The organism is Vibrio sp. JZG10 (assembly GCF_054064075.1).
Genome location: NZ_JBSUGE010000001.1, coordinates 115,343 through 172,367, shown reverse-complemented (window position 1 = coordinate 172,367; position 57,025 = coordinate 115,343). Strand labels below are relative to the sequence as shown.

Genomic DNA, 57,025 nt, shown 5'->3' with positions numbered 1-57,025 from the left:
GACTTATACTTGTTGCAAAAATAGCATTCTTTATGATTATATCTCGCTCCTTGAACACGTTGGCTTGGCGTTTTAGGCTATAAAACATACAATTTTAAGATTTTGGAAATTTCAGTTTGTTCGATAAACGATACCATAATCTATTTAATTTTATTCTAATGTATAACAAAAATCCTAAACTTTAATAACGAAAGGATATTTAAGTTTTGGCTAATAATAAACGCTATCTGATAAAAATAATAAAGACGGACAGCAGAGTTTACTAAGATAAACTTTTACCTTTAGGTAAGGGTAATGCTTAGGATATTCGCTAATTATTCGGGGGGTATGGTAAGTGATATGAACTTCTATGCTCTTTTCTTTGCTTCTTTAATTGATATAGCAGTACTTAGAAATAACAACAATCAAAGTATTGCTTTGAAAGTTTCTCAACACTCGTACTGAGAAACTCAAAATAATGAAGGGTAGAAAATGGATGTGTCAGGCCAACTAAACACAGAAAAGGTCGGCTCGAGCTCGCGAAAAATTCGTAGTTTTTCCCGCTATGAAAAATCTGACGAAGTATTTCACTCAGACCAATCTCACATTGTTGTCGTTCACAATGGTCAGCTTCGAGTTCAAACAGGTGATTGCACAATCGATGTTGCGGCAGAAAACGGGGTGTTTCTATCCCAAGGGGATTACTTATTCGAGTACTCGCCCTTAGACGGGGCATACAAAGCGTCGATTATAACCTACGACAACGAACTCGTTAGTCAGCTATTACAGAAGCACAGTGATCTTTTGATGATGCTGCCCAAGGTAGATAAAGTTTGTTCTGGCTTGTTTACTTTTGGTTTGAACATACTCGTAGAGCAAGTGCTTTCCAGCATGCAGACGCTTGAGCAACAGGCGTATCCAGATGCGATCATGTGCCTAAAATATGAAGAGTTACTCATTCTTTTGCTGCACGGCAAAGGGGGCGAATCACTCTATGCGTTGCTGTCACAACAAACTAACCGAACATCGGAACGGTTACGTCGATTTATGGAACAACACTATCTCAAAGAGTGGAAGTTGACTGACTATGCGCAAGAGTTTGGTGCTAGCTTAACGACTTTTAAAGAGCTATTTAATGAGCACTATGGCATTTCTCCAAGAGCTTGGATCAGTGAGCGCCGATTGTTGCACGCTCATAAACTCCTGTTGACGAGCAAGATGAGCATCGTGGATGTGGCGATGGAGGCCGGGTTTTCTAGTCAGTCTTACTTTACGCAGAGTTACCGCCGTCGTTTTGGAACGACGCCAAGCCGTGTACGCTCGGGAGACGATCAAGTAGCTATCGCGAAATGAAATGACTTGAGACTAAAATTTTCTGACTAATTTTGAAAGTCACTCATCAGCGTAAATTCTATTATGCGTCATGTAACAACGAACGATTAAAAATTATTACACCTCTTTCTTTCTGGAGCGTTCGAGAGGGGTGCGGAGACGAACATAAATGAAAAAGCAGCATTGGCGACGCCGTTCGCTTTTTCCAGACAGCATTGTGACACAACGGAAAGTGACTGTTTTGCAGAGAGGGGCTCGATATGAAAGTGCTTCTAGAACAACGCAGGATTTCAATGTTGTGCACGTCAATCACCGACAATTGTTGAGTGAAGGCGTCATTAATTATGAACAGTTATCTTTACTTCAGCGCTTGTTGGATAGAAGCGTCGTCGATAGCCTGTGCGCAAGCCAGTTGGTGAAAACGTATCAAAAGCTCGGTGCGTCGCTTGACCGATTCGCCATGCGTTTATTTTTGGAAATTGGGTCGCAGCTCAGTGATAGCCGCACACTCGTGACTTTTGAACAAAGACTGGAATACATCAACGCGCGTCTTGGTTTTCGCTTCAATTTAGCGGTGCCAAAAACGTTGATGCTTTGTTTTCATTTATCGCTAAACGAGTGGATTAACCGTCAAGTTGACCAAAGCGCTTTGCATGCCTCCATTAAAGTGGAACAGCTTATCAATCAGCTCGATATTCAAAAGGAATATTGGTCGAAACTATCTGGAGAGGACACCAGTGCGGTGTTTGTACAACAGCAACTCGATTTAATTGAGCGCCAACAACACCAGTTGAAAGATCAACTCGGGACGTTGAGCGAACAACAGATGCAAGTGATTGAATGTCATCGTTCGTTAATTGAGAAGTGGCAACCGTCCCTAGACGAGCTTAAAGGGTTCGCAGAGTACACTTCTACGACTGCTCAGTTTATCTCTGAGTGGAAAAAGTGGTGTTCGGAAGTTCGACTTGAAGCTCCTGAGCTGAACGAAGTCTGGGATGCATGCGATGTGGTTTACAACGACCAAAATGCGGTTGCGAAAGTATGGCAGTGGTTCAAGAGCATGCAAATTGTTGGCGACATCGATCACTACTATTTTGACACTCAAAGCGGCCAGTGTGGCCAGGCTTGCAATCACCTCAGCCAGATTTAAATAGGGCGTTAAATGTTAGATAAGATGATGAAATCTTTAGCGGAAACGCTAAAGGTAGGGGATTTTATTGCCTCAGAAAATGGCTCTTACAACATCGAGGTTGATCAGTTGTCACTGACCATCAAACAACACGCATCATGGTTTTTATGGGAAGCGGCTTTACCTTTCCAGTTTAAAGAGCATCTAGATTATCAACAAGAACAAGCGTTGCAACGTTGCATGCAGCTCTCATTAAAAACAATCCGTGAAGATGGCTGCGTACTAACAGCGAATGATGATCAGCAGCTGATTTTACAAAGCAAAGTGAGGATCGAGGACTGTTCGATTGAGCTGTTCTCTTCTTTGCTTTCCAAGCACGTTAATCTATGTGAGCGTTATATGGCATTATTGGAGCAAGAGCGCGTGAACCACACGATTAATCATAATGTGTGGTTGCCATGATGCGAAAAGTCTTTCCGAACATCAGACGTGCTGCCACAAAGATACTGTTGTGTGCTGTGAGCTTTGCTCCGTTGGGATTCGCACAAGCAACAGACTTACACTGGCCCGAACAACCATTCCGATACTATGCAGATAACGACTCATTAAAAGAGTTGTTGAATAACTTTGGCGCAAACTATCGCGTTTCGGTTTCGGTGAGTGACAAAGTTAATGATCGAGTGAGTGGACGTTTTACTCCTGATGATCCGGCTGAGTTCCTCGACTACTTATCGCAAGTCTATAACTTGATGTGGTATTTCGATGGTGCCGTCTTACATGTCTATAAGGCGACAGAAACGCGCTCACGTTTACTCCAATTAGAATTATTGACCGCCAGAGAGCTACGAAGCACGTTAATTTCCACTGGAGTGTGGGATTCGCGCTATGGGTGGAGAGCCGCTGAAAGTAAAGGGTTGGTTTATCTTGCAGGTCCTCCACGTTATGTCGACTTAGTTGTACAAACGGCCGAAGCATTAGAAACGCGCCTGCTGCAGAAATCGAATTCAACCGACGAGTTATTCGTTGAAATAATTCCTTTGAAGTACGCTTCTGCAACGGATAGAGAAATTGCATATCGAGATCAGACCATTACGGTTCCGGGTATCGCGTCGGTTTTAAAGCGAGTCGTGTCTGGTGTTCAAACTCAAGTGGCGAGTGCGTCGAACAAAGAAGTTACCAGTTCAGATAAGCCTGTAAAAAGCAATAAAACCGCCTCAGTTCATGGCGGAGCAACGGTTGAAGCAGAGCCGGGCCTTAATGCGATTATTGTTCGTGATACTCAAGCGCGATTACCGCTCTATCGCAAACTGGTCGCTCAATTGGACCAACCGCAATCAAGAATTGAAGTTGCATTATCGATTGTCGACATCAGTGCCAACGATTTAAGTCAGTTAGGCGTGGATTGGCGAGCGGGAGTGTCTGTCGGAAATAATCGAATTGTTGATATCAAAACAACAGGGGATGTGAGTTCGGGTGATGTGACTCTCGGCAGCGGACAAAATTTTAAGTCTTTGCTTGATTCAACCAATCTGAATTACCTGTTGGCTCAAATCCGATTATTGGAATCTCAAGGCAGTGCTCAAGTGGTTTCAAGACCAACACTGCTAACCCAAGAAAATGTCGAAGCGGTACTGAACAACAGCAGCACGTTTTACGTCAAGCTGGTTGGTAAAGAGACCGCAGCACTGGAAGAGGTCACGTATGGCACGTTACTGAGAATTGTCCCGCGTATCGTTGGTGACAGGTTTGCTGCCCGACCAGAAATCAATCTGAGCCTTCATCTCGAAGACGGGGCAAAGATTACCGATGGTGGTGTCGACGACCTTCCTTCCGTTCGTAAAACTGAAATCAGTACTTTGGCGACGGTGAAGCAAGGACAGAGCTTGCTCATCGGTGGTGTTTATCGAGATGAAGTGAGTCATCAGTTACGTAAAGTACCACTGTTGGGAGACATCCCATATTTAGGTGCGTTGTTTAGAAGTAATACCAACACTAAACGCCGCACGGTGCGCATGTTTATTCTAGAACCGCGAATCGTTGTGGATGGTATTGGCGATAGTGTGTTGATTGGTAATGAGTACGATCTGCGACCAAGCATTGGCAAGCTCAACAACATTTCCAACAACAGTGCTGAATTTAAATCGGTCGTCGAAGTGTATAGCTGCACATCAAAGACTCAAGCAGAGCGCTATCAGCAAGACTTATTGTCACAGCAACAGTCGTCTCAATTGACGCAGTGCCAATTGCCGACAGGGCAAAAGGGTTGGCGTGTAAAAGTATTGGAATGCGATGACTCACAAAGTGAGTGTGTGCGTCCATCAGAGGAGCCTTAACCGCGATGCAGCAATGGAAAATTCGTATTTTATCAGGCGTGCATTCCGGAGTTGAAGTCACCTTACCTGAGGGCGCTCTTGTGCTTGGCAGTGACGACTTTATCGCAGATCTCGTGCTGTCTGATGCTGGGGTCGAAGCTAACCATTTCACGTTGGTTTGCCAGCAAGACTCGGTCATTTTACGAGGCTGCAAAGAGGCAAATATTAACGGTGAAAACATCTCTGTTGAAGATGATGGGATCGAGTTGTCACGCCATGCCGTTGTATCTGTAGGCGTTGTGAAGTTCGCACTGGGGTACGCAGAAGATGCGTTAATCGTGAGTAACGTCAGCGACGAATCTAGCGAACAGGATACACCTGTTGTTGCTGTACAACGCTCTAGCTGGAAAAAAACAACGCTCATCGCCTTGCTTTGTAGTTTTGTCCCGAGTGTCATTTTTGCTGGTATGTGGTACAGCCAAGCTAACGGAAACAATAATGAGACTGTCACAGAAGCAGAACCCATTGTTTTGGTGCGCAACATCTTAGGCGAGCTCAAACTTAGCGACGTTCGTGTGGAATGGAATGCCGCCGCACGCCAAGCGGTTTTGGAAGGCTATGTTGAAGATCGAACTCAGAAACTCGATCTGCTTGGTCGAATTGATGTACTAGGTATCAATTACAAAAGTGACTTAAGAACGATGGAAGAAATCCGTCGCGGGGTTCGATTTATTTTGCGAAACCTCGGCTATCACCAGGTGAAAGTCGAAAATGGGGATGAGACGGGCACACTGTTACTGACGGGTTATATCGATGATGCAAGCCGCTGGAACCAAGTTGAGCAAATTTTAGAGCGAGACGTACCGGGCCTAGTAGCGTGGAAGGTTGAACTGCAAAGAGCGGGTGCCTACATGGATACGCTAAAAGCCTTATTGACGGATGCAGAGCTACTGAAAAAAGTCCAGTTGGTTACCAGCGGTGATCGCATCGAAGTACGCGGGGAACTTGATGATATCGAAACGACTCGATTTTACGGTGTGACTCGAGACTTCCGAGAACAATATGGTGAAAAACCATATTTAGTTTTGAAATCCATACCTAAGGTGAGTAAAGGCACCAACATCGATTTCCCGTTTCGTAGCGTTAACTTTGGTCAGGTTCCATATGTGATTCTGACCGATAACGTTCGTTACATGGTTGGTGCAAGAACGCCTCAAGGCTACCGCATATCCAGTGTTACGCCTGCTGGCATTGAGCTGGTCAAAGGTGGGCGGGTGATAACAATAGAACTCGGATACGAGGGCGAGACGAACAATGACAAATCTTGAACAAATTTTAAATAACGACAAAAACGGTGCGGAAGTGCACAAGATTAAGAGCAAGCTCTTAGAAGCACAAGCGGTGGTGAAACGTCAGTTGGATTTAGGGTGCTCACCACAGCAGTACCAATTGCTACTCAAACAGTATGAAGCTTACACCGCCGCACATGCGGTCGTTGAATCATACGAAGCGAACTAAAAATACGAGGAAGTCTTATGTCATTTTACGATGCTAGTAACAGTGTAAACCTTGATGATGTTAAAACTAAGTTAGAAAAACAAGCGAAAGATGCCAACACAGAAGTGACGACAGCCATCAAGAACCTAGAAACAAACGCCGATGATCCATCTAAGCTGGCTGAACTTCAGCACGCGATCAACAAATGGTCTGTTGTTTACAACATCAATGCGACCACCACTCGTGCGATTAAAGATGTGATGCAGTCGATTCTCCAGAAGGTATAAAGCATGGAACGAGAAATGCGCCAATTGCTGGCTGAAATCGCGCTGATGGCAACCGGTATGCATCGTCATCAAGAAGCTAACACGATTGCGGACGGCCTTGAAGCAAGCTCCGGTTCTGAAGAGACCGTGGTGATGATTCGTGCAATGAGCCTCATGAATAAAGGCTTGTACGAAGAGGCTCATCAATTGCTCGAACCACTTTGCAACGCCTATCCAGATCTGATCAGTTTAGCGGCCCTTGCTTCCGCCAAAGCTGGTTTATTGAGCAAAGCGGAAAGTTGGGTAGAACTCGCATCACAGGGAAGCGAAGAAAGCCAAGCATTTGCTGCAAGCTTTTCTCAGGACATTAGGAACCTTGGATGATCGTTGATTCAAGTAATCTAACTCTTCAGCCTCAACCTCTGCGCCAATCGGAGTCGCGCCATTATGAGCGGAGCGATGAAGATAAGATGAATGTGCTCATGGAGCGTAATGCCAAGCAAGCGGAAGCCTCACACGCCTCTCCAAAAGAGACGTTAGAGAAAACAGAAGCGAAACTGGCGGACATCAAAGCGTGGTATGAATCACTAAAAGACGCAGATGTTGTCAGTAAACAAAGCGTCTTATCATCGTTAAATGAAGCGTTCTCCGATCCTCAAGTTAAACGAGAGGCAATGTGGTACGCCTTTTATGAGGCGAAGAGTGCAAAGGGCACCGAACACCCGCAAGCCGATTTATTAAAGGTGTTGAAGCAGGAGTTGCTAGGGGATTTTTCGGGCCAGCTTATTGCCGAGCCACCTGTCGATAAAGCAGCACTTAAAGAAATGTTGGCGCAGCATTTTCCACTTGGTGCCCAGAAAGAACAAGCCTTGTGGCACTGCTGGGCTGAGTTGAAGTCGTTACCTGGTATGGCATCAACACTGGACATGGTTCGTGATGAGCTTAGCTTCATGATTCAAAAAAATGCGATGGTGAAAAACATCGTGACTCATAGTCACAAGTTAGATTTGTCTTAGGAGTACATATGATAAACACGCAGTACACCGAGGTGATGCAAACCAACATTGATAAGTTGCAGGATGCACAAGTCGAGGACGGTTTAAGTGAACGTTTCGAACAAGCTATGTCGGTTCCCGAGGCGAATAATGGCTTGGAGGGCGGTTTGCTCGAAAACATCAGCGAGTTAAAAAATACTATCGATAACGCGAAAAGTAACCTGCAAGACAACATGAAGATGGTGGGTGATGATCCGGCGCAATTACTGCAAATGCAGTGGGCACTGACGCGCATTACTTTTCAAGAAGAGCTGATCGCGAAAACCGTGGGTAAAACCACACAAAATGTAGAAACCTTATTGAAGGCACAATAGTGATGATGAATAAAATGAGAGCGGTTTTCATCATGCTCACGTTGTTTCTGGTGGGGTGTCAGACCGAGCTGTACACCAACGTAACTCAGAAAGAGGGGAATGAGATGTTGTCGATCTTATTATCCGAAGGTGTCGTTGCAACAAAAGAACCTGACAAAGACAACACCGTCAAGTTAATGGTAGACAGTTCTCAAATCGCCTTCGCTGTAGACGCGCTGAAGCGAAAAGGGTATCCAAGAGAGCAGTTTTCTACATTGAAAGAGGTGTTTCCCAAAGACGATTTGATCTCGTCGCCATTAGCAGAACGAGCACGTTTGGTGTACGCGAAATCTCAAGAACTTTCTTCAACCTTATCTCAGATTGATGGCGTGCTGGTGGCACGTGTTCATGTTGTTTTGGAAGATCAAGATCTACGTCCAGGAGAGCGTCCAACGCCTGCATCTGCCTCTGTGTTTATTAAACACGCGGCGGATATTGCGCTTGATTCGTATGTTCCGCAGATCAAATTATTGGTGAACAATAGTATTGAGGGGTTGAACTACGATCGAATCAGCGTAGTGATGGTACCCTCATCAGAGGTTCGAGTTGCTACTCAAAACAATCAATTTAAAAGCATTTTGTCGGTTCAGGTCACCAAAGAGACGGCGAATAATCTTATCGCCATTTTGGTGTTCTTGGTAGCTGCGCTTATCGGTTCAAATATCGCTACTTTTACTTGGTGCCGCAGGAACACAAAGCGTGGTTAAACCAGAAACACCACTCGCGCAGGTACAACATCAATTTAACTACGCGCCTTGCCAATACATCCATAAAAGTTGGATAGAACAGAAACAGCCTTGGTTATTAAATATTGAAGGTTGGAGAGATAACCCCATGTTTAACCAATGGTGCATAAATGAGTGGGCGTTATCTCCAGTTCCAGAGACGGCTTTTAACAAACCTTGCCATAGCTTGGCGTTGCTCCCAGCGGATGCGTTGAATCAACTCGTATTGATGGTGGGCGGAGCTTTACATTGTGTGGCAATGCGAGGCGTTGTTTTAAAACATCCGAAACAGGTTCTGAACAACGTCTTTGGATTGGAAGGCGCTCGGTTCTTGATTCAAAACGGGCCGATGTTGTTATCCAGTTGGCCGCAAGGTTGGCAACATCCGTTGCCAGAATCATTGGATGAGCGGTCTATTGAAGCAAAAATGCAAGCGCTTGGGTACTCCTGGATAAGCTTTGTTTTAGTTAACTCGCCAGAAGACATTGTCCTGCGTTGGCAATTCAAACTAGAACAGCAGCTCAGCGAGAGTACGGAAATGGCTAGCTGGTTGGCAAAAGATCAGCGAGATCTGGCGTATCGACTCACAAAAAAAATCGCAAAACAGGTTATTCCCCAATGGTTTCATTTGTTGAAATAAAAACAGACAACTTGCAGCTGGCACCTGGCTTAAAGGTGCTGAAAGCGAAAGATTATGCCAGTTATCTGGATTCGCAACACTTAGTTGAAGCCGCGAACTCCAAAGCTGAAAGCATCATTGCTAATGCCCAACAAGCCTACGAAACTGAAAAACAACGTGGTTATCAAGATGGCCTTGCACAAGCTAAGATTGAAAATGCGCAAACGATGGTTGAAACCTTAGCACGTTGTAATGACTACTATCAGCAAGTCGAAGAAAAAATGACAGGTGTGGTGTTAGAAGCGGTGCGTAAGATCATCGATACCTTTGATGATGTCGATACCACGGTGAGCGTCGTGCGAGAAGCGTTGCAATTGGTGAGCAACCAAAAGCAGGTGATTTTACATGTCCATCCAGAGCAGGTTGTTGATGTGAGGGAAAAAGTGGCTGGTGTATTGAGTGATTACCCTGAAGTCGGTTACGTTGACGTGGTAGCAGATGCGCGCTTGAAAAATGGAGGCTGCATTTTGGAAACAGAAGTTGGGATCATTGACGCCAGTATTGATGGACAGCTGCATGCATTAAAGCAAGCGATGGTGAAGCAACTCAGCGAGCGTAAAATTACGATTCATGAATAAATCTTAAAAACTCAGTACTTGCTGAGTTTTTTCATTTTAATGCCTTTAAACAAAAAAAATCCGACCATTTCTAAAATATTCACTGCCATAAATCCTTAAGAATACACCTAAGAAAGCTGCTTAGGTGATAAGTGTTGCAACCAAGCAGCGCCTCTAAAACAACAAAAATAGGATTATTTAGTCGAATGGCTAATGGATTTATAACTTCTTTACTGACAGATTTTGCCAGCCGCTGCCAACTGGAGTCGCTGGTTTTTGATGAGGATGATTGTTGTCATCTGCTCATTGACCAAAACACAGCAATCACAATTCGCGCACAAGAAGATCGCCTGACACTTATTGGGCTGATTTCAGGCGATAAGCCGAGTGATGATGTTTTGCATCAACATATGAAAGATGCCTTAACGCAAGGCTCTCCAGCGGTATTCTGGGAGGCAGAAACGGGATACATCGGTTTCATACACCTGCACCAGCAACTGTTAACTGCTTCTTTTCTTGATGAATCATTAGCGAATTTCATCGAATGGCTAAAAAGTGCGAACACGCAAAAAGTAACCAATAAAACAACCGAAGTCCCGGTAACGAGTACTACTCATTTTTCCACATTAAGGGTTTAAAACATGATCAGTTTTGGAAGTGTTAGCGCATTGCAGGCTGCCATGCCGCAAGCTCGCAACGAGATACTAAACGAAGGCAAGCTGAGTATTGGTGGCAAAGAATACCAAATCAACGCAGCGACCCAAGAATTTACTCGTACCAATCCTACGAATGGTGCGGTAGCGCGATTTTTTGAAGCGACAGGAAAACTGTTTCGCGAAGGTAGCCCACAATCGGTAGCGAAAGCCCTTACAAAAGCCGTATTTGATAATGAGCAAGGCCAAGCTCAGCGTTTACGAGCTGCTTCTTCTGTTGAGCATGGACAAATGTTCTTCAAAGATGGAAACATAAAAACCGCATCAGATGTATTAAATGCATTCGCAAAATTGGATAGCAAAACGGTCCAATCGCACTCTGCTGAGCTAAACCAGTTAGCGGAGCGAGCAATGACAGAGGCAATGTTAGAAACCGACTCTGGTAAAAACCTCACATCACTGATTGGAGAAAGTGCAGCGAAGTCGCTTGCTGGACGTGTAGTAAAAGACTACGGCGGTGGTGTGTCTGCAGCGCAAAAAAATCCAGCAGGTAGCATCAATCAAATGCAAGCGGTGTTTGATATGGAGGTGATGCATCTTAAATCGGCGCAACGCCATATCGAAGGTCTAGCAAGCACCGATCTAAGCCAAGGTGTATACGCTGAAGGACTGGCAGAGGACGCGTTTAACAAAAGTGGCGTCACCGATAATGTCGAACGAGCTGCGGCGTGGATCATTAATGCTTCTAACTCTAAAGGAAACGATGCCGAAAACATTACGTCTTTACTTAAAGAGTACGCGTCTAATGGTAAAGACTTATTGAATATGGACAACTTAAAAGAGCTACACGCTCGATTGGTACCTGATGTTGAACGTGACTACCGAGGGCCAAATATTTCGGGTGGTACTTTGCCTTCAAGTATTGGCGGTGAGGGGATGCTAAAGCAGCACATTGAAGGATTTTTGAAAGAAAACCCAGTGGCGGATAAAGATCTGGGTAAACACTTGTTTGCAGGAGTCATTGGGTATCACGGGTTCACCGATGGAAACGGTCGCATGGGACGCATGCTATACGCGATAGCAGAACTTCGTAACGACTCATTCAATCCTTTAGCTATGAACGCAGAGAACAGCCTTCACGGTATCAAGTAATCTTTCTCTTCTATTCAAATTTTAGAGCGGCGATTGCCGCTCTTTTCTTATTTCTTTATCCAACTTACTCTTCATTTTTCTACCTCGCTAAAACGGCTAATAGCAATAAAATTGAGACGTTTAAATAAAGCTCCTGTGTCTATCACGCCATAAAATCGCTCTTATCCTTATGAGCTTATTTAAATAAGCCGTTATACCCAAGTCGTCTCGCTGCATCAGATATTTCGAGGCTACTTAGGTATATTAAATTAGACAGGACACAACATGGATACAGGAAAGATTAATATGCTTCTCTCTGAATTGGGAGAAGTGCTGAACCTTGAGCGCGTGACAGCGTATGACGATCAAATGTGGTCACTGCATTTTGCTGAAAATAACAGTGTCGATGTTCTGCTCGTGGAAGAAAAAGGCGAGTTGTTGATTTCTAAAAACCTGCACATAGAACAAGAGGATATTACGTTAGACAAACTTCAAGTTTTACTTGAATACAACTTCTTATATCGAGAAACCGGCGGTGTGCAGTTTTGCGTTAATCCAACCACTAAAGATGTGGTTCTTCAGGTTGCCATTGCGGCCGAAAGTGAACTCACCAACATCGCTAATTTGATGATTCAACTGAATGAGCTAGTGGATACTTGGGCTCAGTTATTTCAGAACAATACGGTCGTAGATTTTAGCCAAACAGACGTACACGCATTTATTCAGGTTTAAGGCATCAAACATGGTCAATATTAATACATCACACATGCATTCGTTGAGTCAGTTAACGTCCCATTTGGCGACACAAAATCAAGCTGACGATAAAGAGGTTCGAGCGCATAATGGCAAAGATATTTTTGTTAAAGAAGGGGCGCCTAAAAACAAAAGCGTCAGCGCGCGTATTAGCCACCAGAATAAAGCGAAAGACATTGTGGTGAATCTGCTCACGAAGCAGGGCATTCCTAAAGACGTTGCGAAGCTGATGCTGCAAAATGTGTTGAACGGTGAAAACAAGTTAACGCTTGGTAGCCTGAAAAATCTTGAGAGATTGTCGTCTGGTCCGAGCTCACATTGGCCAGCCCCGCAAACGGCGGCCTCTTCTTCTAAAGCGAATAAAACCTCATCGAGTGTAGCGCTGATCAACGAACATAAAGCTAACCTTCAAAAGCTTGGTGATTTTGCCTGTACAGACTTAAATACATTTGGTGTAAAAGGTTCGCAGTTTTATGAAACCAAAGGAAAGCCTAGACTAGAAGCGCTTCACGCGAATCAAGCGCGAATCATGCAAGATCAACGAGCGACTATGTCCGCAAACGGAGTTCAAGCTGCAGCACAAAGAGGAACCGCACCGCAATTAAGCACTCTACAGAACATTGCTAAGGCAGTACAAAACGCGAAAGCCGGCTGCTGTACTACATTTGCCTTTGCTGCCGCTGCGGAGATGATTCAAGGCATGTCAGGCACACCTGAAGGTGAGCCTAAAGTCGAAGTGGTTGCGTTTAAAAAGGGTCATTCAGGTACACACCTTTATGTACTGGTTGGTCGACAAGAGGGGAGTGATATCAAAGATCCATCAACATGGAGTAAGGATGTGAAAATTGTTGACCCTTGGGCAACATCCGCATTCGGTGCACCAATGTTTGGAGATGCGCAACGACCACCAGTTTCGAATATGTTCCCGCCAACAGAAGTCATTTTTGATAGCCATAAACTGGGTTAGTCGCTCTGCAAAAGAAGTGAGCAAACACATAATACTAATCTTCTAACCTTTATTGAAAGAGCAGCCCTGAGCTGCTCTTTTTTATTACTCTGGCAACTCATTTTTACAGCGAGATTTCTGCGGAAAACCTCACAATGAAGACGAGAAAGTGACAAAAATAAAGCCATTACCGACATCGTTCAATCTGCAATCGTTGTTCAATAGAGTTATTGAAACAAAAGGAAAAAGTTATGAACACGATTCAACAACTGCTCTTGGAGTTTTGCCAACTCAATGAGTTACCCGAACTGAATTTTGAAGACAATGAACGTTGTCAGCTACTGGTCGACGACCGCTACATGCTGTATTTCATCGCGACAGATACGGATGACTTAATGTTGTCCGTGACGTTCGGAGGATTAGAAAAGTCGGGCGAACAAAGACTAAAAGGTTTAGAGCTTCTTGCTCATGCTAATTATCAGGGCATCGGTAGTGGCAGCCTGGCACTTGCTTTAGCCCCAAATGGTCGACAGCTTGTCTTAGCGGGACGTAAACCCGTTGAGCACCTAAACACGACGAATCTTACTGCTTGGTTTCATGAGGTTATTGAACAGACTGAATTGTGGCAAGCGCGTTTTGCAATGTTGGATCAAGCGATTCCAACCACCCCTAATCATGAACAAGCTCATGTTCAATCACTTCGTGTGTAGGAGAGAAAAATGGTCAATACAACGCAAAAAATCAGCCAAAGCCCAGTACCTGATCTAGAACAGTTTCGTGCAGTCGCTGCGCAAAAAGATGACCGAGTGATCAGTAAAAGAGGTGAGGTAAAAGAACCTTCAACGTTCCACAAAGGTCACAAGTTTGCTTCTATCCACGAAGGCGTGTTGAGAAGCAAATACACTAAGTTTTTCCAAGAAAACATCAAAACTCACCTTGATTTAAAGCAGGCGCTACTTAAGCAAGAAAAACCTGAGGTTGCGCTGTTGGCTTACTCCCTAGTGAGTCCTTCTGGTTATCGCGGTGAGCCGCTTACTGAGCGCAAAATCTTAGAAGTTGTCAGCTTGTTGGATGAAGTCAAGGTGAGCAGCGATACGTACCAGCAGCTTAAAAATACGTTTGACGCGATCAGCAAAGATCCGCGTATGCAGGTGAGTTTAGAGGCTCAGTACCCGGGGAAAATGGATGGTTTTGGTGCCGAACTGTTACAGATGGGCAAAGAGAAACTGAAAGGTTCTGGCGTTAATGCTGTCATCAACCTAGCTTTGCCTGGCGTAGGGCTATTAATTTCAACAGGACGTGAGCTGCACAAAGCGGCAGTCAATGGCGATGCTGAAGCTTACCACCATCAGCTGGAGCAAATTTCGCAGCTTCCAGGGCGAGACCAACGTCTCTCTATGCCGATGCAACAAACATTGGCTCAAGGTCATGCAATGTTATCAGCTGAAGGTGCAGTTGGGGCAACATTGGCCATGGCGACAGGGAGCTTGGGTACTTTTGGTGTGAGCTCTGTAGCGACAGCGGGTGTTACGCCGATAGCAAAAGAAGCCATTGGTTCGGCTGCCACGACCGGCATCATCAGTGGTGGTGGTTTTGTTGCGAACCAAGCTGGAGCATACGGACTAAATACAGAAGTCAAAGAACAACTCATGCAAGGTGAGATGTCTGGTGTTTTACCAAGGCTTGAAGTTTCTAATGCCAAAGGAGACTTTACCTTCAGCATGCAAGATCCAGCTTCTGTACGCGCATTGATGGCGTACCTTGGCCCTAAAGAGAACACGGCGATGACATCACCTCAAGCGCCTAAAGAAGCACAAGAGATGGAAGCTGCTCGCTTAACGTTGAAAAAGATGTTGGGCTCAGAGCCAGGTGAACACTTAGTCCCTGACGTTGATTCTATCTTGAAGCTAAGTCCAGAAGATGCGCCAAGTAAAACTGAGGCAACTGCTCATAGTGCGTTTAAAAAGCTATTGGGCGAAGATTGGGATTGGCTCATGCCTGCAGTTCGAGCGATCGATAAAGGTGAGGCGAGTCAAATCAATGAAAAGCTGACTTACAAACTGCCACTTGATGCAGAAAATGGACGAGTATACCTTGATAAATGCCCAAACCTGAGTGACGCTCAGTTGGATGCATTAGATAAACTGGGCTCACCAAGTCAATTGCGACTGATGTACTTAGCGGAAGGTTGGGTTTAATTGAAAGTAAGGGAGCATTTGCTCCCTTACCGTATATGGTGTTTTGCTGGATGTTTATCTAGGCGTTAAATTGGCCTACTGATTTCGCTTAAAAAAGCGCTCGGCATTAGCAAATAGAGATTCACAGTGCTTTTTCTGCTTGTCGTAGTCAGCCGAACCTTCTGGCATTGCGTCTAATACTTCTTTTGCGCTGTGGTATTCTTTTACCATCAACTCAAACTTATCTTCATAATTGCTTTTTTTATTCTTTTTTTGAAAGCTATCTCGTTTTTTTCTCATTTTTATTCCTCTAGAGCGTGTTTATTAAAGGTCAATCTAATTAACCTCTACTTTTATAGGAATAACGAAGTCAAAATGGTTTAAATTAAGTCTAAATATTCCATTGTCATCGCGCTGATTAATATATTTCACCGCTAATGACTATTCCTAAATAGTGATGATATATACACAAAGTGGCTATGCGCGTTATGTCTTATTTTGACGCTTACTGATTGTTTTTATAAGGTTAAATTCCTTATAAACCTATCGATGTAAAGACAGCGCGTTGTGGTAACCATGCTAAGAGAGCTAACTCTCGCTCGTATTTAAATCAAAACTGAGGCTATTTAATGGAAGATAAAGAATAAGTTGCTACAGGAGTTGAGTAACGAAATGACTCGAAAGAAAACTAAGAAGAGACTCGAACTAAATATTTCATCAATAGCTCACGGTTAGGAGCTGAGCTCACTATACACCGATTATAAGAAATAGATAGGACTTTCTATTTTTCTTCAGACAAAACTGCCCATGAAGGAAGCTTGCGCGTTGCAAAGCAATACCTAAAGATACAAAGGCATGCGTACATGCCTTTGTATGTGTGCGAGGCACAAATGGCGCTATGGTAGGTAGGCGCCGCCACATACTGGATTGTATGTGCCCGTGATATGTCCGCTTTTTTCACTTGCCAAGTAGCTCACGGTGTTTGCTACGTCTTCAGGTGTGGCAATTTTCTGCGTTGGTGTGAACATTCGAATGGTTTCTTTAAACTCTTCAGGAGCACCTTTTGTTGCGTCTGTTTCTACAAGGCCCGGAGCAACGACATTAGACGTAATCCCGAAAGGACCAAGTTCTTGAGCGAGGTATTTACTAAAGCTATCAAGTGCACCCTTTGCACTACCATGAGCAATAAAGCTTGGTGCAGGGGCTTCTGATAAGGTGCTAGAGATAAAAATTAAGCGACCAAAGTGGTTGGCTTTCATGTTTTCTACCGCCAATTTTGCCGTTTGATATGCAGCGTGCATTTCGTCATTTAGCTTTTGTGAAAACTCTTCCCACGACTGCTCAGTGAAAGGTTTAGCGGTAAAGCTCATGTTTGCGTTTGAGACAAGAACATCAACGCCACCATGTTCATTTGCGATGCTGTCGAACATCCCTTGTATTTGTGCGTCATCTCGAACGTCAGCTTTTAAAGTGTACGCCTCACCACCGGCGTTTTGAATTTTTTGAGCTAACGCTTCCGCGACCGCAGCACTATTTACGTAGTTGATAAAAACTCGGTAACCATCTGCAGCGAGTGCTTTTGCTGTTGCTGCACCAATTCCACGAGCGCCACCTGTAATTAAAGCATTGCGTTTTGTCATCGTATTTCTCCAAGGTTGAGCCTGACTGTTAAATCAGCTTCTGTCGCAACGTACGCTGATAAGTTAAATTTGTCCGTTAAGCTTGCGTAAGTTCGCTACCACGTTAGAAAGTTGCTGTTTGCTGTTGTCTAGGTCGGCATCAGCAAGGTTCTGTTGGGCTTCTTGCAGTACTAGCGAAGCGATATTTGCACATGTATCAACGGTGTCTAAAGATTTTTCTGTTAGCACGACTAACTTACTTCGACTATCCGTTGGCGAAGGTTTCCTCTCTGTCCAACCGCGCTTTTCAAGCCCATCAATTGATCGACTGACGCTCGATTTTTCTAAGTACAACAGTTCACAAATCTGACTTTGAGAAAGGGCACCGTTGTTTCGTAACAGCAACACGACACCCCATTGTTCTGCTGTCATATCAATACCAGCATCTTTGAAACGGGTAGTGAGTAATCGGTTAAACAGACGACTAGCAAGCCCCGTAAGGTGACCGAGAGACTGATGATGGTTGTATTGGGACATGGAAAATTTCACCAAATAACATGAACGAACAATATGGTTGTATACACAACTATATTGGGCGATGTCAAATTCGTTTGAAGAAAATGCTACTAGCTTGTGCTTATCGTTGGGTTGATGTGTCAGATTGAGGTGCTAATGAAAATTGGTGAGGTAGCTTCGAAAACTTCGGCCAGTCAAATGTTTGCGCCTGATGCACCGAGTTGGGGAGCAAGCTTCATTAAAGGTAGGGGAGTTGTAGTCCTCTCTTTATTTATTTAGTTTAAATGTGTTTTTTGTTTACATTATAAATGGTTAGATTTTAATTCTTTTCATTCGAAACACTTTTCTCAAGAAGTTCATGATAAATCAATGAGATTGATCTTTTTGATTGGCAATGATCAAATGTATCTTTACTAAAACTGTACGGTACAGTACAGTTTGTGAAAATCATAAAATGGGTTTCAAACATGAAGAAGAAAGTTATCGCCTTGTCGCTTGTTGTTGGTTCGTTATTTGCTGCTGGCTGTGCCTTATACCAGCCGAATACTGTAATGACGGATAACGCATATGTTCATTCAGACGTTACGGCCATTTCACCTGAGGTTGGGGGGCAAGTAAGCGAAATCTTTGTCAAAGATAACCAGTGGGTAAGAGAAGGAACTCCTTTGTTTGTCATTGATGATGAAGACTTTATTGCCAACCAAGAAATTGCTCGAGCAGCACTAGATGTTGCGAAATCTGAGCTTACTGCAAATCAAATCAAAACGGATATGCAGTTAATGAAAATTGAGCAGGCGAAGCAAGGTATTCGCCGCGCGAGTGCAAATGCCGAACACCAAGCGGCGGAGTTTCAACGTCTTTCTCGTTTGGTACAAAAGCAATCTGTGAGCAAAAATCAGTTTGAAGCACAAAAAACGCGATCTATTGAAGCAAGCAGTAATCTTGAAACCGCTAAATTGGGCTTAGCTGCTGAGCAAAAACAGCTCGACACATTGATGACTGAGAAGTTGCAACTGACAGCACAGCGTAAAAGAGCAGAAGCAAGCTTACGACTGGCTAATATTTCACTGGAAAGAACCACAGTGCGTGCACCATTTGATGGCTATGTGGCAGATAGACAAGTGCAAGTCGGCAAGTTTGTACAACCAGGAATGGGGCTCATCGTGATGGTGCCAGATTATGTTTGGATAGAGGCAAACTTTAAAGAAACACAACTTGAGAACGTTGTGCCTGGGCAAGAGGTTGAAGTGGTATTGGATATGTTTCCAAACCATCCATTGCATGGCCGTGTTTCTTCGATAACCCCGGCGACTGGTGCACAGTTTAGTTTATTGCCACCTCAAAATGCGACAGGCAATTTCGTAAAAGTAGTACAACGTATACCAGTACGTATCGAGCTAGAGATCCCTCAAGAGTTGAGTCAACGAGTCTATCCGGGGTTGTCTGCAGAAGTATCGATCGAGACCGCGGCACAAGGTTAACTGCAATGGAAAAACGTTCACCGCTGCTGATTTTGACGCTTTTTGCGATTGCTGCTTTTGGTATTAACTCCGTGATGTTTACCGAGTTATCGTATGAGATGGCGGCAACGTCAGGCTTATCTGTCGATGAAGTTGCTCTGGTTAAAGTCGGCTTTATGATTACCCAGGTATTAGGTTTTATATTCACACCAATATTGGTGCGTAGATTGGGTACGTTAATGCTCTTACATGCCATTTTATTGGTAGGTCTAGCGAGCAATCTTGTCCTTTACTGGGGCGGACAGCAAGAACTGGTGTTCACTCTGACTTGGCTCTCGAGTGGCTTTTTTATGAGCATGTTAATGGTGGTATTAAACCTTTACTTGCTCCACTTCTTTGAACAGCGTTGGCTACCTGCCATTATCGCTTTAACGCTAGTATTCTCAACCTTGCTATCGATCGGCGCTTACCCTTGGGTAGTGGCCAATATTGTCGAAATCTTTGATTGGTCACTGTTGTGTGTTGTGTCGGCTTGGCTGTACTTCTCTGCCTTGGTAATTGCATGCATCTACAATCCTAAGTCGATTCAAATCGAGGCCGAAGCCAAGTCGGGCTGTTGGTTTTATTTAGTTTTTGCCCTGACAATAAGCCTCGTTGTATTTCTATTGATGAGAGGCAGTTATTACAACTGGTTTGACTCGGAATGGTTTGTTAAAGCCTCTTCGATAGCCGCGGCTCTGACTTTATTAGTGGTGTATTACTTTGTGAAAACCAGTCCTTTAAATACAGCATCAATACAGCTGCATAGTAAGTTGAAAACTAATGTTTTCATGTACAACGCTTTTTTGGCAGGTTTTGCTGTTATGGCGAGCAATGTGTTGTTTACTAGCTTTTTGAAAATGGCGTTGCAGTACAACAACCTTAATGCTGGATATGCCCAATTGCCGGCATTTTATGCCATGTTAGGTGGTATGCTAGTCAGTGTGCTGGTGTATTACTTCCGCCGTCCATTAGCGGATGCAGTCGTCCCGTTTGGTGTGGTGATGATTATACTTTCGGTACATAAGTTTAGTCAGTTACCTAGCTTTGCTGGTACGGAATCTTTGTCCGTTCCGATGATGTTGCGTGGGTTTGGTGTCGGCTTATTGAATGTGTCTGTGACCATTGCAGTCTTGATGTACTTCCAGGTCGGGCAGCGTTTAGAAGGCATCGCCAATTTCTACCTCTTTCGTACCATTGGTGGTGTGATCGCTGGTGCCGTGTTCTCACGGGTAATGCAAAGCCATAGTGCGCAAGCTGCTGGAGAGATTGGCCGAACGCTAGATGATGTGAATCATGCTTTTGGTGCTTATAAAAATGCGTTGAGCAGTACGATTCTGACTCATGGACACTTGCCAAATTCGGCATTAGGAATGAGCCAAATTAGTTCTGTTGTCAAAGAGCAGGCGACCACTCTAGCACTGAGTAATTCATTATTGATGTTTATTATCTCGGTCTTTGCTCTCGCGCCAATCTTAATAATCGGTAAAAAGCTAGCGGCGAAGCGAGAGATTCACTAAGCCATAGAAACAAAAAGGGAGCGATGATGCTCCCTTTTATATTCAGTGAGTTTATCTTTGGTATAGATTTAGGAAGGCGGTGACCGCTTTTTTCGTATGTGCATCTAACTCTTCATCTGTCAGAAAATCGAAGCCAATTAGTGCCATGTTCTGGTAATCAAGTTTAATTAATGCAAGTAGTTGCTCACAAGCGAGGTCGGCATTTTCAACATCGAGTTGTGAGCTGACAGTTTCACTCTTTAAAAAGTCGATGAGGTATTGATGAATGCGATGCGGCCCTGTCTGCCAGAATTGATTTGGTACGGAATCATGTTTGTTGAAGTCAGCCGAAACGATCCGATAAAGTGATAGCATAGGATTGGAGCATACACCTTTTAGGTACTTCTTGGCGAAGTCATTCAATGTTTCTTGTAAAGGCGCCGATTGCTTGTCGGCAAGCTGGAAGACGGACTCTAAGCTGGTTTTGGTATTGTATGCTAAAACTTCAACAAATAACCCTTCTTTGTTCGAAAAATAGCGATATAACGTCTGCTTTGAGCCTCCACAAATCGCGACGATTTGATCGAGTGATGTGTCTTTGTATCCTTGTTTTATAAAAAGGTCAGTGGCAACTTTGATGATTCGAGTTCGTTTCTTTTCGGTAGATATGCGCATAAATAAATCAACCCAAGCAAAAATCCACCTTTGTTGTGGCTGGTGTGGTTTCTTACCGAGCTCTAGGTGGTTTAGAGATGAAAATAAAACTGTCCAGTACAGTACCACTATTGACGTTAGTAAACACGACTTTTCATGAACCAAGTGCTTCATTGAGACAAGCAAAAGTAGGCAAATTCGATATGCTGAAACCTATAGCGAAGGATGACACATTTAAAAATATCATTACGTATAGAAAAGTGATAACCGTTCTTCGTACGATAGCCTTTACTCTCGAAATCATGTTAGTTCAGCGTCTTATCCGACTCCAATGATGCCAACCAACGAAGCACTTCGGCGGTTGCTTCAATAAGATCACTTGGGATGTACTGGTCGACGTTGCCGTCCGCGTATAGTGCGCGAGCAAGAGGGACTTTTTGCATCACAGGCACACCTTCCTCTTTGGCGATTGCGATCATACGTTTGGCTACCGCATCGGTTTCCATCAAGGTGATGACGGGCAGGGGCGTTTCGCCTTTTTTGTAGTACAGACCAACCGCGATATGCGTTGGGTTTGTTACCAACACATTGGAGCGTTTAACATTTTCACGTTGATTGGAGGCCTGTAGCTCTTGGTGTAGCTGACGACGTTTACTTTTGATTTCTGGGCTGCCTTCCATCTCTTTGTATTCGCGCTTCACTTCGTCCTTGCTCATTTTGAGCTTCTTCGTGTGGTCAAACTTTTGGTACGCAAAATCAGCTGCAGCGATGACGATGAAGCCTACCGAAGAGATAATCATTAATTGTTTAATCATGACACCAGTAATGGTCGGGACACATTCTAGCCCGCAAGTTGGAATTTGCATCAAAGCGTTGATGTTACCGCGTAAGGTCACCCAGATAATGCAGGAAAGAAGAGAGACTTTAAGGATCGACTTGATAAACTCAATCACACTCTTAAGCGAAAAAATGCGTTTGGCACCTTCGACGGGATTGATCTTTTTGATATCTGGTTTAACGGATTCACCACTAAATAGGAAGCCGAACTGCCCCATATTGGAAAAGATGGCGACGAGTGCAGCAACCAGAATAATCGGGGCGAGTAGATAGGCAATTTCTTTTGCGATGGCAATAGCGACATCGACTAGCGCATCTTGGAAGCCCTGATAAGCAAGCTTACTTGGTAGGAGAATAAGCGCTGAGATGTGCGACATGTAATAATCGGCGAACGCAAACAGTACAATTATGAGCGCCAAAATTAATGCAGACGATACGATTTCTTGGCTTTTGGCTACCTGACCTTTCTGCCGGGCATCGCGTAACTTTTTTGCGGTGGGTTGCTCTGTTTTTTCTGCACTCATAAAGAATCCTAAGCGTTATTGCCAAATGGTATTGAGTTGTTCTGCGAATCTGGTAATGCCGTAAAACTGTACTTCAAAGTGATCCATCATTAACCCGAGATACACGATCAGTAAAACACTCGCGATGGCACTTTTTATTGGCATGGCAAGGAAAAAAACATTCAATTGCGGTGCAAAACGACTGATAAGAGCCAGACCAAACTCAGCAAGAAACATTGCCAACACTAATGGGGCAGACATCAGCACACCAAGCCACATGAGTTGTTCAAACTGTGCGTAGAAGAAGCTTACCCATGCATCGCTAACGGTTGGGAAAAAGTCCACGATCGGCCAAGATGTGTAGCTTTTGAATAACGCATAGATAAAAGTGACAAAGCCCCCGCCAGAGAAGAACAGGGTAATCAACGTTTGGGTCAGCAACACTGCGGTTGGCGTCGATTGCGAGCCTAGCGTTGGGTTAAACATACTTGCCATGGCAGCACCACGTTGGTTGTCGACCAGAAAGCCAGCCGCTTCTATTGCCCAAAAGGGGATAGCAGTAACAAACCCGATCAATAGCCCAATTAATACCTCCTTACCCAAAATCACTATCAGCCAAATACCGTCGGTTTCTGCGGGCAAGCTTTGCTGATTAATCATCGGAAATATAAACAGTGCGAGTGAGCAAAGCACACCATTTCTCACCATGGTGCCGCCTAGCATTTGCTTGCTCAAAATAGGCAAAAAGATGAAGCATGCCATTAACCGAGGTAACGTCAGGCTATACAAAAATAAAGCCTGGTGTAAGTCGTGATAACTCATCGTATTTGAGGAATTTTATCCATGGCAAGCGAGGCGAAGGCGTGGAGCTCTGCCCCTAGCCACTGCGTTGTGACGAACAGCGTAATAATGACCGCGATAAGCTTGACCACAAAGCCTAACGTTTGTTCTTGGACCTGAGTTAACGCCTGAATAAGCGACACCAATGTACCAACCAACGCTGCGACTAAAATCGGCGGTAACGACAAGTACAAAACTAGGGTTAATGCTTGAGTCGTGAAATGAATGATTTCAGCAGAATGCATACTTTCTCCGTGATTAACCGTAACTCAGTACTAAGCCGTGAGTGAGTTTCGTCCAGCCGTCAAGCAAGACAAAAAGCAACAATTTGAAAGGGAGAGAGATGGTCATTGGTGATACCATCATCATGCCCATAGCGAGCAAGATATTCGAAACAATTAAGTCGATAGCGATGAACGGCAAGTACAATAGAAAGCCAATCTCAAAAGCACGGGTAAGCTCACTGACCGTAAACGCTGGTAGTAAAAGCAATAAACTGTCCGACTCTAAACGGTCCACGTACTTTTGCGGCCATAATGTGCGCGCAGCATCGGTAAAGAATATGGCTTCGGTTTCCCGAATATGCTTTTTCAAAAACTCTCGATAAGGCTGTAAACCGCTTTCAATGAGGCCTTCCACACTTGCAGAGTCTTCAAGAGAAATATCATGCTGCTTCACGTAGTCATAGGTTTCAAACCCGACGGGAGCCATGATGAAAATAGACAAAATGATCGCCAAGCCATACAGTGCCATATTCGGTGGAATTTGCTGTACACCGAGAGCGTTACGCAGCAGCGAGAATACAACGGCGAGTTTTACAAACGACGTCGCCATCATCGCGATAAATGGGATCAATGCCAGCAGTGCTAAGCTGACAATGAGATTGAGCTCGTCAGGTAACTGGATCATGCTGGCTCCTGTGTGCCACCAAACAGTTCCAGTACGCGCACACCTAAATGCTCATTAACATTAACCAGTTCACACTCACCGACGATTTTGCCGTTGGCACGCAATGTTACCGGCTTAGATACAGGTTGGTTTAGCTCGAATACGTACCCAGGCTGAAGCTGGTTAAGCTGTTCTAGAGTGATGGTTTGATGGCCGATATCAAACGTGAGTTCCACGGGCAGCTGCTGGTGGTCGGTTAACATTTCTGAAGTGTTTACGTCATTCATATTGGTTTCTTTTTCAATAATGTGAAGAATTTGGTCATCCAGTTGGCAGCGCCAGAGATTCTGGTTAGATACTTGAAAAATGGCTTGTTGTTGGGCGATATAACAATCGTCAAAAAAGATCACATCTCCCAGTTCGAGCGAATTAAATTCGCTTAACATTAAATGGGTCTTTCCAAGGCTTAACCACAAAGGTAAAGCGAGATGTCGCGCCTGAAGAGAAGCGCTGTTTGGTAGTGCATCCAACAACACGTTTGCTCCTTCGCTAACCCACAAACAAAGAGAGCCGTTAGGTTTATTGAGGGTTAACATCAAGGTATGCTCTTGAACTTGGCTCGACTCTAACGGTTGTAACTGGCTAAGAATGGGCAACTGACCAAATAGTGCTTTGAATGCCTCACTATGCGGTTCAATCTGAGAACTCAAAAGTGCTAACTGGAGCGAGTTGGGCAGTGACTCAAACGCAGTAGCATTCAGAGTAGACTCAAGCCATTTCTGGAGTTGCGCACGACAAAAATCCACTTGGATCGTTTGCCCTCCAATCAACGTGGTTAAACGGAATCCTTCAAATGAAGGGATTTGAGAAACAGTAATCGATACGCTCTGACTATCAGCCCCTTGGAAATGGCATTGCTTTGCACAAAGTTGATTACTGAGCGCAATACTGTCTGAATCGACTTTGGGTATCGTTAACGGCGTCATAGGTCATTCTCCGCTTGCCATTCTTCATACACGCTACGTTTCTGGCGTGAGTGTTGTTGTTCATGTTGTTGTTGATCGAGCTGTTGAGTTTGTTCGCTGATCGCTAGACGAAGTGGCTGATCACCGCCAAATCGGTTTAGGCGTTCGGCAAGATCTTGTCTAGCTTGCTGGCTAATAATGGAAAGGGCATGCTCTTGTCGAATCGTCACGCTATAACCTTGTGCGTCCAACTTGATGTGGATTTCGCCACCTTTTAATTGTCCTTCACTCAGAAACAGCCGAACCTCTTTGTTGTCCGATGCGGTTGGCAGCGAAACATAGATTTTGTCCACCAATTGTTGGAGTAACGTGTTTACTTCTCGAGCAGGGGCCGGCTGAGCCTGTGAAGCGACACTCTTTAAAATGACATCGCCTTGTGTTGCCGCGCTCGCAAGGTGTTGAGGATCTGCTTTTTCGTCATCCGCTTTACCGGACAGTGTTGCGCTTTTCGTCTCGATTTTCTCAAGCGATTTAGTTTCAGAACGACTATCGGTTTTGTCTGTTAGTTTGCCTGTGTCTTGTAGTCGCTGAGTTGCACGCTTATTGTGTGTCGTTTCGGTTTGTTTCGTCGTGAAGTTAGCATGGTTAATTGCATCTTGAGCGAGCGATTTCCCTACGGCCTTTTTAGGTAGAGAACCGTCGAGAGAAGCTTGTGCTTGAGAATGGGGGCCAACGCGCTCAATCGAGGATGAGCTTGGAGCCTGATCGCTCTCAAGTTTCTTATCTTTCTCATGCAATTTACTGTTTTCAATCAGGCTTTCTTCTCGATTTAGTGAAGAGCTTTCGTGCTTCTCTACATTATTTTTTGTCACAGTGTCACTTTTGTCTTTTAATGTAGCGGTATTTCTATAAGTGCTGGCTTCTTGGTTAGAAAGTTTCGATTGTTTGTCTAGGCTTTGAGATGCTTCATGTCTTAACGGGAGGCTCTCGTCTCTGCTCTGAGTGTCTTTTTTGCTCGCAACGGTAGATTCTTCTTCCTTGCTAGGTTTCTCCGTCATTGCACGCTCGAACTGTGATTGAAGCTCAACCTCTCGTTCCAGGGGCTTTTTTTCTGGCGTTGATTTGTACAGCGTATTCGGTGTTTCTTCTGTTGGAGTAATGCGCATAATGAACCTTTAGATAATATCGACAGTGCGAAACTCTTCTTGTTCGAGTTCTTCTTGGTATTGTCTTTCTCGCGACTGTTCCGCGAGTTCTTGTTGTTGCAACTGAACGAATTTTTCTTTGGTTTTATGGGCTTGCCGTGCCTCTTTTTGTTTTTCTTTAAGTACCGAGCGTTCGTGCTCAAGCGCTTTTTTTGCTTCGGCAACGCGCTGTTTAAGCTCGGCTTCTCGCTCTCTCAACAACGCGATTTCTTGTCTCAATGTTTCCAACTCTTTGAGAACGAGTGTGTGTTGCTTTGCTTTGGCAAAACGTCGTTCTTCTTCTTCCTGACGCCAAACGTGATAGTCCGCTACGGAACGTTCGGCCTTTTGAAGCTGTGCTGCCGAATTTGATACTCGGTATTCTTGGCGCTTAACGGCTTTATCCGCACGTTCAGCTCGAATTTGTTTGATTTCTAATAACCGTTCGATCATTGGTTCGCCATCCCTTTTAGTTGAGCGATAGCACCATCAAGATCACTTGGCTCATGCGTTCCTTGACGTAAAAAGGCGCGTATATCATCACTTTGTGCAATCGCCATATCTGCTCGGCTATCTGCCCCATGCTGGTACTCGCCAATTTTTATCAGTAGCTCAACTTCTTCGTACTTGGCTAACATTTCGCGAAGGTGAGCAGCAGACGCCTGATGATCAGGTTCAACGATTTGATTCATCACGCGGCTTGCTGATCGGAGTACATCAATGGCGGGATAATGGTTCATTGCCGCAAGCTTGCGCGAGAGAATGATGTGCCCATCTAAAATGGAGCGAGTTTCATCGGCGACAGGCTCTGTCATGTCGTCACCTTCCACTAACACGGTGTACAGCGCTGTAATTGACCCTTTGTCAGATTGACCGGCTCGTTCCATCAGCTTTGGCAAAGCGGCAAAAACGGAAGGCGGATAGCCGCGTCGTGTTGGTGGCTCGCCTGCGGCTAGGCCAATTTCTCTCTGTGCGCGGGCGAAACGCGTTACAGAATCCATCAGCAGTAACACGCGTTTACCTTGGTCACGAAAATATTCAGCAATAGAGGTGGCAACAAAAGCGGCTTTGGCACGCTCCATGGCTGGGCGATCGGATGTCGCGACCACTAAAACCGACTTAGCCATTCCTTCTTCGCCCAAGTCATGCTCAATAAACTCTCGTACTTCGCGTCCGCGTTCACCAATCAAGGCGAGAACGGTCACGTCAACGTCTGCGGAGCGAATCAATTTTGCCAGTAGGGTACTTTTACCACCGCCGGCCGCTGCAAAAATGCCCATGCGCTGACCTTCACCACAGGTCAGTAGTCCATCAATGGATCGAACCCCAAGAGAGATTGGCTTTTCAATCAGTTTACGTTGCATTGGTGGCGGTGCATCGCGATAAACCGGATACCAAGCACTTGGTTCCTGGCTTTGCGTACCATCGAAAGGACGCCCAAGTCCGTCAAGCGTTGTACCTAACAGGTGATCGCCAACGCCGACCTCATGCATTTTTCCCATTGGGCTAACTTCTGTATTTGAGGAAATCCCAAACATATTTCCTAACGGTGTGAGCAGAGCGTGATGCTGTTGAAAGCCAACGACTTCCGCTAATAAAGACAGAGTTTGATCAGGATTACGCAACTCACACAGCTCACCAACACGAACGCCGGGGACAACGGCCTTGATGATGGTGCCGGTTACTTGCGTAACGCGCCCGCGAATTTGGATCAGACGAGTTTGCCTGATCGCAGATTGTTGGATATCAGTGATGTATGAGAAATCGTTCAAGGTAAAAATATGCGCAATGATTGATGTTGGGAGGATAGAAAGGATGAGGGGGTATTTATAGTGAATATCAGTCGGGAGTTTTTAGAAAACTGAAAACGCACTAAAAAAACACGTCTGATTTTGACAGCTTCGAGAAAGCGCACTTCCTATAATTCGCCTGTATTGTACGGAAGGAGTGCAAGTGAATGAGTATTATCAACAATCATATCGCAACAAACCCGAAGTTTGATGCGTCTATCCAAAACGGGTTGGAATCGTCTCGTACCGACGCTTCACGAAAAGGCAATTACCGCGGTGAAACGGTCCGTGTTCACAATGCCACACAATCACTTTTTGATGCGATGGAAGAGCTCACTTCACTCGGTTCCGAAAAAGCAGAAAAAGATTTGACCAAGCGTAAAGTGAAAGACAGTGGCGTTCGAGTTAATGAAGCGCACGAACTCGTTTCTGACTATCTGCGAAAAGTCCCTGATCTTGAAAAGAACCAAAAGATCAAAGATCTGGCTGCAAAAATGGCGGGAGGAAATATCTCGACCATTGCTCAATTGCAAGCTTATTTGAATGGGTTTTCCGAGGAGAAAAGCCATCAATACCTTGCGTTAAAAGCCGTTAAAAAGTTTTTGAGTGCGAGCCCAGAAAGTAAACATCTACTGGCGCTGATTGATCAAGCGATTCTGAGAATCGAGCAAAACCCAGACTCTTGGGCTCAAATTGATACGGAAATTCGCGTCTCAAACTTTGCTGATGAGTACAGCCAAGAGCAAGAGTTTAGCTCATTACACCAGCTGCGCGGTTTCTATCGCGATACCGTTCATAGTTATCAAGGGCTCGGAGCCGCTTATCAAGACGTAGTGGCGCGCTTTGGTGAGCAGGAGGTATCGACCGCTGTTGACTTTATGCTGCAAGGCATGAGTGCAGATCTTAGTGTTCAAGGCAGCAGTATCGACTCGGTCAAGTTGCAGTGGTTGATGTCCGATATGCAAAAACTCAAAACTCTGAATACGTTGCAAGATCGCGTGAGTCAGTTGTTCCAAATGTTTAAACCGGAAAGGACGAGTTATGGCTTATCAAGTTTCTAATTTGATGGCTGATGTGATTGCGTTGGTAGAGCAGCGATGGGTAAGCAGTGATGAGATTTGGAAAGTCGCTAACGCAATGGAATTGACGGCGGTACAACAAAAAATCGATTTTTTTCGAGAGTTCCACAAGTTAGTCCGCGCAATCCCAATTGACGTATTCGCCGATGAAGAACAACGACAGAATTTAATACAAGCGGTACAAAAGGCGCTAGACGAAGCCATTGATATAGAAGAAGAGGAAGCGTGGGAAGATGAGTTGGATTGATGCATCCGTCAATGAATTTTGCCGAGGAATGGGGCTTGATGCCGTCGATTTCTCATCAGCTGGACGGGTGCAGCTGGATTTTGAGCAAAGCGGTACACTACATATTGAGCGACACGGAGAACAGCTATTCTTGATGTTGTCTCAAGCGTTATCTTGGCATCAAACCAGTGACATCATTCAAAGCGCCCTCAGTTTGTGTCATGCCGATCAAGGCTGGCCTTTCGAAATTAAAACTGGTTTGTTAGATGAGCAAACTTTGGTTTTTTCCGCGAGGTTAAACGGAGAAGAGGTCACGCTTCCGACTTTAGAACAAGCGTTTACGCTTTTGGTTCGTCTACATAACGATGTGGCAAGCTCATGACTCGAGTAAGCACTTTAAACGTAGGCATAGAAGCCTTCACGCATGTTACGCATAGTGAGGTTAAGGCCGATTTCCCTGAGCGGTTTCAATTACTTCCTGATGGGCAGGCGGTCGCTACGCATTTAGAGAAGCTCTATGACCTCAGGCCTTCAGACCAATACCTAATCGCGTTAACCAAGCCAAAATTGTTGCACTCAGAATTGTTGCGTCCAGAAAAGTACCGCCAACAGTTCGATGAAACGTTGGCTCAGTTGCAAGTTCTTGCACAGGATTCAGGCTCCGCTTCTTTTATCAAAGCATCCGAAACGCTACAAAGTACGCAACTTGATCAGCGTTACCTCACTATGGCGCTCAATCTCCTTATCCAGGTCTAACCAACATGTTGAGATCCAAAGACATTGAACTGTTGCTTGTTCACGCTGCACTACAAGTTCAATACCAAAAGCCAGAGCATGCCATCTCTATTCTCGACGCGGTTTTAGAGATAGACCCGCAACACAAAGAGGCGATGCAAACGCTCGCCGTGGCGTGTTTACAAAGTGGTCGATATGCCCGTGCTGTTGAGGTATGTGAGCACTTATTAAAATCCGACCTTAAACCTGATTCGGCAGGACTCTGGTTTTGCTTAAGCCAAGCTCGTTGGAAACAAAATGACGTCGATGGGGCACGCCAAGCGCACCGACGCTATCTGCAATCTTTAAATAGTGAACCACATGAATAAGTTGATCGATATTTTAAACAAGGTAGGGCAACGTAAAGACATTATGCTTGCCGTGATGTTGCTCGCGATCGTCTTTATGATGATATTGCCACTGCCTACCGCGCTGGTGGATGTGCTGATTGGCACCAACATGAGCATTGCGGTGGTGCTGCTTATGTTAGCGATTTACATCACCACGCCGCTTGAGTTCTCTGCGTTTCCTGCGGTGCTACTGATCACGACATTGTTTCGTCTGTCTTTATCTATCACGACAACCCGTTTGATCTTGCTGCAAGGCGATGCTGGTCAAATCGTTTATACATTCGGTAACTTCGTTGTGGGCGGTAACTTGGTGGTCGGTATCGTTGTGTTTCTGATCATTACCATTGTTCAGTTTATGGTGATCACCAAAGGCTCTGAGAGGGTAGCAGAAGTTAGTGCGCGCTTCTCACTCGATGCGATGCCTGGTAAGCAGATGAGTATTGACGGTGACATGCGTGCCGGAGTGATTGACGTACACGAAGCTAGGCACCGACGATCACTGATTGAAAAAGAAAGCCAAATGTATGGCTCGATGGATGGCGCGATGAAGTTCGTTAAAGGCGACTCCATTGCTGGTTTGGTCATCATTGTGGTCAACATCTTAGGTGGCGTCACGATCGGGGTAACGCAAAAAGGCATGAGTGCTTCTGAAGCGCTTGAGTTGTTTGCGATTTTGACCGTTGGCGATGGTTTGGTGTCGCAAATTCCGGCTCTGTTTATCGCGATTACGGCCGGTATTATCGTGACGCGTGTTTCTCATGAAGACTCTTCTGATCTTGGTTCGGATATTGGTGGGCAGGTCATTGCTCAGCCACGTGCGCTTCTTATTGGCGGTGTGCTTTTGGTGCTGTTCGCACTGATTCCTGGTTTTCCAAAAATTACTTTTCTGGTCTTGGCCACAGTGGTTGGTGGTGGTGGTTTCTTCCTTTTCTATCAACAGAAAAAACAGGCGGAATCAGATAGTACCGACTTATCAAGCTTTGTTTCGCAAGGGGCGGGTTCACCAGCAGCGAAGCCAAGCAAACCAACCCCATCTAGAAACAGTAAAGGCAAGTTAGGTGAGCAAGAAGAGTTTGCCATGACGGTCCCACTCTTGATCGATCTTGACTCGAGCCTTCAGGAAAGCTTGGAAGCGGTCGCATTGAATGAAGAGCTAGCAAGGGTTAGGCGCGCACTATATCTAGACCTCGGCGTGCCTTTCCCGGGTATCCACCTGCGTTTTAACGAGGGGATGCAAAATGGCGAATATTTAATTCAGTTACAAGAAGTTCCGGTTGCACGAGGACGAATTGTAAAAGACCAACTCTTGGTGACAGAAGGGAATGAGCAGATCGACTTATTAGGCGTGCCTTATGAGCAAGATGAAGATTTTCTACCCGGTATTTCTAGCATTTGGGTGGCACAAAGTTACGAGCAAAAACTCACCACTAGCCATGTCGGCTTTCTCACACCCGACAGGATTTTAACGTACCACTTGTCTCATGTTCTCAAGGAGTACGCACAAGACTTTATTGGTATTCAGGAGACGCGTTATCTGTTGGAGCAGATGGAAGGCAGTTATTCGGAGCTTGTTAAAGAGGCTCAACGCATTGTCCCGTTACAAAAAATGACGGAAATCTTGCAACGCTTGGTTTCTGAAGATATTTCCATCCGAAACCTTCGCGTGATCTTGGAAGCCATGGTTGAGTGGGGCCAAAAAGAGAAAGATGTTGTACAGCTGACTGAGTACATTCGTTCCAGCTTAAAACGTTACATTTGCTACAAATACGCGAGCGGACAAAACATGTTGCCCGCTTACTTATTGGATCAAAGCCTCGAAGACACAATACGCAGCGGTATTCGTCAAACCTCAGCAGGGAGTTACTTGGCGTTAGACCCGTCAGTAACGCAACAATTTGTCAGTGATGTGAAACAGACCGTTGGTGACTTAAGCCGTATGCCGAATAAGCCTGTGTTAGTTGTGTCTATGGATGTACGCCGATATGTGCGAAAGCTTATTGAATCGGAATACTACGATCTGCCCGTTTTGTCATTTCAAGAACTAACCCAGCAAATCAATATTCAGCCACTTGGAAGGGTGGGGATGTAATGAAAACAAAACTAATACTCTCGCTTGCGCAAGCGGGGATCGAAGTGACGCCATACTTTTGGCAAAAAAGTGAAATTCAACTTGGTTATCGAATTGAAGTTGAGGGCTTAGAGCTCGTTTTTCGGGTGGAGGACGGTGAAATCATCATCGTTCTTCTGAAACGCGTTCGTCCAAAATTGGGGTTGAGTAACCCCTTTGCCGGCTTATTTCTCTTGGCTGAACATGCCATTCAACTTTATCCCTCCGATTGGGTCATTCGCGGCAACGTCGATGTGTTACGTGGTAGCAACATGAGCAGCCAGCGATTGGCACAGTTCTATCTAAAAGCATGCGGTGCAAGCCATGATGAGCTAGAAGACTGGTACTGTTTACGCCTAGCAGATTATAGACCTTTGAAAAAGTTGAAAAAGTAAAAACTCACGACTGTTACTGACAGCACAGATGAGATGACCCGCTTTAAGATAGGAATCAAGATGAAGCAACCGTTTACCGATGCGATTGAGAACGCTGAGCTCGCCATTAGAAAAGCTGAAGACAGAACCGATATTTTTAACGAGCTATTGGAAGGCTTAGGTGTTGGTCCTGTTGCGGGTGATGTTTTACTTGGCGGCATAAAAGCGCCAGTAGATACCATGAAACGTGCAGAGCAAGAGCTAATAGACGAAGTCCAGCGCCGCCGGCAACAACAAAATCAACTACAAGGTACGTCAGGTAAACGCAGAAAGCGTCCCACAGTGATGCGCGGCATGATGATTTAGAGGTTTGGAAATGACGAATACGACAAAGACTGGCTCTACGACAGGAGCAACAGACACAGCTGCGAGTAGTGCACCATTACCCACTTTCCAACAAAACTTGATAGAGGCATTTACCCCTGTACTGGGTGAAGCAGAGACTCAGCAACTTGCCTCTCTAATCTCTTCATTGCCAACTATCTCGGGACAAACGGAATCACAAAGCATCGCGCTTTATGTTGATACACTTGAAAACCTAAAAGCGAAAAATAACGCGTTTGCTGGTATATCATTGACCGACACCGCATCGGTTTGGATAAAGTCGCTACAAAGTGCTAACTCAGATGGCGAATTAACCGCAGCCGAGTTCAATGCTCAAACAAACCAAACGCTATCAAATCAGTTTCAGTCTTGGTTTAGTAAATTCCTGACGGAAAACGTAGATAGCTCGTTATCTACTGAGTTTGTTAGTCAATTTAATTTGGGCACTCAGAGTAACCAAGCGGAGCAGATCGCCAACCTCTCCGAGACAGGTTTGGCTAATGCCACCAAAGAAATTTCTTTTTTTGTTGCAGAGCTTGCTAATCAAATGAGCTCTCGTGAAGTGAGAGATGCTTCTATTTCTTTTCTTCGCAATGCCTTTAGTAGCTTAGGTTCCGTTAATCTCGCGCAACTGAAGAGTTCGGATTTCCTGTTGACTAAAGAGAGTTTCGCTCTTCAAGTCTCAGCTCAATTAAAAAGTAGTTTTCAAGGCATCGGTATTACTTTAAGCACCGATGACGCAAGTGCGCTAGCTAATCGAATCACTTGGACTCCCGGTATTTCTAAACAGCAGCTTAAAGAGGCGCTAAATGAAATGGCCGCTCAAGTGAAAGGCCAATATAGCGCAGCTTATGGGGATGCGGCTGGAACAAACAACCTAAAAGCAGCACTTAACACCGTCATTGGCGGAACCGAGCCTTTGACGCTTTCTAGTCTGTTCGCCAACTTCGCGGTGAGTTTAACAAATATAGAAATCGACGACTTTTACCAGGACAGCGCGATAGCCGATGTCCAAAAGACACAAATAACGTCAGCTCAAGTTACTTTGATCAAAGAAAACACCGAACGAGATATCCGATTACAGTTTGAAAAAATAGTAAAAGGTGAATCTACCGGGGCTTCATTTACTGAGCGATATGAGGCATTGCGCAAGAACTTAGGGGCATTGAAAGAGCGTCTACTCAATATCACCGATAAAGAGAAAGCGGATCGCGAGGTGAGAGCAGAGCACTCATTGACGGCTCGCGATTTGTTGGCCGTTGTTGAATCTAGTATTGGTGATCGTTTTGATGAGCAAGTGCTGCTTGCACTAAATGAGCGTCGTGTTAACCGTTTAGAGAAACGTAATCAGCAAAAAGAGGAGCTTCAATCTTTTACAGCGAGGCTAAAAATCTTTGGTGAAGTGCAGTCTTTGGTTCATAGCAAACAAAGCGGAGGCGGTACATATGGTGAAAGTTATAACCCTAAAGATTATACCTTTGACTATAGCAGTTTTAACTACAGTTCAAGAGAAGAGTTCTACAAATCACCTGAGTTAAAACATCTAGCGGAAGTTTTCCGTAGTGATAAAGGGTGGGGATACCCTGGACCAGGTAAGACTCTAAGACTGAACAACAGTTACATCGATTTTGATGCAATACGCAGAGACAACGTTGATACCGATAGTGTCTACAAGAGTGCCGACACTTATGGGGTAGAGTTTGTTTTTACCAAAGAAAACATTGAGAAATATATTAAGCCCGAATACCAAGCTCTTGATGGTGGAGTAAATCCCGCTCCTGAAGATGTAAGGGTCACTCACCTTATGTTTTTAAAGTATGAAGGTGTCGATGTAAAAGATCAGAGCTATCAAGATGGTGAAAAGGTTAAAAAACTATCTAACTTTTCCAGTTCGGTCAGTGACAAATCCAAACTACTCAACGACGAAGTTCAAATCAAAACGACAGAGCTAAATGATACAAGCTCCCAATACAACTCGACCGTTGAAGCAATGAACAAGTTTGTTCAGAAGTACCACAGTATTTTACAAGAAATCCTACGAGCCATTTAAGGATAACCAACCATGACTAAAACAAATGCGACCGATCCATCCCAAATGCAAGCAGAAGAGCTGCTGTCTTTTCTGGAAGAGGGAGGCACGCTAAAAATGTTGCACGATGTGTCTCAGGACACCATCGAACATATTTATGCCGTAGGTTACAACTTTTTCCAATCGGGAAAGATTGAGCAAGCAGCGAAAGTATTTCAATTACTCAGCATGCTTGATCATTATCAGGCGCGATTTTTCATTGGCCTTGGCGCGGCTCGTCAGGAGTTGGGTGAGTATCTGCAGGCAATAGACGCCTACAGCTACGCAGCGCTAGTGGACGTAAATGATCCACGTCCACCTTTTCACTCTGCTGAATGTCACCTGAAACTGGAACAACTGACAGAAGCAGAGAGTGGGTTTTACAGCGCGAAGGAGATGTCTGCCGGAAAATCACAATATGCAGATTTGCATGAGCGTGCAGCCATCATGTTAGAAGCGGTGAGAAATAAAAAGGAGTAATTAGACTATGAGTTCTATTGCACTTGACCGCATCCAGACACAGGTTTATAGCCCTGAATCTGGCCAAGCCACGTTAGATAACGTGCAGAAAACGGCGTCTAAAGCGACGCCTTCTGTGACGGTAGAAAACGTGAAGAGTAAAGATGCAGATGTACTGAACACCGGAAAAGTAAAAGTTCAGTTAGATGCACCTAACGCAGCTGTTAGCGACAAAGTGAATGATTTGACGCTAAAAGCCATGGCACAGCTGCAAAAGATCGTCGATACCATTGCAAAATCTCTCCATGCAGTTGCAGACCAAACATGTTCGATTGCAGTCAAAATCATCGCAGGTTCTGCTGATGATTTTGAAGTAGAGCTTGCTGCTATCACGGATAAACTGAAAAGTGCTCAAAACGAGCTGAAAATTCAGGAAGTGAAGGTCGCAAAAGCTAAGCACGAAAAAGAGATGGTGGAAAACCAAGACAAAATCAAAGAATCGGAAGCCGCTGCAAAAGAAGCCCAAAAATCAGGCTTAGCAGCGAAGATCTTTGGTTGGATCAGTGCGGTGGTTTCTATTGTTGTTGGTGCCGTAATGGTGGCAACGGGTGTTGGTGCAGCAGCTGGTGCTCTTATGATCGCTGGTGGCGTCATGGGAGCAGTGAGCATGGCGCTGCAAGAGCCAGCCGTTCAAGATGCGCTAAAAGAAGCGGGCGTAAATGTCGATGTGCTAAACAAAGTCGTAATGGCATTAGAAATCGCAGTCGCGGTTATCGGAGCTGTTGTGACGTTTGGTGGTGCAGCAGCTGGCGGTATCGCGAAACTTGCAGCAAAAGGTGCTGGTAAGATAGCTCAAAAGGTCACAGAAATCGCTACGAAAGCCGCTGCAAACATGGCGAAAGTTGCGGATATGGGCACAAAAGCTGCGACAACAACAGCGAAAGCGATTCGTTATGGCGCAGAAACCGTCGATCTTGCCGTCAACGTGGGTAAAGGAGCAACGGACAGTGTCCACGCAGCTAACAATGCTCACGTGACAGAGATTCAGGCTGATATCACAGACCTTCGCGCCAAAATGACCTTAAGCCAGGCCGTCATCGACAAGCTTAAAGAAGAAATTGGCAAGTTGATGGAAGATTTCCAAGAGCTGATGAGCGTCATCATGCAAATGATCCAAGCGAAAAGTGAAACCATGCAAACGGTGTTAAGCCGTCCTGCAACGGTATAAGGAGTTTATTATGCTAGATAAAGTAGGCGGAACGGGACGCGGCGAACTGTATGGTTTAGGCGACACTATCAAAACAACCAAAGCAGAAAAAACACCAGAAACAAAGCTTGAAGCAGGCGCCGTTAAAAGCCAAAGTGAGTCAGGTGTTTCTGGTGCAGCACGCTACCAGTTAGAGACGCCTAAAGCTCCTACAGTGAGTAACCAAGCTCAAGTTGTTGCAAACCTAATGAGCGCTCTTGCACCGACGGTGAGCTCATTAATGAGCACAACGATGAAAGCGCTTAACGGTGAGGAGGTGATCAAGTCACCATCAGATGCGGTATCACAATCGTTGACGCTATTAACATTGTTGTATCAAGTATCAAAGCTGAGCCGTGAGCAGCAAGTGCTACAACGTGAAATTGCTGTTGAAGCAAACGTCGCGAGTTTAGAAAGCCAAGCGGCAGAACTAAACAACTCGGCAAGTGCGATGATCGCGATGGCAGTCGTTTCGGGTGTATTAGCGGGTGCTACCGCAATTATTGGTGCCCTTGGTTCTTTCAAAGCAGGGAAAGAAATCAAGAATGAAATGGCGAGCAATAATGTACTGAAAACGCAAAAAGCTGGCTTCGATCAAGCAGAAGAGTTATTGAATAACAATAGCTTGTCTAAAACTCAGCAAGATCAGGTTAAGCGTGCGCACTCACTAGCGAAAGACAATATCGCAGACACGACAGCGCAGCTGACAAGTGGTGGCCGTAAGTTCGATAAGTTGATGAGCTCAAACCAAGCGAAGAACGCTATTCTTCAAGCTTTGGGCCAGATGGCAAACTCAGCATCGAATGTAGAGCAAACCAAAGCGCAAGCGCGCAGCAAAGATGATGAAGTACAAGCGACTCGCGCACAAGCAGCCAAACAGAAAGCCGATGAAAACATTGGTTTCCAAGAAGGTTTATTGAAAGAGCTACGTGACTTGTTCCGTTCTATCTCAGATAGTCAGAACCAAGCGTGGCGAGCGTCAGTCCCAACGGTGTAACCGTCCATCTCATTAACTACAAAGCGTTGTTTATACAACGCTTTTTTTGTTTCAGTTATCTAAGCTAACAACTAGATATTGATACTTACTGAGGAATTGGTTTGTAACACAATATAACGTAGTTAAACATTTACTCTATCCCGCTTCCTTAGTAATCATCAATGATCTGATCATCATGCTAAAAGAGATTTATCTTGCATAGAAGTTGTTGTTTTTGTTGAACTCAGCTCAAAGTTATCACTCCATAGTGGCTTTGTTGCATAAAATTGAGTTAGAGTGTCATTACTACTCACAAAAAGTGTTTTTTGTAGTGGGAGTACTTAAAAGGAAAATATGGCGGTTCGACTGGTGAGTATTTGGGAACAGAATTATATAAAACTCAACTTAATAAGTAGTCGAAGATGGAAGATATCAGTTTAGCATCAGATTTAGTTATTTATCTGACTACGGTTGGAATTTTAGGTATATTCACTTGGGTTTTGTTTGTTATTTATTTGAAATCCAACTGGTTGAAGTATCTTGAAGATACTCTTGATAATGGAGTCCGATACTACACTCTGAATATATTCTTATCAGGTCAAGGTGTCCTACAATATGGCACTGTCTTTCTGAGCAAGTTTCATGCGAAACGGTATAAAATGCTAGAGAAGAGAGATAAAGTTCCAAAGCATATTAAACGATTATTTGTTCTCTCTTTCGTCTTGTTTATTTCAAGTGCCTCATGTCTTTTGTCTGGAGTTATAATTCATCATATTTATATAGAATAAAGGTTGTTTAACAAGATTATTGTAATTGACCTGATTGTTTCTATTTAATAGATAATTTCGAATAGATATGTCTGTCTAAACATTTCATAAATGAAAAATTTTAAAAAGATTTAATTTTCTATGCGATACGGGTTGCGCTTACATCTTATATAGAGCCTTGTATGATGGCAGAATATGCTGATAAAAATGGTGATTGCTAAGCCAATCTGCAAGGATGAGAACTCAAACGTTATCAAATTGTTAACGGTTGCTATACTTAAACGGTCATCAACACAGGTAAAAAGGATGTTCAATGTTTAAGTTTAAGCAAATCGCACTTGCTGCTTCTTTAGCGGCACTCACAACTGGCTTTTCTGCGTCTGCGGAAGAAACGTTTGTCACGATTGGTACTGGTGGCGTAACAGGGGTTTATTATCCGACTGGTGGAGCAATTTGTCGCTTGGTTAACAAATCGCGAGAAGATCACGGTATCCGTTGTTCGGTAGAAAGTACTGGGGGATCGATTTATAACATCAACACTATTCGTGCTGGTGAATTGGATCTCGGTATCGCTCAATCAGACTGGCAGTATCATGCTTACAAAGGAACCAGTAAGTTTAAGGAAAGCGGGCCTTTTAAAGAACTACGCGCCGTATTCTCCGTTCATCCAGAACCGTTCACTGTCGTTGCACGTAAAGACGCGAACATCAAAACTTTTGATGATTTGAAAGGTAAGCGCGTCAACATTGGTAACCCTGGCTCAGGTCAACGAGGCACCATGGAAGTGTTAATGAGCCAGTATGGCTGGAGTAACGATGACTTTAAGCTTGTGTCTGAGTTAAAAGCAGCAGAGCAATCAAAAGCACTTTGTGATAACAAAATTGATGCGATGATTTATACCGTTGGTCACCCAAGTGGAGCGATTAAAGAAGCCACTACGTCGTGTGATAGTAATATCGTAACGGTAGCTGGACCTAATGTAGAAAAATTGGTTGCAGACAATAGCTTCTACCGTGTCGCAAATGTACCGGGTGGTATGTATCGTGGCACAGATAGTGATGTTCAAACCTTTGGTGTGGGTGCGACGTTTGTTTCCTCTACTGCTGTACCAGAAGATGTGGTTTATAACGTGGTTAAAGCGGTATTTGAAAACTTCGATGATTTCCGCCGTCTCCACCCAGCGTTTGCGAACTTGAAGAAAGAGGAAATGGTAAAAGACGGTTTATCTGCGCCTCTTCACCCAGGTGCGCTCAAATACTACAAAGAAGTAGGGCTGATTAAGTAACCGTTACTTTCTCTTCTTATTGATGTAAAACGCCATCTTTCTCGATTAATGCCACTCGTTTAACAGCGAGTGGCATATTTCTATCTCTCGTCATCCTGTACAGCGACGGAGGAGCGTGATACAGGATCTTCTATCCGAGCCCTTTATGGTCAAAATTGTTTCATTAGCCGATCCCTAGTCACGCCAAGGCTCGCTGTAATGACACAAAAACCTCGTTCAGCGATCAGCATTAATCATTCGCGATGGCGTTTTTTATAGGAGTGTTATCTACATGTGCAAGTTTTACTTAAGCATAAACATCAATGAAAAAGTAGATAGTGATGAGAATAGAAGAAAGAGCAACAAACCCTTTAACATGATTGGGATTAAGTTGACGAGATACACGAGCTGCAAGATAACCACCCACCAACGTACCGACCAAAACAACGCTACCTGTGCGCCAGTCAATGGAACCATTCGCAACAAAAATCACGATAGCAATGAGTGAAACACACGTAGATACCAGCAATTTCAAACCGTTCATTAAATTAATGTCTTGGTGACCCGCTACTACCAGATAACTCAGAACAATAACCCCTAAACCTGCGTTGAAAAAGCCACCGTAAGCAGAGACACCAACAAGTAATAGACCCAAAGCGATTGCTCCGAGTATTCCTGCGTGTTTGTGCTCTTTCGCGACAGTTTTGATAAGCATTGTTAAACGAGAACCAGTCAGGAAAAGCACGGTGGCAAACAAGAGTAGCCAAGGAATGGCTTCCAAAAATAGCGATTCTGGTGTGTTGAGCAGCAGATATGCTCCGACAGCGCCACCTACTAAACTGAATGAGACTGTGAACAACAGTTCTTGTTTGTTCTTCATGATCTCTTCTCTGAAGCCAACGGCTCCGCTAATGTACCCCGCACATGAAGCATAAGTATTTGTTGCATTGGCCATAATTGGAGGCACACCAACCGCCAATAGGGCCGGAAAAGTAATAAAGCTTCCGCCTCCCGCAATGGAGTTAATGATCCCACCAACTACGCCGGCAACGAATAAAAGCGCTAGTTCTAAAAGCATAAACAATCCTTGTTATGTTCTTTTTCATTGTTAGAGCTTTAGATGACCCATCCCACATGCTCTAGTGTTCTGATATGAAGTTTACTTTACCCGCTCTAAAACAAAATTGTTCAGTTCTGTGACGTTTTTGATGACATGAACGGTTTTACTTTGAGAGTACCCTTCGAGACGAGACATGAAGTCATCATTCCAGAATGCAGGGCATTGCTGAAGAACTTTGTAGCTTTGTAAAGTTCCTTTCAATACCGAACTGCCATCAGGCCACCCTTCGGGTTTAATAAATAGTCCTTTAAGGAGACGTTTCGTCACAAACCAATAGCTTACGGAGTATGGTAGATCAATATAAACGAGAGTATCGGCTGCATCTAAACGAGCATTAAAGGAGCTGATAGGCCCCAGACCATCTATAATCCAACGATCTGAGTGAAGTATATTGCTATGTGCCTCATCAAAAACGTTACGCTCAACGGGCTCACCGTTTGGTTTATAGACTATGGAATCTAATTGATGAAGAGGGAGATCGGTAGCAGACGCGATTGCTTTACTTATCGTCGATTTTCCGCTGCCGGGCTTACCAAAAACCGCTACTTTTTGCATGTGACCGCCTCCAAGAGAGTATTTCCCATACGGTAGAGACAGAAAACCCACCGCTATGGGTGGGTTCGATAAATACTGAGCGCATCAAAAATCCCACCATTCCTATGGAATGATGATAATTCGTTGGTTAAGTTGCGCTAAGTGTGTGTTCATGCAACTACTCTTATATATAGGCGATTACTTGTCAATATTATTTTGCTTAATAAGTGAACGATTTGATAGGAGAAAGAAAAGCCATCGCGATGGATGGCTTTATCTAGGTTGTAAGAGACAGTTATTACTGCTCAACGCTCACTGGTTGTGCTTTAAACTTTTGAATCAGCTTTACGATTAGTGGACTTGCCAGTACCAATACGGCCAAAACAGTAAAGGTAAGGGTAATAGGGCGCTCCCATAGGAAACTCAATTCGCCGTCTGAAATCATTAATGCGCGGCGTAAGTTCTCTTCCATTAATCCCCCAAGGATGAAACCCAGCAATAAAGGCGCAAGTGGGAAGTTAGCGAGTCGAAGTGCAATGGCAGCCATAGCGACAATCAGCATCACGAACACATCCATAGTATTAAAGGAGACCAAATAAACTCCGGTGATTGAGAAGAATAAAATCATCGGCAGAAGTACCGTTCTAGGAACCGCCAAAAGCTTTGAGATGTACGGAATCAAAGGTAAGTTCAGGATCACGAGTACGATGTTGCCGAAGTACATGGAAATGATCACTGACCAGAACACATCTGGATGCTCAACAAACAGGCGAGGGCCCGGCTGAATACCGTAAGCGATCAGCGCGCCGAGCATTATTGCTGTTGTACCAGAACCTGGAATGCCAAGCGTTAGCAGTGGAACAAATGAACCACTAGACGCTGCGTTGTTCGCTGATTCTGGCGCGACTAAACCACGGATACTGCCTTTACCGAACTCTTCCTTTTTCTCTTTAGGTGCGAGGTTGCGCTCCATACCATAGCTTAAAAAAGCAGCAATGGTTGCTCCTGCGCCAGGAAGAACGCCAGTGAAGAAACCTAATATTGAAGAGCGAATTGAAACAGGCGCAACGTCTTTGATTTCTTCCTTCGTCACTTTCATTGAGCCAATGTTGCTCAGCTTTTCTTGTTCTTCATCGCTGGTGTCTTTTGATGGTTTAAGGATGCCCATCAGCGTCTCACCCAGTGCGAATGTCGCCATTGCAAGCAACAAGAAGCTAAAGCCATCCATTAAATCCGTTAAACCGAAGGTAAAGCGTTCAACGCCTACGCCTTTATCGATTCCAACGGTAGATAGCATCAAACCAAGAATGGTCATCATCCACGCTTTGATTACCTGACCTTTCCCCGCAAAAGCCGCGACTGCTGATAACCCAAGTAGCATCAACGCAAAATAGTCTGACGATTGGAAGCTAAGTGAAACGCTAGCCAATGCTGGTGCTGCGACAAGCAACATAATGGCAGATAGCGTACCGCCAGTGAAAGACGAATAAGCTGCCAAAGCTAATGCTTTACCTGCTTGGCCTTTTTGAGCCATCGGGTAGCCGTCGAATGCTGTCACCACGGTTGAAGAACAACCCGGCGCGTTAATTAAAATCGACGATGTAGAGCCACCAAATACCGCACCGTAATAAACACCCGCCATCAAAATAAGGCCAGAAGAGGGCTCTAGGCCATAAGTAATTGGGATCATCAAAGCAATGGCTGAGATCGGCCCAAGCCCAGGTAACATGCCGATAAATGTACCGACGAAACAACCAACGATCACCATCATGATGTTCATTGGCATTACTGCAGTGGATAAACCTTGTAGAATTCCATCTAACATAATTCAGTCCTTTCTTTGACTACCAGATGGTGAAAATCAAACCCGGTTCGAGATAGATGTCCAAACCTTGAGTGAGTAATAAATAGAACGCGATCACGAATGGAAACGACGCGCCGAACAGAACGGGTTTACGTCTTTCCCCCAGCAGATAAAAGCCAGCCAATAAAAAGAAGCCAGTAGCTATAACAAAGCCTAGGTAAGTCAGGCCTACGCCGTAAAGCGCCATCAAAACCAAGAAAGCGATCAGTAACTTCCAATTAAAGTTCAGCACCGCGCCACTTTGTTTATCTGGTTGTCCTGTTACCAGCAATAACAAAGAAAGGCCTGCACCAACGTAAGTCAGGATGGTTGGCAAAGTACGTGCGGTGAACGGTTCGTATTCATCACCAGGGAACAATGGAATTTGTGAGGTTTGATAACCGTAGCAAAGACAGAAGAGTAGAAAGATCATTGCGCCGACACGGTCACGACAGAGCAAATATTCTTTGGTGAAAAAGTTGGTTGAACGAGACATATTCAACTCCTAACAAAAATAAAAAAGACCGCATATGGACGTTAATGAATAAACTAAACCATTAACAATTAAGCATTTCGCTACTAGTCGAGCTGCTTTGGGTATATAAACAAAGGAGTGTGCATGCCGATTGTCGACAATATCCATATACGGTGAAACTTAGAGTGCAAATACAGTTGGGGAAATACCAACCCCACGTTATTGGGTGAGGTTGGAATCTGAGGGACCCAGTTCGACTGTTACTTTAGGAAGCCTAACTCGCGCATTAAGTCACCCATTTGCTGCTCTTGCTCTTCAAGGAACGCGAAGAACGCTTTGTCCGCCTTGTAGTTGTCTATCCAACCATTGCGGTCACGGACGACTTGCCATTCGTCAGTGTTGTACATTTTGGTAAATGCTGCATTCCATTCATCCAGCTTTTCTTGGCTAGTACCTGGTGCAGCAAAGAATCCACGCCAGTTAGCGAAGACCGTTTCGTTACCATATTCTGTTAGCGTAGGGATGTTTGGTGCGGCTTCTAGGCGTTTTGGTGCAGTTACCGCTAGCACTTTGACTTGACCAGATTTTGACATCTCCAGTACTTCACCTAGGCCCGTAGAGAGCAGTTGAGTTTCGCCTGAAAGAAGGGCTGCCATGGCTTTACCGCCCGCATCGTAAGCGATGTAACGAACTTTACGCGCATCAAATCCTTCGCCTTTAAATGCGGCGGCAACGACGAGGTGGTCCATCGAGCCACGAGCAGAGCCACCCGCAATTTTCACTTTGCGAGGGTTAGATTCAAATGCTTTTACTACGTCTTCCCAAGAATTGTATGGCGAATCAACAGAGGCTACGATGGCACCGTAATCCGCAATGGTGGCTGCAACGGGAGTGAGATCTCTAAAGGATTGAGGGAAAATACCTGTTAGAGAGCGAACGACGATCGGTGTTGAATTCACCATCAGCGTATCTTCTTGGCGATCTGCCGTTTCAATCAAGTGCGCAATGGCTTTACCGCCGCCGCCACCAGAAAGGTTCTGAAAAGATACCGTCTCAACGATGTCTGATTTGAGTAGCACATCACCTGTACCTCGTGCGGTCATATCCCAGCCGCCACCGGCACCTCCAGGGATCAAGAAATGCATTTTTTCTACATCAGCAGCAAAAGCGTTAAATGAAAATGAAGCTGCGATGATAGATGTGGCGAGCGTTGGTTTGATTACCTTTAACATGTTCACGTTCCTTATGTTGGTGACTCTATTTTTTGATGAGTCTTATTTTTTTTTCAGCCTTTAACTCGAACTGGATGCTGATGTATCAAAGGTTAATCAAGTGTTAAATTGATGTCTTTAAAACGTCGATAAAGAGAATATTGAGCATAACGGGTATTTTGTTCATAAAGTTCACGCTGAAAAATTGGTTGCACATCACGCGTGCGTGCTAACAATTGCGTCATAATGGAATGACATCAAACGAATAAGGAAACAGAGAATGAAAGGGACATGTTTGTGCGGCGCTATTGAAGTGATCGCAGATGCTAAGAATGAAGTGAGTCTATGCCACTGCTCGATGTGTCGAAAATGGTCGAGTGGAGCACTCCATGCTGTGCATTGTGGTCCTAACGTAACGTTTAAGGGGGCCGAGCCAAAGCGTTATCAATCGTCTGACTGGGCGGTGAGAGGTTTTTGTGGCGAATGCGGCACAAACCTTTTCTATCATTTGTTACCGACAGGCGAGTACATTCTCTCCGCTGGTTTGTTCGACAATCCAGATTTCAAACTCTCATTAGAGATCTTTACCGATGAAAAGCCCGCGTATTATGACCTCAATCCCACCTCACAAAAGATGACATCGCAGCAAGTTTTTGAGCAATTTTCACCTAAAGAATAGCCTTTTGTATCCTTAATTGTTCGACAGCTTAATTATTTTTCTTTTATATCATGATGTTAAGAGGTGTTTTGCTGTCGACAATTTATTTTTTCCTTCGCAATTATCCCTCCATTAAGCCCGTAACAGACGATTTTCTTCGATTTAAATTACGACCTTAGTCTAAATTGTCGACAATTTACTTGATTGTCGACACTTTGATCGACTACTTTATATTCAGGTTAAGAAATTGTAGACATTTTGATGTCGGTAACGTGAGTATCTGAGTATGAACTCTGAGTTGAAAACTCGTTATAAAGTACTGGGTTCTGAGAAAGAACACACCAAGTCAGAAACACTGACAGAAACACTGATTGAAGTCATTGTGAATGGCGATGTTAAGCCTGGCCATAAAATCTCGGAGCCTGAACTGGCGAAGAAATATCAAGTCAGCCGTGGCCCTTTGCGTGAAGCATTAATGCGTTTAGAGGGGCTAGGGCTCATTGAACGTATTCCTCATGTCGGGGCTAGAGTGACCACTTTTTCTCCAGAAAAGCTGATAGAACTCTATGCGGTTCGCGAAGCGCTAGAAGGTATGGCGGCAAGGTTAGCAGCGCGACATATTACGCAAGAAGAGCTCTTGAGCTTGGAAATGCTATTGTCGACACATTCTAAGCACATTGATCAAGTGGAAGGAGCCTCTTACTTCCATCAGCATGGAGATTTTGATTTTCACTATCGCATCATCCAAGCAAGCCGAAACAGCAAGCTGATTTCTCTGCTGTGCGACGAGCTTTACCACTTGTTACGCATGTACCGCTATCAGTCACCGCGCGCGCAATCTCGTCCAAACGAAGCGCTGACTGAACACAAATTCATTCTGGAAGCCATCCGTAATCGCGATGAAGAGCTTGCAGAAATGCTGATGAGAAGACACATCTCAGGAAGTCGAAAGCTCATCCAATCGCAAATTATACATACAGAAAGTTTAGACAAAGACTAGAAGGAATTCGTCATGAGCTTAACACCGGGAGCGAAGTTCAGACTCGCCATTGAACAAAACAATCCGCTGCAAATTGTCGGCACCATTAACCCTTACTGCGCCATGATGGCGAAAAACTTGGGGCATCAAGCGATTTATTTGTCTGGCGGCGGTATTGCAAACGCGTCATACGGATTGCCGGATCTCGGTATTACAACATTGAACGACGTACTGGTCGATGTTGACCGCATCACTAACGCGTGTGATTTACCGCTATTGGTCGACATCGACACCGGTTTTGGAGGCGCATTTAATATTGCTCGCACGATCAAAGCAATGGAAAAGGCGGGTGCTGCTGCGGTTCATATGGAAGATCAAGTCGCACAGAAACGTTGTGGGCATCGTCCGAACAAAGCAATAGTCAGCCAGCAAGAGATGGTTGATCGCGTAAAAGCCGCGGTTGACGCACGCAATGATGAAAGCTTTGTGATTATGGCTCGTACTGACGCGCTAGCTGTTGAAGGTATGGACAGTGCAATTGAGCGTGCGATTGCCTGTGTGGAAGCAGGCGCAGATATGATCTTCCCAGAAGCAATGACCAAGCTGGATCAGTACCTTCAGTTCTCAAACGCACTTGAGCAAGCAACTGGAAAGCACGTTCCTATTCTGGCGAACATTACCGAGTTCGGCGCAACGCCACTGTACGGCTGCGATGAGCTTGCAAAAGCGAAAGTCGATATGGTGCTTTATCCATTAAGTGCGTTCCGTGCCATGAACAAAGCCGCTGAAACGGTTTACAAGCATTTGCTAGAAGTGGGCAATCAGGAAGCTTTGGTTGATTCAATGCAAACACGCAAAGAGTTGTATCAGCACCTGAACTACCACGATTACGAAGACAAACTTGACCAGCTATTCTCTGAAGGAAAATAGCGGGAAAAGAAAAGATAGACGGAAGCCCAAGAAAAGATAATCGGAATTTATCTAATTCAATAACGTGAAATTCGTCTGGCTAAAAAAACGCTCCAAAGAGGGCAAAGCCAGACAGAAAAGGAGTTCAAACAATGTCTCAAACTGCAGAAAAGAAAGCAGAGTTAGGTGGTGCAGGCCTACGCGGTCAAAGCGCTGGAAGCACAGCTTTATGTACTGTCGGAAAAACGGGGACCGGTCTGACTTATCGCGGTTACGATATTACTGACCTTGCCAATAATGCTCAATTTGAAGAAGTTGCACATCTTCTATTACGCGGTCACTTACCAACTCAGAAAGAACTGGATGCGTACAAGACACATCTCTTAAACCTTCGCGGCTTACCAACTGAGCTTAAGCAAGCGTTAGAGCTTATTCCTGCTACTGCTCATCCAATGGATGTGATGCGCACTGGTTGTTCTGTGTTAGGAAACCTAGAGCAAGAAATGAGCTTCGATGAGCAATTACATTCGACGGAACGTATGCTAGCGCTTTTCCCTGCTATCATCTGCTACTGGTATCGTTTTAGTCACGATGGCGTTCGTATCGATACAGAAGATCAAACCGAAGACTGCATCGGCGGTTACTTCTTGCGATTGCTTACAGATAAAGAGCCATCAGCGCTACACAAGCAAGTGATGCACTGTTCCTTAATCCTTTACGCTGAGCATGAATTCAACGCATCAACTTTTGCAGCGCGTGTTTGTGCATCAACGTTGTCAGACATTCATTCTTGTATCACGGCAGCAATCGGTACGCTTCGCGGCCCACTTCATGGCGGCGCAAACGAAGCAGCGATGGAAATGATTGAAGATTGGCAAACGCCAGACGAGGCGGAAGCGAACATCATGAAAATGCTGGCCAACAAAGACAAGATCATGGGCTTTGGCCATGCCATCTATCGCGAAAGTGATCCTCGTAACGCGTTGATTAAGCGCTGGTCTAAAGAGCTGTCACAGCAAGTCGGTGATACACATCTATATGCGGTTTCTGAGCGTGTTGAATCAGTGATGAAGCGAGAGAAAGGTCTGTTCTGTAATGCGGACTTCTTCCATGCATCGGCTTACCACTTCATGGACATTCCAACCAAGCTGTTCACACCAATTTTTGTGATGAGTCGTTTAACGGGCTGGGCGGCACACGTTTATGAGCAACGTGCCAATAACCGCATCATTCGCCCAAGTGCTGATTACACGGGCCCAGACCATCAAGAATGGGTACCTATCGAGAATCGCTAGCGCGAAGGTCAATTAGGGCACATACGCTTTGATTGACCACCTCCTTCCTTTGTACCTCTCTCTGACAGAGGAAGGAGCTCCTCTCATCACGATGTTTCTGGAGCAATGGAAAAACGTTGATGAAGGCAAGATGTACAGACTGAATGGAAGCAAACCATGAACACAAATATTAATACCCAATATCGTAAGCCGCTTCCGGGAACTCAACTGGATTACTTTGATGCACGCGAAGCCGTCAATGCCATTTCTCCTGGAGCCTATGAAAAACTCCCTTACACCTCCCGCGTGCTAGCTGAGCAACTGGTCCGTCGCTGTGAACCGAACACATTGACGGATAGCCTAAAACAGTTAATTGAACGTAAACGTGATCTTGATTTTCCTTGGTATCCAGCACGCGTGGTTTGTCATGACATTCTTGGTCAGACTGCTCTAGTCGATTTAGCGGGTCTGCGCGATGCTATTTCGGATCAGGGTGGCGATCCTGCAAAAGTGAACCCTGTGGTTGAGACTCAATTGATCGTTGACCATTCTTTAGCGGTTGAGCATGCGGGCTTTGAACCTGATGCCTTCGACAAAAACCGCGCGATTGAAGAGCGCCGTAATGAAGACCGATTCCACTTTATCGAGTGGTGTAAAACAGCGTTTGAAAACGTCAGTGTGATTCCTGCGGGTAACGGCATTATGCACCAAATCAACTTGGAGAAAATGTCTCCTGTGGTGCAAGCGAAGCAGGGTATTGCCTACCCAGATACCTGTGTGGGTACGGACAGTCACACGCCGCACGTTGATGCATTGGGTGTTATCGCGATCGGTGTTGGTGGTCTGGAAGCTGAAACCGTAATGCTTGGTCGACCATCAATGATGCGTCTACCTGATATTGTCGGTGTAAAACTAACGGGTAAACGTCAACCAGGCATTACCGCAACGGATATTGTCCTCGCGATTACTGAGTTTCTGCGTAATGAGCGTGTCGTCTCTTCATATCTTGAATTCTTTGGTGAGGGTGCACGTGATTTAACAATCGGTGACCGCGCAACCATTTCCAACATGACACCAGAATACGGCGCGACAGCTGGCATGTTTTATATTGATGAGCAGACCATCAATTACTTAAAACTAACTGGTCGAGATGAAGAGCAAGTTGCTCTAGTAGAAAAATACGCAAAACAAACTGGTCTTTGGGCAGACGATCTTGATACAGCGGTTTACGAGCGTGTACTGGAATTTGATTTATCATCAGTAAGTCGTAACATGGCCGGCCCGTCAAACCCTCACCGCCGTTTACCAACATCGGAGTTGGCGCAGCGTGGCATTTCTGGTGCGTGGGAAGAGAAAGAAGGTGAGTTGCCAGATGGCGCAGTGATCATCGCTGCTATCACATCGTGTACTAATACTAGTAACCCAAGAAACGTCGTCGCTGCTGGCCTTGTCGCGAAGAAAGCCAATGAGCTCGGCCTTGTACGTAAACCTTGGGTGAAATCGTCTTTTGCTCCGGGTTCTAAAGTTGCACGCTTGTACCTGGAAGAAGCGGGCCTATTACCAGAGTTAGAAAAGCTTGGCTTTGGTATCGTCGGTTACGCATGTACCACTTGTAACGGCATGAGTGGCGCGTTGGATCCAAAAATCCAGCAAGAGATCATTGATCGCGATTTATATGCGACAGCCGTTCTGTCTGGTAACCGCAACTTCGATGGCCGAATCCATCCTTACGCAAAACAAGCTTTCCTTGCATCACCACCATTGGTTGTCGCTTATGCGCTAGCGGGTACGATTCGTTTCGATATCGAACGCGATGCTTTGGGTACTGACCAAAACGGTAAACCAATTTACTTAAATGATTTGTGGCCTAGCGACGAAGAGATCGATGCTGTGGTCGGCAAACACGTTAAGCCAGAGCAGTTTAATCAGGTTTATATCCAGATGTTCAAACTGGATGACGCAGAGAAAAGCTCTAACCCGCTTTACGACTGGCGTCCGATGAGTACCTACATTCGCCGTCCACCTTACTGGGAGGGAGCGCTTGCAGGTGAAAGAACACTGTCTGGCATGCGCCCTTTAGCGGTTCTTGGTGACAACATCACCACCGACCACTTATCACCATCCAACGCGATCATGGCGAGCAGTGCGGCGGGTGAATACCTTGCCAAAATGGGCGTTCCGGAAGAGGACTTCAACTCTTATGCCACTCACCGTGGCGATCACTTAACGGCGCAACGTGCGACCTTTGCTAACCCGAAACTATTTAACGAAATGGTGAAAGAGAACGGTGAAGTGGTTCAGGGTTCTCTGGCGCGAATCGAACCAGAAGGTCAGGTTGTACGCATGTGGGAAGCGATAGAAACCTACATGAATCGTAAACAACCATTGATCGTGGTGGCTGGCGCGGATTACGGTCAGGGGTCATCCCGTGACTGGGCAGCAAAAGGTGTTCGATTGGCAGGCGTAGAAGCCATTGTTGCTGAAGGCTTTGAGCGTATTCACCGTACTAACTTGGTTGGCATGGGTGTACTACCACTGCAATTTAAGCCAGGCGTTAACCGCAATACGCTAGAGCTGGATGGTACTGAACTTTACGACGTAGTTGGCGAGATTAAACCGGGTGCGGATCTGGCCTTGGTTATCACGCGTAGCAACGGCGATAAAGTTGACGTTCCTGTTACCTGCCGCCTAGACACCGCTGACGAAGTTCACGTGTACAACGCAGGTGGTGTTTTGCAGCGTTTCGCGCAAGATTTCTTGGCGCAATAAGGAGTGGGTATGGAAAGCAAAACTCCGAATCAAATGAGCCAAATCAAAGTGCCGGCGACGTACATGCGTGGCGGTACAAGTAAAGGGGTCTTTTTTAACCTCGACGATTTGCCACAAGAAGCACAAGTGGCAGGCGAAGCTCGTGACAAACTCTTGTTGCGTGTTATCGGCAGCCCAGATCCGTACGCAAAGCAAATTGATGGCATGGGTGGTGCGACGTCAAGCACCAGTAAAACAGTAATTGTTTCTCGCAGTAGCCGAGCCGATCACGATGTTGACTACTTGTTTGGACAAGTGTCGATCGACAAACCATTCGTCGATTGGAGTGGTAACTGCGGCAACTTGTCTGCCGCTGTCGGTCCTTTCGCCATTCATGCTGGGCTGATTCCACAAGATCGCATTCCAGAAAATGGCATTGTGACGGTGCGTGTTTGGCAGGTGAACATCAGCAAAACTATCTTGGTGCATGTGCCGATTGTGAACGGATTCGTCCAAGAAACCGGCGAGTTTGAGCTCGATGGCGTGACGTTTCCGGCCGCCGAGATTCAAGTCGATTTCGTTGACCCTTCTGATGGCGAAGGCAGCATGTTCCCAACAGGCAACTTAGTTGATGATTTAGTGGTGCCGGATGTGGGTACGTTCAACGCGACCTTTATTAACGCGGGCATACCAACCATTTTTATTGATGCTGAATCGATTGGATATCAGGGCACTGAGCTGCAAGACGATATCAACAACGATGACACAGCATTAGCGATGTTCGAATCCATCCGTGCACATGGCGCATTAAAAATGGGGCTGATCTCTGAACTTGAAGAAGCTCAAACACGCCAGCACACACCAAAAATCGCGTTTGTATCCAAGCCGAAAAGTTACCAGTCCTCAAGCGGTAAAGCGGTAAATGAGTCGGAAATTGATGTGTTGGTTCGTGCGTTGTCGATGGGCAAACTTCACCATGCAATGATGGGAACAGCAGCTGTTGCTATCGCTTCAGCGGCGTGTGTACCGGGTACGTTGGTTAACTTGGCTGCTGGTGGCGGTGAAAAAGAGTCAGTGACTTTTGGCCACCCCTCAGGAACGTTAAAAGTTGGAGCACAAGCGAAGCAAACTGAGCAGGGCTGGGTGGTGCAAAAAGCCATCATGAGCCGAAGTGCGAGAATACTAATGGAGGGATTTGTGCGTGTACCCTCTGATGTCTTTGAGTGAAAAGAATGGTCTTTGAATAGAACGAGAGCAATGTCAGGACATACTGGAGGAAGCAATATGTCTTCATACGAAAAAGAATATTTATGGGCGAAAAACGAACCGGAGAGTTTTTGGCGCGCTCAAGCGGAGAATATCGATTGGTTCGAATCTCCTAAAACTATCTTGAAATCTGATGAAAACGGCATAGAACGTTGGTTTCCAGATGGTGTAATGAATACGTGCTGGTTAGCATTGGATTACCATTGCGAGCAAGGACGCGGTGATAATACGGCACTCATTTATGACTCGCCAGTAACCGGCAATAAAACAACGTATACCTATAGTGACCTGCGTGACCAAGTGGCAAAAATTGCCGGCATGCTGTCTGCCCAAGGCGTTGAAAAAGGCGATCGAGTTGTTATTTACATGCCGATGATTCCAGAAGCCGCAATGGCGATGCTAGCCTGTGCGCGTTTGGGGGCGATTCACTCCGTTGTATTCGGTGGTTTTGCACCTAATGAACTTGCTGTACGAATTGAAGATGCAGAGCCGAAAGTCATCATGACGGCGTCGTGTGGGATTGAGATCAACAAAGTTATTCCATATAAGCCAATGGTAGACAAGGCCATTATGGACAGCCGATGGAAGCCTGAAAAAGTATTTATATTCCAGCGTCCTGAGTGCGAAGCCGATCTAAACCAAGAAAGAGATCTGGATTGGCAACAAGAGTACAACCAAGCGTTGCCACACGGTTGTGTTCCGGTGTTGGCAACCGATCCACTCTACATTCTTTATACGTCGGGTACGACAGGTAAGCCAAAAGGCGTTGTGCGTGACAACGGTGGCCATGCCGTCGCGATGAAGTACTCCATGAGCGCAATCTACAACATTCCTCAAGATGGCGTATTTTGGGCGGCATCTGATGTTGGCTGGGTAGTAGGGCACTCTTACATTGTTTACGCTCCACTGATTCACGGTTGCACAACAATCCTATTCGAAGGTAAGCCCGTCCGAACACCGGACCCTGGCGCATTCTGGCGAGTGTGTGACGAATACAAAGTAGATGCGTTGTTCTCTGCCCCGACAGCGTTCCGTGCGATCAAGAAAGAAGACCCAGAAGGTGAGTTTTTAAAACAGTATGATCTCTCTAAATTGAAAACCATCTTTATGGCAGGAGAACGCCTTGACCCTCCAACACTGGAATGGGTTCAGAGCAAAGCAGACAAACCCGTTATTGACCACTGGTGGCAAACGGAAACGGGTTGGGCTATCGCGGGCAACCCAACAGGTGTTGAAATGATGCCAGTTAAAGCGGGTTCTTCGACGAAGCCAATTCCGGGTTATCAGGTCGAGATTCTGAATGAACTTGGAGAGTCGGTCGGGCCTAACCAACAAGGCTTTGTCGCATTAAAACGTCCGCTGCCACCGAGTTGTCTGCCAACGGTTTGGCGTAACCATGACCGTTTTGAAACCGGTTATCTTAGCCAATTCCCTGGCTACTATGTGTCAGGTGATGGTGGCTATCTGGATGAAGACGGTTACCTGTTCATTATGGGACGTATTGATGACGTGATTAATGTCGCGGGGCATCGTTTATCGACAGGCGAAATGGAAGAAATTGTCGGTGGTCATCCGGCGATTGCGGAATGTGCAGTGGTGGGTATTCACGATGATCTGAAAGGGCAACTCCCACTTGGCTTTGTGGTACTGAAAGACGGCGTAAAAGTGGACGAGCTTGATCTTGAAGGTGAGCTTGTTGGCAAGGTACGTAGTGAGATCGGTGCGGTTGCCTGCTTTAAGCATGCATTGGTTGTGGATCGCTTACCGAAAACACGTTCGGGTAAAATTCTGCGCCGAACCATACGTCAAATAGCCGATGGTGAAAAATACACCGTTCCGTCAACGATTGATGACCCAAGTAGCTTGAACGAAATTGAACGAGTGTTAAGACGTTAATTAAAACTCAATTCTAACTAACCCCTGATCCTCGAACTCTGTAGGTTGGTTCTGCCTCTGTACGCTTATTAAGTACAGGGGCTTTTTTGTTTGTAGATAGCGTAAACGTCACGTGCAGGCAATTTTGTGACTTGCCAATACGGCATTTTCCTCACAAACTACAGCCATTCAATTTTTAGTGACCCTTTGTATGACCACGTTTGTAATTAAATCTGCGTGTTTTAGCGACCTTGAGTCGCTCAACGACCTTATGTTTGAGCTGCATGATGAGCATCATCTTCAATCTCCGGAGCTGTTCAAAACTGCAGAGGAGATAGAGCAAGAAAAAAGTATTGCTCGATACATTGATGATCCTGAATGTCTTGTTTATGTAGCAAAACAAGAAGATGAAATTATTGGTTTTATCTCTGGTCATTTCTGTGAACTTGTTTCTACCGTCAGTCAGCCGGTTATGATGGGAAGTGTGGATGAGCTCTATGTGTTACCTGAGTTTCGGAAACAAGGCACAGCTCAGGCATTGATTAACAAAATTGAGTCAACGTTCTCTGATTACGGTGCAAAACAGATGTTTGTTGAAGTATGGCACTTTAACCAGGGTGCAATCTCTTTGTATGAAAAACAAGGGTTTGCACACCATATTCACTATCTAAGAAAGCCGTTGAGCTAATGACCATGCTTAATTTTAATATTGTGATACACATTCTAGCGAATTGAAATCATTCAGTTCGTCAATAGACTTTTCTCTATAAGTTGCTCGCAATGTTAGTAAATTAATATGCGCCCACATTGGTATTGGCGTTTTTGTCTGCTTGTTTATTAGTAGCACGAGGATCGTGCTTACAAAAACAAGAGGACAATATTTTGAAACTAACAAAATCGTTACTTGCGTTGGCTGTTTTGCCAATGTTCGCAAGTGCTGATGATTTGTCACAGACACACAATCACACTATACAACCCCAGATCGTAGGCGGCATCACTGCTGATCCTAGTGAGTGGAGATTCTACACTCAAATTGTTAGCCGTTATGGTAACCGATCATATTGTGGTGCCAGTTATATTGGGAATGGCTACGTCCTGACTGCGGCTCACTGTGTCGAGGGTGATTCACCGAATCAGATTGCGGTTAAAATCGGTGGCGTCGTTTACAATGGCACTGACGGTGTTCGAGCTAACGTCAGTGAAATCCACATGCACCCGGCATATCGCCGAGCAACGCTTTCTCATGATCTCGCAGTCTTAAAGTTAGACTCTGTACCTCAAGGTGTTACTGCGGTTGAAATTGCCGATGGCAGTCTAACGCAATACGCCAGCATCGGAGATTGGCTTACAGTCGCAGGTTTAGGGAGAACCTCTGAAGGAGGAAGCTCTCCATCTCGGTTGCAAGAGGTTGACGTTCCACTCGTGTCGGACACGACTTGTCGTCAAGCCGGTGGCAATTACACAACCGTTGGAGAAGTGTCATTCTGTGCGGGAATTCCTCAAGGTGGGATAGATTCCTGTCAGGGAGATAGCGGTGGTCCAATCGTTATTAATCGTGGTGGCATAATTACTCAACTTGGTGTGGTCAGTTGGGGGATAGGTTGTGCTCGTCCGGGTATGTATGGTGTTTATAGCGATATCGCCGCCATGCGTAATTTTGTTAATGGTGTCATTGGCACGACTACACCTCCTAAAGAGAATGTTTCTGTTGGGTATACCAC

Annotated in this window: 61 protein-coding genes (1 of these 61 only partly in view); 44 read left to right on the top strand and 17 right to left on the bottom strand. The window is 45.1% G+C overall.

What is annotated here, in order from left to right; all coding sequences use genetic code 11:
* Positions 1–471 precede the first annotated feature (471 nt).
* The 19 genes from ACWYVB_RS00805 (at position 472) to ACWYVB_RS00715 (ending at position 15,565) form a co-directional block, all read left to right on the top strand.
* Positions 472–1,332: a helix-turn-helix transcriptional regulator gene (locus ACWYVB_RS00805; protein WP_006741517.1), complete on the top strand. Its 861-nt coding sequence runs from the start codon at positions 472–474 to the stop codon at positions 1,330–1,332.
* A gap of 148 nt (positions 1,333–1,480) precedes the next feature.
* Complete coding sequence (locus tag ACWYVB_RS00800; protein WP_256951197.1) at positions 1,481–2,461, top strand: T3SS regulon anti-activator ExsD domain-containing protein; 981 nt, start codon at positions 1,481–1,483, stop codon at positions 2,459–2,461.
* A gap of 12 nt (positions 2,462–2,473) precedes the next feature.
* Positions 2,474–2,902, top strand: coding sequence for a YscB family type III secretion system chaperone (locus tag ACWYVB_RS00795; protein WP_074191269.1), 429 nt, complete (start codon positions 2,474–2,476; stop codon positions 2,900–2,902).
* The gene (gene sctC, locus ACWYVB_RS00790; RefSeq protein ID WP_282451017.1) at positions 2,899–4,773 is read left to right on the top strand and encodes a type III secretion system outer membrane ring subunit SctC; all 1,875 of its coding nucleotides are present in this window, start codon (positions 2,899–2,901) and stop codon (positions 4,771–4,773) included. Before ACWYVB_RS00795 ends, sctC begins: the two co-directional genes overlap by 4 nt.
* Positions 4,774–4,778: 5 nt before the next feature.
* Entirely contained in the window at positions 4,779–6,080 is a 1,302-nt protein-coding gene (sctD, locus tag ACWYVB_RS00785) for a type III secretion system inner membrane ring subunit SctD (protein ID WP_012841765.1), read from the top strand.
* Positions 6,067–6,270, top strand: a complete 204-nt coding sequence (locus ACWYVB_RS00780; RefSeq protein WP_012841766.1) for an EscE/YscE/SsaE family type III secretion system needle protein co-chaperone — start codon at positions 6,067–6,069, stop codon at positions 6,268–6,270. Before sctD ends, ACWYVB_RS00780 begins: the two co-directional genes overlap by 14 nt.
* A gap of 17 nt (positions 6,271–6,287) precedes the next feature.
* On the top strand, positions 6,288–6,536 hold the full coding sequence (sctF, locus tag ACWYVB_RS00775; RefSeq protein WP_047009831.1) for a type III secretion system needle filament subunit SctF: 249 nt from the start codon (positions 6,288–6,290) through the stop codon (positions 6,534–6,536).
* A 3-nt stretch (positions 6,537–6,539) separates the two neighbouring features.
* Positions 6,540–6,899, top strand: coding sequence for a YscG family type III secretion system chaperone (locus ACWYVB_RS00770; RefSeq protein WP_047009830.1), 360 nt, complete (start codon positions 6,540–6,542; stop codon positions 6,897–6,899).
* Positions 6,896–7,531, top strand: coding sequence for a YopR family T3SS polymerization control protein (locus tag ACWYVB_RS00765; protein ID WP_104971781.1), 636 nt, complete (start codon positions 6,896–6,898; stop codon positions 7,529–7,531). The genes ACWYVB_RS00770 and ACWYVB_RS00765 overlap by 4 nt, the downstream gene beginning before the upstream one ends.
* Before the next feature lie 8 nt (positions 7,532–7,539).
* A complete protein-coding gene (gene vscI / locus ACWYVB_RS00760; RefSeq protein WP_005377202.1) occupies positions 7,540–7,884 on the top strand; it encodes a SctI family type III secretion system inner rod subunit VscI in 345 nt (114 codons plus the stop codon).
* A complete protein-coding gene (gene sctJ / locus ACWYVB_RS00755; protein WP_086012989.1) occupies positions 7,884–8,630 on the top strand; it encodes a type III secretion system inner membrane ring lipoprotein SctJ in 747 nt (248 codons plus the stop codon). Before vscI ends, sctJ begins: the two co-directional genes overlap by 1 nt.
* Positions 8,623–9,288, top strand: a complete 666-nt coding sequence (vscK, locus tag ACWYVB_RS00750; RefSeq protein ID WP_457527567.1) for a SctK family type III secretion system sorting platform protein VscK — start codon at positions 8,623–8,625, stop codon at positions 9,286–9,288. Before sctJ ends, vscK begins: the two co-directional genes overlap by 8 nt.
* Complete coding sequence (locus tag ACWYVB_RS00745) at positions 9,267–9,905, top strand: HrpE/YscL family type III secretion apparatus protein (RefSeq protein WP_006741524.1); 639 nt, start codon at positions 9,267–9,269, stop codon at positions 9,903–9,905. The genes vscK and ACWYVB_RS00745 overlap by 22 nt, the downstream gene beginning before the upstream one ends.
* 131 nt (positions 9,906–10,036) lie before the next feature.
* A complete protein-coding gene (locus ACWYVB_RS00740) occupies positions 10,037–10,522 on the top strand; it encodes a CesT family type III secretion system chaperone (protein ID WP_254048144.1) in 486 nt (161 codons plus the stop codon).
* A 3-nt stretch (positions 10,523–10,525) separates the two neighbouring features.
* Positions 10,526–11,689 carry a VopS family T3SS effector adenosine monophosphate-protein transferase gene (locus tag ACWYVB_RS00735; RefSeq protein WP_395186582.1) on the top strand — a complete coding sequence of 388 codons (1,164 nt, stop codon included), beginning with the start codon at positions 10,526–10,528 and terminating at the stop codon, positions 11,687–11,689.
* Between the two features lie 264 nt (positions 11,690–11,953).
* Positions 11,954–12,400 carry a type III secretion system chaperone gene (locus ACWYVB_RS00730; RefSeq protein ID WP_031780449.1) on the top strand — a complete coding sequence of 149 codons (447 nt, stop codon included), beginning with the start codon at positions 11,954–11,956 and terminating at the stop codon, positions 12,398–12,400.
* Between the two features lie 10 nt (positions 12,401–12,410).
* Positions 12,411–13,388 carry a type III secretion system effector VopR gene (gene vopR / locus ACWYVB_RS00725; protein ID WP_203342387.1) on the top strand — a complete coding sequence of 326 codons (978 nt, stop codon included), beginning with the start codon at positions 12,411–12,413 and terminating at the stop codon, positions 13,386–13,388.
* A gap of 230 nt (positions 13,389–13,618) precedes the next feature.
* On the top strand, positions 13,619–14,077 hold the full coding sequence (locus ACWYVB_RS00720) for a CesT family type III secretion system chaperone (protein ID WP_005395137.1): 459 nt from the start codon (positions 13,619–13,621) through the stop codon (positions 14,075–14,077).
* Between the two features lie 9 nt (positions 14,078–14,086).
* Entirely contained in the window at positions 14,087–15,565 is a 1,479-nt protein-coding gene (locus tag ACWYVB_RS00715) for a CesT family type III secretion system chaperone (protein ID WP_457527563.1), read from the top strand.
* A 75-nt stretch (positions 15,566–15,640) separates the two neighbouring features.
* Here the strand turns inward: ACWYVB_RS00715 and ACWYVB_RS00710 are convergent, their stop codons facing one another.
* The 3 genes from ACWYVB_RS00710 to ACWYVB_RS00700 form a co-directional block, all read right to left on the bottom strand.
* On the bottom strand, positions 15,641–15,844 hold the full coding sequence (locus tag ACWYVB_RS00710) for a hypothetical protein (RefSeq protein ID WP_005395134.1): 204 nt from the start codon (positions 15,842–15,844) through the stop codon (positions 15,641–15,643).
* Positions 15,845–16,440: 596 nt separating this feature from the next.
* A complete protein-coding gene (locus ACWYVB_RS00705; protein WP_457527561.1) occupies positions 16,441–17,184 on the bottom strand; it encodes an SDR family NAD(P)-dependent oxidoreductase in 744 nt (247 codons plus the stop codon).
* A gap of 63 nt (positions 17,185–17,247) precedes the next feature.
* Positions 17,248–17,700, bottom strand: a complete 453-nt coding sequence (locus tag ACWYVB_RS00700) for a MarR family winged helix-turn-helix transcriptional regulator (RefSeq protein WP_145473964.1) — start codon at positions 17,698–17,700, stop codon at positions 17,248–17,250.
* 446 nt (positions 17,701–18,146) lie between these two features.
* Here ACWYVB_RS00700 and ACWYVB_RS00695 point away from each other — a divergent pair, with 446 nt between their 5' ends.
* Positions 18,147–19,160, top strand: a complete 1,014-nt coding sequence (locus ACWYVB_RS00695) for an HlyD family secretion protein (RefSeq protein ID WP_457527559.1) — start codon at positions 18,147–18,149, stop codon at positions 19,158–19,160.
* A gap of 5 nt (positions 19,161–19,165) precedes the next feature.
* The gene (locus ACWYVB_RS00690) at positions 19,166–20,698 is read left to right on the top strand and encodes an MFS transporter (RefSeq protein WP_457527557.1); all 1,533 of its coding nucleotides are present in this window, start codon (positions 19,166–19,168) and stop codon (positions 20,696–20,698) included.
* 51 nt (positions 20,699–20,749) lie between these two features.
* On the opposite strand, the gene ACWYVB_RS00685 is transcribed toward ACWYVB_RS00690, so the two are convergent.
* From ACWYVB_RS00685 to vscN, 9 genes are all read right to left on the bottom strand, one after another.
* Positions 20,750–21,352 (bottom strand): TetR/AcrR family transcriptional regulator, encoded by a 603-nt coding sequence (locus ACWYVB_RS00685; protein ID WP_457527555.1) that lies wholly within the window; start codon positions 21,350–21,352, stop codon positions 20,750–20,752.
* 284 nt (positions 21,353–21,636) lie between these two features.
* Positions 21,637–22,692, bottom strand: a complete 1,056-nt coding sequence (vscU, locus tag ACWYVB_RS00680; protein WP_048626449.1) for a SctU family type III secretion system export apparatus subunit VscU — start codon at positions 22,690–22,692, stop codon at positions 21,637–21,639.
* A gap of 15 nt (positions 22,693–22,707) precedes the next feature.
* Complete coding sequence (sctT, locus tag ACWYVB_RS00675) at positions 22,708–23,493, bottom strand: type III secretion system export apparatus subunit SctT (RefSeq protein WP_317410719.1); 786 nt, start codon at positions 23,491–23,493, stop codon at positions 22,708–22,710.
* On the bottom strand, positions 23,490–23,756 hold the full coding sequence (gene vscS, locus ACWYVB_RS00670) for a SctS family type III secretion system export apparatus subunit VscS (RefSeq protein ID WP_005377227.1): 267 nt from the start codon (positions 23,754–23,756) through the stop codon (positions 23,490–23,492). The genes sctT and vscS overlap by 4 nt, the downstream gene beginning before the upstream one ends.
* A 13-nt stretch (positions 23,757–23,769) precedes the next feature.
* Positions 23,770–24,420, bottom strand: coding sequence for a SctR family type III secretion system export apparatus subunit VscR (vscR, locus tag ACWYVB_RS00665; protein ID WP_005377232.1), 651 nt, complete (start codon positions 24,418–24,420; stop codon positions 23,770–23,772).
* Positions 24,417–25,385 carry a type III secretion system cytoplasmic ring protein SctQ gene (gene sctQ, locus ACWYVB_RS00660; RefSeq protein ID WP_317410720.1) on the bottom strand — a complete coding sequence of 323 codons (969 nt, stop codon included), beginning with the start codon at positions 25,383–25,385 and terminating at the stop codon, positions 24,417–24,419. Before sctQ ends, vscR begins: the two co-directional genes overlap by 4 nt.
* Positions 25,382–26,530, bottom strand: a complete 1,149-nt coding sequence (locus ACWYVB_RS00655; RefSeq protein ID WP_317410721.1) for a type III secretion system needle length determinant — start codon at positions 26,528–26,530, stop codon at positions 25,382–25,384. The genes sctQ and ACWYVB_RS00655 overlap by 4 nt, the downstream gene beginning before the upstream one ends.
* Before the next feature lie 9 nt (positions 26,531–26,539).
* A complete protein-coding gene (locus ACWYVB_RS00650) occupies positions 26,540–27,001 on the bottom strand; it encodes a type III secretion protein (RefSeq protein WP_317410722.1) in 462 nt (153 codons plus the stop codon).
* Complete coding sequence (gene vscN, locus ACWYVB_RS00645) at positions 26,998–28,320, bottom strand: SctN family type III secretion system ATPase VscN (protein WP_005395117.1); 1,323 nt, start codon at positions 28,318–28,320, stop codon at positions 26,998–27,000. The genes ACWYVB_RS00650 and vscN overlap by 4 nt, the downstream gene beginning before the upstream one ends.
* A 185-nt stretch (positions 28,321–28,505) precedes the next feature.
* Between vscN and sctW the strand changes: the two genes are divergently transcribed.
* The 14 genes from sctW to ACWYVB_RS00575 all read left to right on the top strand — a co-directional run bounded on the left by sctW (position 28,506) and on the right by ACWYVB_RS00575 (position 40,433).
* Entirely contained in the window at positions 28,506–29,399 is an 894-nt protein-coding gene (gene sctW, locus ACWYVB_RS00640; protein WP_048626445.1) for a type III secretion system gatekeeper subunit SctW, read from the top strand.
* Positions 29,380–29,664, top strand: coding sequence for a TyeA family type III secretion system gatekeeper subunit (locus ACWYVB_RS00635; RefSeq protein ID WP_012841775.1), 285 nt, complete (start codon positions 29,380–29,382; stop codon positions 29,662–29,664). The genes sctW and ACWYVB_RS00635 overlap by 20 nt, the downstream gene beginning before the upstream one ends.
* Positions 29,651–30,025 carry a type III secretion chaperone SycN gene (gene sycN, locus ACWYVB_RS00630; protein ID WP_046874927.1) on the top strand — a complete coding sequence of 125 codons (375 nt, stop codon included), beginning with the start codon at positions 29,651–29,653 and terminating at the stop codon, positions 30,023–30,025. Before ACWYVB_RS00635 ends, sycN begins: the two co-directional genes overlap by 14 nt.
* Positions 30,022–30,399: a type III secretion system protein VscX gene (gene vscX / locus ACWYVB_RS00625; RefSeq protein WP_005377246.1), complete on the top strand. Its 378-nt coding sequence runs from the start codon at positions 30,022–30,024 to the stop codon at positions 30,397–30,399. The genes sycN and vscX overlap by 4 nt, the downstream gene beginning before the upstream one ends.
* 5 nt (positions 30,400–30,404) lie before the next feature.
* Entirely contained in the window at positions 30,405–30,746 is a 342-nt protein-coding gene (vscY, locus tag ACWYVB_RS00620) for a type III secretion system chaperone VscY (RefSeq protein WP_203347192.1), read from the top strand.
* Positions 30,730–32,856, top strand: coding sequence for a SctV family type III secretion system export apparatus subunit VcrD (vcrD, locus tag ACWYVB_RS00615; RefSeq protein WP_457527546.1), 2,127 nt, complete (start codon positions 30,730–30,732; stop codon positions 32,854–32,856). The genes vscY and vcrD overlap by 17 nt, the downstream gene beginning before the upstream one ends.
* Positions 32,856–33,269, top strand: coding sequence for an LcrR family type III secretion system chaperone (locus ACWYVB_RS00610; RefSeq protein ID WP_161445430.1), 414 nt, complete (start codon positions 32,856–32,858; stop codon positions 33,267–33,269). The genes vcrD and ACWYVB_RS00610 overlap by 1 nt, the downstream gene beginning before the upstream one ends.
* Before the next feature lie 60 nt (positions 33,270–33,329).
* Complete coding sequence (locus ACWYVB_RS00605; RefSeq protein WP_005395092.1) at positions 33,330–33,614, top strand: LcrG family type III secretion system chaperone; 285 nt, start codon at positions 33,330–33,332, stop codon at positions 33,612–33,614.
* Positions 33,615–33,624: 10 nt separating this feature from the next.
* A complete protein-coding gene (locus ACWYVB_RS00600) occupies positions 33,625–35,682 on the top strand; it encodes a virulence-associated V antigen (RefSeq protein ID WP_457527544.1) in 2,058 nt (685 codons plus the stop codon).
* Positions 35,683–35,694: 12 nt separating this feature from the next.
* Complete coding sequence (gene vcrH, locus ACWYVB_RS00595; protein WP_457527542.1) at positions 35,695–36,180, top strand: SycD/LcrH family type III secretion system chaperone VcrH; 486 nt, start codon at positions 35,695–35,697, stop codon at positions 36,178–36,180.
* 7 nt (positions 36,181–36,187) lie between these two features.
* Complete coding sequence (gene vopB, locus ACWYVB_RS00590) at positions 36,188–37,387, top strand: type III secretion system translocon subunit VopB (protein ID WP_457527540.1); 1,200 nt, start codon at positions 36,188–36,190, stop codon at positions 37,385–37,387.
* 10 nt (positions 37,388–37,397) lie between these two features.
* A complete protein-coding gene (gene vopD, locus ACWYVB_RS00585; protein ID WP_317345613.1) occupies positions 37,398–38,402 on the top strand; it encodes a type III secretion system translocon subunit VopD in 1,005 nt (334 codons plus the stop codon).
* Positions 38,403–38,803: 401 nt separating this feature from the next.
* A complete protein-coding gene (locus ACWYVB_RS00580; protein WP_031780445.1) occupies positions 38,804–39,169 on the top strand; it encodes a hypothetical protein in 366 nt (121 codons plus the stop codon).
* A gap of 292 nt (positions 39,170–39,461) precedes the next feature.
* Complete coding sequence (locus ACWYVB_RS00575; protein WP_006741544.1) at positions 39,462–40,433, top strand: TAXI family TRAP transporter solute-binding subunit; 972 nt, start codon at positions 39,462–39,464, stop codon at positions 40,431–40,433.
* Between the two features lie 286 nt (positions 40,434–40,719).
* Here ACWYVB_RS00575 and ACWYVB_RS00570 read toward each other — a convergent pair whose 3' ends face one another.
* The 5 genes from ACWYVB_RS00570 to ACWYVB_RS00550 form a co-directional block, all read right to left on the bottom strand.
* The gene (locus ACWYVB_RS00570; RefSeq protein ID WP_005395076.1) at positions 40,720–41,490 is read right to left on the bottom strand and encodes a sulfite exporter TauE/SafE family protein; all 771 of its coding nucleotides are present in this window, start codon (positions 41,488–41,490) and stop codon (positions 40,720–40,722) included.
* 81 nt (positions 41,491–41,571) lie between these two features.
* A complete protein-coding gene (locus tag ACWYVB_RS00565; protein WP_104971761.1) occupies positions 41,572–42,087 on the bottom strand; it encodes a P-loop NTPase family protein in 516 nt (171 codons plus the stop codon).
* A 277-nt stretch (positions 42,088–42,364) separates the two neighbouring features.
* Positions 42,365–43,891, bottom strand: a complete 1,527-nt coding sequence (locus ACWYVB_RS00560; protein WP_048626439.1) for a tripartite tricarboxylate transporter permease — start codon at positions 43,889–43,891, stop codon at positions 42,365–42,367.
* Between the two features lie 19 nt (positions 43,892–43,910).
* Positions 43,911–44,405: a tripartite tricarboxylate transporter TctB family protein gene (locus ACWYVB_RS00555; RefSeq protein WP_012841781.1), complete on the bottom strand. Its 495-nt coding sequence runs from the start codon at positions 44,403–44,405 to the stop codon at positions 43,911–43,913.
* Between the two features lie 239 nt (positions 44,406–44,644).
* Positions 44,645–45,616 carry a tripartite tricarboxylate transporter substrate binding protein gene (locus ACWYVB_RS00550; protein ID WP_124008906.1) on the bottom strand — a complete coding sequence of 324 codons (972 nt, stop codon included), beginning with the start codon at positions 45,614–45,616 and terminating at the stop codon, positions 44,645–44,647.
* 259 nt (positions 45,617–45,875) lie between these two features.
* On the opposite strand from ACWYVB_RS00550, the gene ACWYVB_RS00545 reads away from it, so the two are divergent.
* The 9 genes from ACWYVB_RS00545 to ACWYVB_RS00505 form a co-directional block, all read left to right on the top strand.
* A complete protein-coding gene (locus ACWYVB_RS00545; protein ID WP_053807462.1) occupies positions 45,876–46,274 on the top strand; it encodes a GFA family protein in 399 nt (132 codons plus the stop codon).
* A gap of 265 nt (positions 46,275–46,539) precedes the next feature.
* Entirely contained in the window at positions 46,540–47,253 is a 714-nt protein-coding gene (locus ACWYVB_RS00540; protein ID WP_005395069.1) for a GntR family transcriptional regulator, read from the top strand.
* Between the two features lie 12 nt (positions 47,254–47,265).
* Positions 47,266–48,162 (top strand): methylisocitrate lyase, encoded by an 897-nt coding sequence (gene prpB, locus ACWYVB_RS00535; protein WP_005395068.1) that lies wholly within the window; start codon positions 47,266–47,268, stop codon positions 48,160–48,162.
* A 131-nt stretch (positions 48,163–48,293) separates the two neighbouring features.
* On the top strand, positions 48,294–49,436 hold the full coding sequence (gene prpC / locus ACWYVB_RS00530) for a bifunctional 2-methylcitrate synthase/citrate synthase (RefSeq protein WP_012841784.1): 1,143 nt from the start codon (positions 48,294–48,296) through the stop codon (positions 49,434–49,436).
* A 156-nt stretch (positions 49,437–49,592) separates the two neighbouring features.
* Complete coding sequence (acnD, locus tag ACWYVB_RS00525) at positions 49,593–52,184, top strand: Fe/S-dependent 2-methylisocitrate dehydratase AcnD (RefSeq protein ID WP_457527535.1); 2,592 nt, start codon at positions 49,593–49,595, stop codon at positions 52,182–52,184.
* Positions 52,185–52,193: 9 nt separating this feature from the next.
* On the top strand, positions 52,194–53,390 hold the full coding sequence (gene prpF, locus ACWYVB_RS00520) for a 2-methylaconitate cis-trans isomerase PrpF (protein ID WP_085343808.1): 1,197 nt from the start codon (positions 52,194–52,196) through the stop codon (positions 53,388–53,390).
* Positions 53,391–53,447: 57 nt separating this feature from the next.
* Entirely contained in the window at positions 53,448–55,325 is a 1,878-nt protein-coding gene (locus tag ACWYVB_RS00515; protein WP_065646440.1) for a propionyl-CoA synthetase, read from the top strand.
* 190 nt (positions 55,326–55,515) lie between these two features.
* On the top strand, positions 55,516–55,992 hold the full coding sequence (locus tag ACWYVB_RS00510; RefSeq protein ID WP_005395063.1) for a GNAT family N-acetyltransferase: 477 nt from the start codon (positions 55,516–55,518) through the stop codon (positions 55,990–55,992).
* A gap of 194 nt (positions 55,993–56,186) precedes the next feature.
* A protein-coding gene (locus tag ACWYVB_RS00505; RefSeq protein WP_457527532.1) for a trypsin-like serine protease crosses the window boundary here: on the top strand, positions 56,187–57,025 show its 5' portion. Its footprint extends 493 nt past the window's final position; 839 of the gene's 1,332 nt are visible here — the first part of the coding sequence; the start codon lies at positions 56,187–56,189; its stop codon lies beyond the right edge, outside the window.

Bases quoted from the DNA above. Each gene is read 5' to 3' on its own strand.
- ACWYVB_RS00805 (WP_006741517.1), top strand. From the start codon at position 472: ATGGATGTGTCAGGCCAACTAAACACAGAAAAGGTCGGCTCGAGCTCG.
- ACWYVB_RS00800 (WP_256951197.1), top strand. From the start codon at position 1,481: ATGAAAAAGCAGCATTGGCGACGCCGTTCGCTTTTTCCAGACAGCATT.
- ACWYVB_RS00795 (WP_074191269.1), top strand. From the start codon at position 2,474: ATGTTAGATAAGATGATGAAATCTTTAGCGGAAACGCTAAAGGTAGGG.
- sctC (WP_282451017.1), top strand. From the start codon at position 2,899: ATGATGCGAAAAGTCTTTCCGAACATCAGACGTGCTGCCACAAAGATA.
- sctD (WP_012841765.1), top strand. From the start codon at position 4,779: ATGCAGCAATGGAAAATTCGTATTTTATCAGGCGTGCATTCCGGAGTT.
- ACWYVB_RS00780 (WP_012841766.1), top strand. From the start codon at position 6,067: ATGACAAATCTTGAACAAATTTTAAATAACGACAAAAACGGTGCGGAA.
- sctF (WP_047009831.1), top strand. From the start codon at position 6,288: ATGTCATTTTACGATGCTAGTAACAGTGTAAACCTTGATGATGTTAAA.
- ACWYVB_RS00770 (WP_047009830.1), top strand. From the start codon at position 6,540: ATGGAACGAGAAATGCGCCAATTGCTGGCTGAAATCGCGCTGATGGCA.
- ACWYVB_RS00765 (WP_104971781.1), top strand. From the start codon at position 6,896: ATGATCGTTGATTCAAGTAATCTAACTCTTCAGCCTCAACCTCTGCGC.
- vscI (WP_005377202.1), top strand. From the start codon at position 7,540: ATGATAAACACGCAGTACACCGAGGTGATGCAAACCAACATTGATAAG.
- ACWYVB_RS00745 (WP_006741524.1), top strand. From the start codon at position 9,267: ATGGTTTCATTTGTTGAAATAAAAACAGACAACTTGCAGCTGGCACCT.
- ACWYVB_RS00735 (WP_395186582.1), top strand. From the start codon at position 10,526: ATGATCAGTTTTGGAAGTGTTAGCGCATTGCAGGCTGCCATGCCGCAA.
- ACWYVB_RS00730 (WP_031780449.1), top strand. From the start codon at position 11,954: ATGGATACAGGAAAGATTAATATGCTTCTCTCTGAATTGGGAGAAGTG.
- vopR (WP_203342387.1), top strand. From the start codon at position 12,411: ATGGTCAATATTAATACATCACACATGCATTCGTTGAGTCAGTTAACG.
- ACWYVB_RS00720 (WP_005395137.1), top strand. From the start codon at position 13,619: ATGAACACGATTCAACAACTGCTCTTGGAGTTTTGCCAACTCAATGAG.
- ACWYVB_RS00715 (WP_457527563.1), top strand. From the start codon at position 14,087: ATGGTCAATACAACGCAAAAAATCAGCCAAAGCCCAGTACCTGATCTA.
- ACWYVB_RS00710 (WP_005395134.1), bottom strand. From the start codon at position 15,844: ATGAGAAAAAAACGAGATAGCTTTCAAAAAAAGAATAAAAAAAGCAAT.
- ACWYVB_RS00705 (WP_457527561.1), bottom strand. From the start codon at position 17,184: ATGACAAAACGCAATGCTTTAATTACAGGTGGCGCTCGTGGAATTGGT.
- ACWYVB_RS00700 (WP_145473964.1), bottom strand. From the start codon at position 17,700: ATGTCCCAATACAACCATCATCAGTCTCTCGGTCACCTTACGGGGCTT.
- ACWYVB_RS00695 (WP_457527559.1), top strand. From the start codon at position 18,147: ATGAAGAAGAAAGTTATCGCCTTGTCGCTTGTTGTTGGTTCGTTATTT.
- ACWYVB_RS00690 (WP_457527557.1), top strand. From the start codon at position 19,166: ATGGAAAAACGTTCACCGCTGCTGATTTTGACGCTTTTTGCGATTGCT.
- ACWYVB_RS00685 (WP_457527555.1), bottom strand. From the start codon at position 21,352: ATGCGCATATCTACCGAAAAGAAACGAACTCGAATCATCAAAGTTGCC.
- vscU (WP_048626449.1), bottom strand. From the start codon at position 22,692: ATGAGTGCAGAAAAAACAGAGCAACCCACCGCAAAAAAGTTACGCGAT.
- sctT (WP_317410719.1), bottom strand. From the start codon at position 23,493: ATGAGTTATCACGACTTACACCAGGCTTTATTTTTGTATAGCCTGACG.
- vscS (WP_005377227.1), bottom strand. From the start codon at position 23,756: ATGCATTCTGCTGAAATCATTCATTTCACGACTCAAGCATTAACCCTA.
- vscR (WP_005377232.1), bottom strand. From the start codon at position 24,420: ATGATCCAGTTACCTGACGAGCTCAATCTCATTGTCAGCTTAGCACTG.
- sctQ (WP_317410720.1), bottom strand. From the start codon at position 25,385: ATGACGCCGTTAACGATACCCAAAGTCGATTCAGACAGTATTGCGCTC.
- ACWYVB_RS00655 (WP_317410721.1), bottom strand. From the start codon at position 26,530: ATGCGCATTACTCCAACAGAAGAAACACCGAATACGCTGTACAAATCA.
- ACWYVB_RS00650 (WP_317410722.1), bottom strand. From the start codon at position 27,001: ATGATCGAACGGTTATTAGAAATCAAACAAATTCGAGCTGAACGTGCG.
- sctW (WP_048626445.1), top strand. From the start codon at position 28,506: ATGAGTATTATCAACAATCATATCGCAACAAACCCGAAGTTTGATGCG.
- ACWYVB_RS00635 (WP_012841775.1), top strand. From the start codon at position 29,380: ATGGCTTATCAAGTTTCTAATTTGATGGCTGATGTGATTGCGTTGGTA.
- sycN (WP_046874927.1), top strand. From the start codon at position 29,651: ATGAGTTGGATTGATGCATCCGTCAATGAATTTTGCCGAGGAATGGGG.
- vscX (WP_005377246.1), top strand. From the start codon at position 30,022: ATGACTCGAGTAAGCACTTTAAACGTAGGCATAGAAGCCTTCACGCAT.
- vscY (WP_203347192.1), top strand. From the start codon at position 30,405: ATGTTGAGATCCAAAGACATTGAACTGTTGCTTGTTCACGCTGCACTA.
- ACWYVB_RS00610 (WP_161445430.1), top strand. From the start codon at position 32,856: ATGAAAACAAAACTAATACTCTCGCTTGCGCAAGCGGGGATCGAAGTG.
- ACWYVB_RS00605 (WP_005395092.1), top strand. From the start codon at position 33,330: ATGAAGCAACCGTTTACCGATGCGATTGAGAACGCTGAGCTCGCCATT.
- ACWYVB_RS00600 (WP_457527544.1), top strand. From the start codon at position 33,625: ATGACGAATACGACAAAGACTGGCTCTACGACAGGAGCAACAGACACA.
- vcrH (WP_457527542.1), top strand. From the start codon at position 35,695: ATGACTAAAACAAATGCGACCGATCCATCCCAAATGCAAGCAGAAGAG.
- vopB (WP_457527540.1), top strand. From the start codon at position 36,188: ATGAGTTCTATTGCACTTGACCGCATCCAGACACAGGTTTATAGCCCT.
- vopD (WP_317345613.1), top strand. From the start codon at position 37,398: ATGCTAGATAAAGTAGGCGGAACGGGACGCGGCGAACTGTATGGTTTA.
- ACWYVB_RS00580 (WP_031780445.1), top strand. From the start codon at position 38,804: ATGGAAGATATCAGTTTAGCATCAGATTTAGTTATTTATCTGACTACG.
- ACWYVB_RS00575 (WP_006741544.1), top strand. From the start codon at position 39,462: ATGTTTAAGTTTAAGCAAATCGCACTTGCTGCTTCTTTAGCGGCACTC.
- ACWYVB_RS00570 (WP_005395076.1), bottom strand. From the start codon at position 41,490: ATGCTTTTAGAACTAGCGCTTTTATTCGTTGCCGGCGTAGTTGGTGGG.
- ACWYVB_RS00565 (WP_104971761.1), bottom strand. From the start codon at position 42,087: ATGCAAAAAGTAGCGGTTTTTGGTAAGCCCGGCAGCGGAAAATCGACG.
- ACWYVB_RS00560 (WP_048626439.1), bottom strand. From the start codon at position 43,891: ATGTTAGATGGAATTCTACAAGGTTTATCCACTGCAGTAATGCCAATG.
- ACWYVB_RS00555 (WP_012841781.1), bottom strand. From the start codon at position 44,405: ATGTCTCGTTCAACCAACTTTTTCACCAAAGAATATTTGCTCTGTCGT.
- ACWYVB_RS00550 (WP_124008906.1), bottom strand. From the start codon at position 45,616: ATGTTAAAGGTAATCAAACCAACGCTCGCCACATCTATCATCGCAGCT.
- ACWYVB_RS00545 (WP_053807462.1), top strand. From the start codon at position 45,876: ATGAAAGGGACATGTTTGTGCGGCGCTATTGAAGTGATCGCAGATGCT.
- ACWYVB_RS00540 (WP_005395069.1), top strand. From the start codon at position 46,540: ATGAACTCTGAGTTGAAAACTCGTTATAAAGTACTGGGTTCTGAGAAA.
- prpB (WP_005395068.1), top strand. From the start codon at position 47,266: ATGAGCTTAACACCGGGAGCGAAGTTCAGACTCGCCATTGAACAAAAC.
- prpC (WP_012841784.1), top strand. From the start codon at position 48,294: ATGTCTCAAACTGCAGAAAAGAAAGCAGAGTTAGGTGGTGCAGGCCTA.
- acnD (WP_457527535.1), top strand. From the start codon at position 49,593: ATGAACACAAATATTAATACCCAATATCGTAAGCCGCTTCCGGGAACT.
- prpF (WP_085343808.1), top strand. From the start codon at position 52,194: ATGGAAAGCAAAACTCCGAATCAAATGAGCCAAATCAAAGTGCCGGCG.
- ACWYVB_RS00515 (WP_065646440.1), top strand. From the start codon at position 53,448: ATGTCTTCATACGAAAAAGAATATTTATGGGCGAAAAACGAACCGGAG.
- ACWYVB_RS00510 (WP_005395063.1), top strand. From the start codon at position 55,516: ATGACCACGTTTGTAATTAAATCTGCGTGTTTTAGCGACCTTGAGTCG.